Origin of the sequence: Thalassolituus pacificus, from assembly GCF_025318105.1 — a bacterium.
Classification (GTDB): Bacteria; Pseudomonadota; Gammaproteobacteria; order Pseudomonadales; family Oceanobacteraceae; genus Venatoribacter; species Venatoribacter pacificus.
Map to the genome: position 1 here is coordinate 461,885 of NZ_JAOANI010000028.1, position 57,671 is coordinate 519,555.

General features: G+C 52.9%; 52 protein-coding genes and 1 tRNA gene (1 of these 53 cut by a window edge). 30 read left to right on the top strand and 23 right to left on the bottom strand.

Annotated elements, in window-relative coordinates:
* The 15 genes from NYR02_RS16835 to mutT all read left to right on the top strand — a co-directional run.
* Nucleotides 1-100 carry the final stretch of a UDP-N-acetylmuramoyl-tripeptide--D-alanyl-D-alanine ligase gene (locus tag NYR02_RS16835; protein WP_260977517.1) on the top strand. The gene continues 1,298 nt to the left of window position 1, outside the view, so only the last 100 of its 1,398 coding nucleotides appear in the window; its start codon lies off the left edge, out of view; the stop codon is at nucleotides 98-100.
* 2 nt (nucleotides 101-102) lie between these two features.
* On the top strand, nucleotides 103-1,185 hold the full coding sequence (gene mraY / locus NYR02_RS16840) for a phospho-N-acetylmuramoyl-pentapeptide-transferase (protein WP_260977518.1): 1,083 nt from the start codon (nucleotides 103-105) through the stop codon (nucleotides 1,183-1,185).
* Between the two features lie 13 nt (nucleotides 1,186-1,198).
* Nucleotides 1,199-2,572 carry a UDP-N-acetylmuramoyl-L-alanine--D-glutamate ligase gene (gene murD, locus NYR02_RS16845; protein ID WP_260977519.1) on the top strand — a complete coding sequence of 458 codons (1,374 nt, stop codon included), beginning with the start codon at nucleotides 1,199-1,201 and terminating at the stop codon, nucleotides 2,570-2,572.
* A complete protein-coding gene (gene ftsW, locus NYR02_RS16850) occupies nucleotides 2,569-3,738 on the top strand; it encodes a putative lipid II flippase FtsW (RefSeq protein WP_260977520.1) in 1,170 nt (389 codons plus the stop codon). Before murD ends, ftsW begins: the two co-directional genes overlap by 4 nt.
* Nucleotides 3,735-4,814 (top strand): undecaprenyldiphospho-muramoylpentapeptide beta-N-acetylglucosaminyltransferase, encoded by a 1,080-nt coding sequence (gene murG / locus NYR02_RS16855; RefSeq protein WP_260977521.1) that lies wholly within the window; start codon nucleotides 3,735-3,737, stop codon nucleotides 4,812-4,814. The genes ftsW and murG overlap by 4 nt, the downstream gene beginning before the upstream one ends.
* A 37-nt stretch (nucleotides 4,815-4,851) precedes the next feature.
* Nucleotides 4,852-6,261 (top strand): UDP-N-acetylmuramate--L-alanine ligase, encoded by a 1,410-nt coding sequence (murC, locus tag NYR02_RS16860; RefSeq protein ID WP_260977698.1) that lies wholly within the window; start codon nucleotides 4,852-4,854, stop codon nucleotides 6,259-6,261.
* Nucleotides 6,258-7,184 carry a D-alanine--D-alanine ligase gene (locus tag NYR02_RS16865; protein ID WP_260977522.1) on the top strand — a complete coding sequence of 309 codons (927 nt, stop codon included), beginning with the start codon at nucleotides 6,258-6,260 and terminating at the stop codon, nucleotides 7,182-7,184. The genes murC and NYR02_RS16865 overlap by 4 nt, the downstream gene beginning before the upstream one ends.
* Nucleotides 7,177-7,935 (top strand): cell division protein FtsQ/DivIB, encoded by a 759-nt coding sequence (locus NYR02_RS16870; RefSeq protein ID WP_260977523.1) that lies wholly within the window; start codon nucleotides 7,177-7,179, stop codon nucleotides 7,933-7,935. Before NYR02_RS16865 ends, NYR02_RS16870 begins: the two co-directional genes overlap by 8 nt.
* Nucleotides 7,935-9,170 carry a cell division protein FtsA gene (ftsA, locus tag NYR02_RS16875; RefSeq protein ID WP_260977699.1) on the top strand — a complete coding sequence of 412 codons (1,236 nt, stop codon included), beginning with the start codon at nucleotides 7,935-7,937 and terminating at the stop codon, nucleotides 9,168-9,170. Before NYR02_RS16870 ends, ftsA begins: the two co-directional genes overlap by 1 nt.
* A gap of 60 nt (nucleotides 9,171-9,230) precedes the next feature.
* Nucleotides 9,231-10,394, top strand: a complete 1,164-nt coding sequence (gene ftsZ, locus NYR02_RS16880; protein WP_260977700.1) for a cell division protein FtsZ — start codon at nucleotides 9,231-9,233, stop codon at nucleotides 10,392-10,394.
* Nucleotides 10,395-10,486: 92 nt separating this feature from the next.
* Nucleotides 10,487-11,395 carry a UDP-3-O-acyl-N-acetylglucosamine deacetylase gene (gene lpxC, locus NYR02_RS16885; RefSeq protein WP_260977524.1) on the top strand — a complete coding sequence of 303 codons (909 nt, stop codon included), beginning with the start codon at nucleotides 10,487-10,489 and terminating at the stop codon, nucleotides 11,393-11,395.
* Nucleotides 11,396-11,557: 162 nt separating this feature from the next.
* The gene (locus tag NYR02_RS16890; RefSeq protein WP_260977525.1) at nucleotides 11,558-12,484 is read left to right on the top strand and encodes a M23 family metallopeptidase; all 927 of its coding nucleotides are present in this window, start codon (nucleotides 11,558-11,560) and stop codon (nucleotides 12,482-12,484) included.
* A 99-nt stretch (nucleotides 12,485-12,583) separates the two neighbouring features.
* Nucleotides 12,584-15,319, top strand: a complete 2,736-nt coding sequence (gene secA, locus NYR02_RS16895; protein ID WP_260977526.1) for a preprotein translocase subunit SecA — start codon at nucleotides 12,584-12,586, stop codon at nucleotides 15,317-15,319.
* Nucleotides 15,320-15,341: 22 nt separating this feature from the next.
* Nucleotides 15,342-16,559 (top strand): bifunctional glutamate N-acetyltransferase/amino-acid acetyltransferase ArgJ, encoded by a 1,218-nt coding sequence (gene argJ, locus NYR02_RS16900; RefSeq protein ID WP_260977527.1) that lies wholly within the window; start codon nucleotides 15,342-15,344, stop codon nucleotides 16,557-16,559.
* Nucleotides 16,559-16,969: an 8-oxo-dGTP diphosphatase MutT gene (gene mutT, locus NYR02_RS16905; protein WP_260977528.1), complete on the top strand. Its 411-nt coding sequence runs from the start codon at nucleotides 16,559-16,561 to the stop codon at nucleotides 16,967-16,969. Before argJ ends, mutT begins: the two co-directional genes overlap by 1 nt.
* 71 nt (nucleotides 16,970-17,040) lie before the next feature.
* Here mutT and NYR02_RS16910 read toward each other — a convergent pair whose 3' ends face one another.
* A complete protein-coding gene (locus tag NYR02_RS16910) occupies nucleotides 17,041-17,409 on the bottom strand; it encodes a DUF6164 family protein (RefSeq protein ID WP_260977529.1) in 369 nt (122 codons plus the stop codon).
* 303 nt (nucleotides 17,410-17,712) lie between these two features.
* Here NYR02_RS16910 and NYR02_RS16915 point away from each other — a divergent pair, with 303 nt between their 5' ends.
* The gene (locus tag NYR02_RS16915; RefSeq protein ID WP_260977530.1) at nucleotides 17,713-18,516 is read left to right on the top strand and encodes a FadR/GntR family transcriptional regulator; all 804 of its coding nucleotides are present in this window, start codon (nucleotides 17,713-17,715) and stop codon (nucleotides 18,514-18,516) included.
* On the opposite strand, the gene lnt is transcribed toward NYR02_RS16915, so the two are convergent.
* From lnt to miaB, 5 genes are all read right to left on the bottom strand, one after another.
* Nucleotides 18,457-20,001, bottom strand: a complete 1,545-nt coding sequence (gene lnt / locus NYR02_RS16920; protein ID WP_260977531.1) for an apolipoprotein N-acyltransferase — start codon at nucleotides 19,999-20,001, stop codon at nucleotides 18,457-18,459. The genes NYR02_RS16915 and lnt overlap by 60 nt on opposite strands.
* 42 nt (nucleotides 20,002-20,043) lie before the next feature.
* The gene (locus tag NYR02_RS16925; RefSeq protein WP_260977532.1) at nucleotides 20,044-20,889 is read right to left on the bottom strand and encodes an HlyC/CorC family transporter; all 846 of its coding nucleotides are present in this window, start codon (nucleotides 20,887-20,889) and stop codon (nucleotides 20,044-20,046) included.
* Nucleotides 20,886-21,365, bottom strand: coding sequence for an rRNA maturation RNase YbeY (gene ybeY / locus NYR02_RS16930; RefSeq protein ID WP_260977533.1), 480 nt, complete (start codon nucleotides 21,363-21,365; stop codon nucleotides 20,886-20,888). The genes NYR02_RS16925 and ybeY overlap by 4 nt, the downstream gene beginning before the upstream one ends.
* Entirely contained in the window at nucleotides 21,362-22,372 is a 1,011-nt protein-coding gene (locus tag NYR02_RS16935; protein WP_260977701.1) for a PhoH family protein, read from the bottom strand. Before NYR02_RS16935 ends, ybeY begins: the two co-directional genes overlap by 4 nt.
* A 170-nt stretch (nucleotides 22,373-22,542) precedes the next feature.
* Nucleotides 22,543-23,907, bottom strand: coding sequence for a tRNA (N6-isopentenyl adenosine(37)-C2)-methylthiotransferase MiaB (miaB, locus tag NYR02_RS16940; protein WP_260977534.1), 1,365 nt, complete (start codon nucleotides 23,905-23,907; stop codon nucleotides 22,543-22,545).
* A 180-nt stretch (nucleotides 23,908-24,087) separates the two neighbouring features.
* Between miaB and NYR02_RS16945 the strand changes: the two genes are divergently transcribed.
* The gene (locus NYR02_RS16945) at nucleotides 24,088-24,432 is read left to right on the top strand and encodes a DUF1820 family protein (protein WP_260977535.1); all 345 of its coding nucleotides are present in this window, start codon (nucleotides 24,088-24,090) and stop codon (nucleotides 24,430-24,432) included.
* Between the two features lie 67 nt (nucleotides 24,433-24,499).
* Here NYR02_RS16945 and NYR02_RS16950 read toward each other — a convergent pair whose 3' ends face one another.
* Nucleotides 24,500-25,447 carry a hypothetical protein gene (locus NYR02_RS16950; RefSeq protein ID WP_260977536.1) on the bottom strand — a complete coding sequence of 316 codons (948 nt, stop codon included), beginning with the start codon at nucleotides 25,445-25,447 and terminating at the stop codon, nucleotides 24,500-24,502.
* A gap of 265 nt (nucleotides 25,448-25,712) precedes the next feature.
* On the opposite strand from NYR02_RS16950, the gene NYR02_RS16955 reads away from it, so the two are divergent.
* Nucleotides 25,713-26,309 (top strand): hypothetical protein, encoded by a 597-nt coding sequence (locus NYR02_RS16955; protein ID WP_260977537.1) that lies wholly within the window; start codon nucleotides 25,713-25,715, stop codon nucleotides 26,307-26,309.
* A gap of 25 nt (nucleotides 26,310-26,334) precedes the next feature.
* Here NYR02_RS16955 and NYR02_RS16960 read toward each other — a convergent pair whose 3' ends face one another.
* From NYR02_RS16960 to NYR02_RS17010, 11 genes are all read right to left on the bottom strand, one after another.
* On the bottom strand, nucleotides 26,335-26,499 hold the full coding sequence (locus NYR02_RS16960) for a hypothetical protein (protein ID WP_260977538.1): 165 nt from the start codon (nucleotides 26,497-26,499) through the stop codon (nucleotides 26,335-26,337).
* Between the two features lie 102 nt (nucleotides 26,500-26,601).
* Nucleotides 26,602-27,165, bottom strand: a complete 564-nt coding sequence (locus NYR02_RS16965; protein WP_260977539.1) for a TetR/AcrR family transcriptional regulator — start codon at nucleotides 27,163-27,165, stop codon at nucleotides 26,602-26,604.
* A gap of 94 nt (nucleotides 27,166-27,259) precedes the next feature.
* A complete protein-coding gene (locus tag NYR02_RS16970) occupies nucleotides 27,260-28,462 on the bottom strand; it encodes a multidrug effflux MFS transporter (protein ID WP_260977540.1) in 1,203 nt (400 codons plus the stop codon).
* Nucleotides 28,463-28,749: 287 nt separating this feature from the next.
* On the bottom strand, nucleotides 28,750-29,841 hold the full coding sequence (gene ychF, locus NYR02_RS16975) for a redox-regulated ATPase YchF (protein WP_260977541.1): 1,092 nt from the start codon (nucleotides 29,839-29,841) through the stop codon (nucleotides 28,750-28,752).
* A 57-nt stretch (nucleotides 29,842-29,898) separates the two neighbouring features.
* On the bottom strand, nucleotides 29,899-30,486 hold the full coding sequence (gene pth / locus NYR02_RS16980) for an aminoacyl-tRNA hydrolase (RefSeq protein WP_260977542.1): 588 nt from the start codon (nucleotides 30,484-30,486) through the stop codon (nucleotides 29,899-29,901).
* Between the two features lie 79 nt (nucleotides 30,487-30,565).
* Complete coding sequence (locus tag NYR02_RS16985) at nucleotides 30,566-31,192, bottom strand: 50S ribosomal protein L25/general stress protein Ctc (protein WP_260977543.1); 627 nt, start codon at nucleotides 31,190-31,192, stop codon at nucleotides 30,566-30,568.
* Nucleotides 31,193-31,286: 94 nt separating this feature from the next.
* Nucleotides 31,287-32,228, bottom strand: a complete 942-nt coding sequence (locus tag NYR02_RS16990; RefSeq protein WP_145469550.1) for a ribose-phosphate pyrophosphokinase — start codon at nucleotides 32,226-32,228, stop codon at nucleotides 31,287-31,289.
* Nucleotides 32,229-32,275: 47 nt separating this feature from the next.
* Nucleotides 32,276-32,350: transfer RNA gene (locus NYR02_RS16995), tRNA-Gln, on the bottom strand.
* Nucleotides 32,351-32,357: 7 nt separating this feature from the next.
* Nucleotides 32,358-33,227, bottom strand: coding sequence for a 4-(cytidine 5'-diphospho)-2-C-methyl-D-erythritol kinase (ispE, locus tag NYR02_RS17000; protein ID WP_260977544.1), 870 nt, complete (start codon nucleotides 33,225-33,227; stop codon nucleotides 32,358-32,360).
* On the bottom strand, nucleotides 33,220-33,813 hold the full coding sequence (gene lolB / locus NYR02_RS17005; protein WP_260977545.1) for a lipoprotein insertase outer membrane protein LolB: 594 nt from the start codon (nucleotides 33,811-33,813) through the stop codon (nucleotides 33,220-33,222). The genes ispE and lolB overlap by 8 nt, the downstream gene beginning before the upstream one ends.
* Before the next feature lie 10 nt (nucleotides 33,814-33,823).
* Nucleotides 33,824-35,677, bottom strand: coding sequence for a tetratricopeptide repeat protein (locus NYR02_RS17010; protein ID WP_260977546.1), 1,854 nt, complete (start codon nucleotides 35,675-35,677; stop codon nucleotides 33,824-33,826).
* A 264-nt stretch (nucleotides 35,678-35,941) separates the two neighbouring features.
* Here NYR02_RS17010 and hemA point away from each other — a divergent pair, with 264 nt between their 5' ends.
* From hemA to NYR02_RS17060, 10 genes are all read left to right on the top strand, one after another.
* Nucleotides 35,942-37,228: a glutamyl-tRNA reductase gene (gene hemA, locus NYR02_RS17015; protein ID WP_260977547.1), complete on the top strand. Its 1,287-nt coding sequence runs from the start codon at nucleotides 35,942-35,944 to the stop codon at nucleotides 37,226-37,228.
* A gap of 3 nt (nucleotides 37,229-37,231) precedes the next feature.
* Nucleotides 37,232-38,317, top strand: coding sequence for a peptide chain release factor 1 (gene prfA / locus NYR02_RS17020; RefSeq protein WP_260977548.1), 1,086 nt, complete (start codon nucleotides 37,232-37,234; stop codon nucleotides 38,315-38,317).
* The gene (gene prmC, locus NYR02_RS17025; RefSeq protein WP_270049651.1) at nucleotides 38,317-39,186 is read left to right on the top strand and encodes a peptide chain release factor N(5)-glutamine methyltransferase; all 870 of its coding nucleotides are present in this window, start codon (nucleotides 38,317-38,319) and stop codon (nucleotides 39,184-39,186) included. Before prfA ends, prmC begins: the two co-directional genes overlap by 1 nt.
* On the top strand, nucleotides 39,187-39,963 hold the full coding sequence (locus NYR02_RS17030; RefSeq protein ID WP_260977549.1) for a HesA/MoeB/ThiF family protein: 777 nt from the start codon (nucleotides 39,187-39,189) through the stop codon (nucleotides 39,961-39,963).
* Between the two features lie 200 nt (nucleotides 39,964-40,163).
* A complete protein-coding gene (locus NYR02_RS17035) occupies nucleotides 40,164-41,444 on the top strand; it encodes an NAD(P)/FAD-dependent oxidoreductase (RefSeq protein ID WP_260977550.1) in 1,281 nt (426 codons plus the stop codon).
* A gap of 777 nt (nucleotides 41,445-42,221) precedes the next feature.
* Complete coding sequence (locus NYR02_RS17040; protein ID WP_260977551.1) at nucleotides 42,222-43,115, top strand: SAM-dependent methyltransferase; 894 nt, start codon at nucleotides 42,222-42,224, stop codon at nucleotides 43,113-43,115.
* Nucleotides 43,112-44,101: a methionyl-tRNA formyltransferase gene (locus tag NYR02_RS17045; RefSeq protein WP_260977552.1), complete on the top strand. Its 990-nt coding sequence runs from the start codon at nucleotides 43,112-43,114 to the stop codon at nucleotides 44,099-44,101. The genes NYR02_RS17040 and NYR02_RS17045 overlap by 4 nt, the downstream gene beginning before the upstream one ends.
* Nucleotides 44,061-44,639: a phage tail protein gene (locus NYR02_RS17050; RefSeq protein WP_260977553.1), complete on the top strand. Its 579-nt coding sequence runs from the start codon at nucleotides 44,061-44,063 to the stop codon at nucleotides 44,637-44,639. The genes NYR02_RS17045 and NYR02_RS17050 overlap by 41 nt, the downstream gene beginning before the upstream one ends.
* A gap of 15 nt (nucleotides 44,640-44,654) precedes the next feature.
* Nucleotides 44,655-45,233: a phage tail protein gene (locus NYR02_RS17055; protein ID WP_260977554.1), complete on the top strand. Its 579-nt coding sequence runs from the start codon at nucleotides 44,655-44,657 to the stop codon at nucleotides 45,231-45,233.
* A gap of 74 nt (nucleotides 45,234-45,307) precedes the next feature.
* Nucleotides 45,308-49,924, top strand: a complete 4,617-nt coding sequence (locus NYR02_RS17060) for an Ig-like domain-containing protein (protein WP_260977555.1) — start codon at nucleotides 45,308-45,310, stop codon at nucleotides 49,922-49,924.
* A 100-nt stretch (nucleotides 49,925-50,024) separates the two neighbouring features.
* On the opposite strand, the gene NYR02_RS17065 is transcribed toward NYR02_RS17060, so the two are convergent.
* The 3 genes from NYR02_RS17065 to NYR02_RS17075 all read right to left on the bottom strand — a co-directional run bounded on the left by NYR02_RS17065 (nucleotide 50,025) and on the right by NYR02_RS17075 (nucleotide 52,109).
* Nucleotides 50,025-50,609 carry a phosphoheptose isomerase gene (locus NYR02_RS17065; RefSeq protein ID WP_260977556.1) on the bottom strand — a complete coding sequence of 195 codons (585 nt, stop codon included), beginning with the start codon at nucleotides 50,607-50,609 and terminating at the stop codon, nucleotides 50,025-50,027.
* Between the two features lie 71 nt (nucleotides 50,610-50,680).
* Complete coding sequence (locus NYR02_RS17070; protein ID WP_260977557.1) at nucleotides 50,681-51,646, bottom strand: M56 family metallopeptidase; 966 nt, start codon at nucleotides 51,644-51,646, stop codon at nucleotides 50,681-50,683.
* Nucleotides 51,636-52,109, bottom strand: a complete 474-nt coding sequence (locus NYR02_RS17075; RefSeq protein WP_260977558.1) for a BlaI/MecI/CopY family transcriptional regulator — start codon at nucleotides 52,107-52,109, stop codon at nucleotides 51,636-51,638. Before NYR02_RS17075 ends, NYR02_RS17070 begins: the two co-directional genes overlap by 11 nt.
* A 153-nt stretch (nucleotides 52,110-52,262) precedes the next feature.
* Between NYR02_RS17075 and NYR02_RS17080 the strand changes: the two genes are divergently transcribed.
* Entirely contained in the window at nucleotides 52,263-54,356 is a 2,094-nt protein-coding gene (locus tag NYR02_RS17080; RefSeq protein WP_260977559.1) for a TonB-dependent receptor, read from the top strand.
* Nucleotides 54,357-54,383: 27 nt separating this feature from the next.
* On the opposite strand, the gene NYR02_RS17085 is transcribed toward NYR02_RS17080, so the two are convergent.
* Together NYR02_RS17085 and NYR02_RS17090 are read right to left on the bottom strand one after the other, a co-directional pair.
* Nucleotides 54,384-54,824, bottom strand: a complete 441-nt coding sequence (locus NYR02_RS17085; protein WP_260977560.1) for a YraN family protein — start codon at nucleotides 54,822-54,824, stop codon at nucleotides 54,384-54,386.
* A 36-nt stretch (nucleotides 54,825-54,860) separates the two neighbouring features.
* Entirely contained in the window at nucleotides 54,861-56,663 is a 1,803-nt protein-coding gene (locus NYR02_RS17090; protein WP_260977561.1) for a penicillin-binding protein activator, read from the bottom strand.
* Here NYR02_RS17090 and rsmI point away from each other — a divergent pair.
* The gene (rsmI, locus tag NYR02_RS17095) at nucleotides 56,662-57,522 is read left to right on the top strand and encodes a 16S rRNA (cytidine(1402)-2'-O)-methyltransferase (RefSeq protein WP_260977562.1); all 861 of its coding nucleotides are present in this window, start codon (nucleotides 56,662-56,664) and stop codon (nucleotides 57,520-57,522) included. The genes NYR02_RS17090 and rsmI overlap by 2 nt on opposite strands.
* Nucleotides 57,523-57,671: the final 149 nt, after the last annotated feature.

Here is a 57,671-nt window from a genome sequence, read left to right on the forward strand (position 1 = left end):
ACAGACCGGTAATCAGGATGTCATTCTGGTTAAAGGGTCGCGCAGTGCCGGTATGGATCAGGTGGTCCAGGCGTTGCAAATGAACACAGAGGAAGACTGATCATGTTGCTATGGCTGGGAGACTGGTTAGCGCAGTATTACTCCGGATTTGGGGTGGTTAATTATTTAACGCTGCGCGCGATTCTGGCAGTCATTACTGCTTTGATGGTGTCATTGCTCCTTGGGCCTCTGGTGATCCGCAAATTGCGTGAATACCAGATTGGTCAGGCAATCCGTGAATTGGGTCCTAAATCGCATTTAAGTAAAGCCGGTACGCCGACCATGGGCGGCGTATTAATTTTGCTGTCCATTGCGGTCAGCACGTTGCTCTGGGGAAATCTGGAGAACCGCTTTGTCTGGGTTGTACTGCTTGTAACTCTGGTATTTGGTGCCATTGGTTGGGTGGATGATTACCGCAAAGTGGTGGAGAAAAATTCCCGCGGTTTGCCCGGACGCTGGAAGTATTTCTGGCAGTCTGTGTTTGCCTTAATCGCCGCCGCTTATCTTTTTTACAGCGCGCAGAGCCCACAGGAAACGCAGCTGGTTGTTCCGTTTCTGAAAGATGTTATGCCGCAGCTGGGCCTGCTGTTTATTCTGCTGACGTACTTCGTCATCGTAGGTTCAAGTAATGCGGTAAACCTGACTGACGGTCTTGATGGTCTGGCCATTATGCCGACGGTTATGGTCGGTGGTGCTTTAGGTATCTGTGCGTACCTCGCCGGTAACGTCAATTTTGCCAACTACCTGCACATTCCTTATATCGCCGGTGCCGGTGAGTTGGTGGTTTTTTGTGCCGCTATTGTCGGCGCCGGTATTGGCTTTCTGTGGTTCAACACCTATCCGGCTCAGGTTTTTATGGGCGATGTTGGTTCGCTGGCTCTGGGTGCGGCATTAGGTGTGGTTGCAGTGATTGTTCGTCAGGAAATCGTGCTCTTTATTATGGGCGGCATCTTTGTGGCAGAAACGGTTTCTGTGATCCTGCAGGTTGCCTCTTTTAAAATGACCGGCAAGCGTATTTTCCGTATGGCTCCGCTGCATCATCACTATGAATTAAAAGGCTGGCCGGAGCCGCGGGTTATTGTTCGTTTCTGGATCATCACCATTATTCTGGTGCTGATCGGTTTAGCCACGCTGAAGATTCGCTGAGGAATCTGAATTTATGTCGCATTTGATTTCCACAGATTACAAACGACTGATCGTCGGTCTTGGCATGACCGGGCTCTCTGCTGCCCGTTATTGTCAGCATCGCGGCTGGGCGTTTGATTTGTGTGACAGCCGCGATACGCCTCCCGGCCTGGATGCTGTGCGCGCAGAATTTCCGCAAGCAGAAATCTACAGTGGTGAATTACAGGCAGATATTCTTAGTCAGTACGATGAATTAGTCGTCAGCCCGGGTATTGCTATATCTCACCCGGCGATTGCTGCAGCCCGTCAGGCTGGTGCCCGTATTGCCGGTGATATCCAGCTGTTTGCGGATGTTTGTGATAAACCGTTGATTGCTATTACGGGCTCTAACGGAAAAAGCACCGTAACTACCTTGGTTGGAGAATTACTGACCGCGTCCGGTAAACGGTGCGCTGTTGGTGGCAATATTGGTGTACCGGCACTGAACCTTCTTGTGGATGGTGCTGAAACCGATATTTATGTCTTGGAACTGTCCAGCTTCCAATTGGAAACGACTGAAAACCTGGCGGCTTCAGCAGCGGTTGTGCTCAATATGAGCGAAGACCATATGGACCGTTATCAGGGCATGGCGGATTACCATCAGGCCAAACACCGTATTTTTCAGCAGTGCCGTGGCGTTGTGGTGAATCGTGACGATGCGCTGAGCCAGCCGCTGGTCTCCGATAAAATGCCGCGTCTGAGTTTTGGTCTGAATAAAGCGGATATCGGCCAGTTTGGCCTTGAGAGAATCGATGGCGAAAGCTGGATCACGTTTGGCACTGAAAAAATCATCGCTGCCAGCGAGCTGAAAATTAAAGGCCAGCATAATCTGGCAAATGTGATGGCGGCGCTGGCGCTGATTCAATTAGTGGGCGTAGACATAACAACGGTATTACCGGCATTGCGTGCCTTTACCGGTCTGGATCATCGTTGCCAATGGTTGGGTAATAAAGCCGGTGTTGATTTTTACAACGATTCTAAAGGAACTAACGTCGGTTCTACCCTGGCTGCACTTTATGGTCTGGGGCCGGAAATTAACGGAAAAATCTGGCTGCTGGCTGGCGGTGAAGGAAAAGGGCAGGATTTCAGTCCACTGGCTTCTGCCTGCGAACAATTTGCGGCAGAAGTTCTGACCTTTGGTGCCGATGCCACAGTGATAGCCACTGCTGTTGCTGGCGTTTGTCCGGTATCACAGCATGTAACTCTGAATGACGCTTTTGCCCGTGCCTGCTCTATAGCAGCTGCCGGTGACGTTATTTTGCTGTCTCCGGCCTGTGCCAGCTTCGATCAGTTCAAACATTATGTAGCGCGCGGAGAATATTTCAGCGCATTGGTTGCGACGGCGATGAGTAAGGAGGCGACGCTGTGAATATTGATCGCTTCCTGTGGCAAAGCCAGCAACGTATGTTTTACCCATGGCTGGCATTAATGTGCCTCGGTTGGTTGATGGTTGCTTCGGCATCCACCGGTATTGCCGAGTTTTATACCGGCAATGCTGCGTATTTTGCCGTTCGTCATGCGGTATACCTGCTGCTGGGTATCGTTGTTGTGTATGCCATCAGTCAGATTCCCCTTATGTGGTGGAGTAAGGTTGATGTGGTTTTTCTGCTGCTGGCGATTGCCGGTCTGGTATTGGTATTTGTGCCCGGTATTGGCCATGAAGTGAACGGCAGTCAGCGCTGGTTGAATTTGGGCATTATTAAAATTCAGGCTTCCGAGTTGGCAAAACTTGCCGCTGTATTTTATGTCGCTGGTTATCTGGTGCGTCGCCAGGATGAAGTGAAGCAGCAATGGTCCGGCTTCCTGAAGCCGCTGGGTATTCTGGCGGGGATGGTTTTCCTGCTGTTACTGGAGCCCGATTTTGGTGCAGTTGTGGTGTTAATGGGAGCCGTACTGATTCAGTTGTTTTTGGGGGGCGTGAAGGCCGGCCAATTTTTCCTGTTATTAATTGCCACTCTGATTATCAGCGTGGTAGTGCTGACTTCTGAGAGCTACCGGGTTGAGCGTTTGATGGCTTATCTCGATCCCTGGGCGCCGGAGCATGTGTATGGAACCGGCTATCAGTTAACTCAATCACTGATTGCCTTCGGCCGTGGTGATTGGTTCGGTGTTGGTCTGGGCGAAAGTGTACAGAAACTGTTTTATCTGCCGGAAGCACATACCGATTTCGTTTTTGCTATCTGGGCGGAAGAAACCGGTCTGATGGGTGGTATTGCCGCACTGACGTTATTGGCGGTTGTTATTGCACAAATCTGGCGGGTTTCGTGGAATGCGCAACTTAAAGGGCAGTTATATGGCGCTTATGTGGCGATTGGTATCGCTTCGTTATTAGGTCTGCAGGCCGTGATTAATTTAGGCGTTAATATTGGTTTATTGCCGACCAAAGGCCTGACTCTGCCATTCTTCAGTTATGGCGGCAGCAGTTTGTTGGTGTGTTGTGTGATGGTTGGCATCGTTATGCGCATTGCCCATGAAAGCGAACAGGCATCTGACGCGGATACCGATGTCGCAGATAATAATGGAGGTGCTGTATGAGCCGGGCATCTTCACGCAATGTGTTATTGATGGCGGGCGGAACCGGCGGCCATGTATTTCCGGCGTTAGCGGTTGCTGAGCAATTACAGCAGGAAGGCTTCACCATTCATTGGCTGGGAACGGCATCCGGTATCGAAAAAGATCTGGTGCCTGCCAACGGTTATCCACTGCATTGCATTAATATCGGCGGCCTGCGTGGCAAAGGAAAGCTGGGATTGCTGACGGCTCCTTTCCGTATTATTAAGGCCATCTGGCAGGCGCGGAATATTGTTAAACAGGTAAAACCCGTCGCCGCGTTGGGCTTTGGTGGTTATGCCACTGGCCCGGGTGGTGTCGCCGCACGGTTAAGCGGCGTGCCATTGTTAATTCATGAACAAAATGCCTTTGCCGGTATGACTAATCGTTTATTAAGCCGTATCAGTCAATGTGTGATGCAGGCATTTCCGGGGGCGTTACCCGGAGCATTGACGACCGGCAATCCGGTGCGTGAAAGTGTGTTGAATTTGCCAGCACCGGCGACACGTATTAACACTGCTGCCCCCTTAAAAGTACTGGTTATCGGCGGTAGCATGGGAGCAGTCGCTCTTAACCGTACCGTGCTTGCGGCCATGCAATTGTTGCCTCAGGGCGTGCGCCCGCAATTACGTCATCAGGTGGGTAAGAATAATCTGGCAGAAATGCAGGCGGCTTATCAGCAGGCCGGTGTTCAGGCTGAAGTGAACGCTTTTATTGATGATATGGCTGCTGCTTACGGCGATGCTGATTTACTGATTTGCCGGGCTGGTGCATTAACCGTATCGGAAGTTGCGGCTGCCGGCTGCGCCGCCATTTTTGTTCCTTTTCCTTTTGCTGTCGATGATCACCAGACCGCGAATGCTGGCTATATGGTGAATGCCGGTGCCGCGTTAATTTGCCAACAGCATGAATTAACTGCGGAGTGGCTGGCCGCGCAGTGGCAACACTTTTCGCAACATAAAACATTATTACTGGAGATGGCTGACAAGGCGCGCAGCCAGGCCATCACCAATGCAACCGCTCAGGTTGTCGAACAGATTAAGAGGTTTGCCCGTGACTGATAAAACCAATACACCGTTGAATCATCTGATACCGGAAATGCGCCGCATCCGCTGCATGCATTTTGTCGGCATTGGTGGTGCCGGTATGTGTGGCATTGCCGAAGTATTGTTGAATCAGGGCTATCAGATTTCCGGCTCGGATTTACGTCAGTCTGCCGTGACCGAACGACTGCAGGCTCTGGGGGCCACTATTTTTATTGGTCACCAGGAAAGCAATGTTGAACATGCCGATGTGCTGGTGGTATCAACCGCGATTGATCACGAAAATCCGGAAATCCGCGCCGCACTGGAGGCCCGTATTCCGGTTGTTCGCCGCGCTGAAATGTTGGCCGAATTAATGCGCTTCCGTCACGGTATTGCCGTGGCCGGAACTCATGGTAAAACCACGACCACCAGTATGGTAACGTCTGTACTGGCAGAAGCCGGTCTGGATCCGACCTTTGTTATTGGCGGAAAATTAAACAGTGCCGGTACCAATGCCCGTCTGGGAGCCAGCCGTTATTTAGTCGCTGAAGCTGATGAGAGTGATGCCTCTTTCCTGCATTTGCAGCCGATGGTGTCTATTGTCACCAATATCGACGCCGATCATATGGCAACTTATGGCGGCGATTTCGAACAGCTGAAAAATACCTTTATCGAGTTTTTACATAACCTGCCTTTTTATGGTCTGGCTGTGGTCTGTATTGATGACGATGTGGTGCGTGAATTATTACCGCGCATCAGCCGTCAGACCGTGACCTACGGTTTTGCTGAAGACGCTGATTATCGTGCAACCGATTTGCATCAGGATGGTTTGTTTACCCATTTTACGGTGCAGCGTCCGTCTGGCCGTTCACCGTTAAAGATCAGCCTGCGTATGCCCGGTAAACATAATGTATTAAATGCAATGGCGGCTATTGCTGTGGCGGATGATGAAGGTGTGGCAGATGCTGCCATCGTGGCTTCATTAGAAAAATTTGCCGGTGTTGGCCGACGCTTTACGGTATGTGGTGAATTTCCACTGGGTGATGGCGATGTGATGCTGGTTGATGACTACGGTCATCACCCGCGCGAGCTCGAAGTTACGCTGGATGCGATCCGTAACGGCTTTCCTGAGCGCCGTTTGGTGATGGTATTTCAGCCACACCGTTACAGCCGTACCCGTGATCTGTACGAAGATTTTACCCGCGTATTATCCGGCGCCGATGTGCTGTTGTTAATGGATGTATACCCTGCGGGAGAAAAACCCATTGCCGGTGCTGACGGACGGTCGCTGTGTGGCAGCATTCGTCAGCGCGGCATGGTTGATCCTATTTTTATTGAGCGTGATGAATCATTAGAAGCTCCACTCAAAAGTGTCTTAAAACCCGGTGACTTGTTGTTGACTCAGGGCGCAGGGGATATCGGTAATCTGGCCGTGACATTAACGCAGCAGTTACCGGCATGGTTAGCAGAGGTAAAAGTATGAACGTTGCCGCTTTAGGAAAAATTGCGGTGCTGATGGGAGGCACATCGGCCGAGCGTGCTGTATCGCTGAAAAGCGGACAGGCCGTTTATTCTGCCTTGCAGCAAAGCGGTGCAGATGTTGTTGCTATTGATATCCAGGCACATGCCATTGAACAGTTAACCGGCGCAGATTTTGACGTAGCGTTTATTGCGTTGCACGGACGTGGCGGTGAAGACGGCACCATTCAGGGCGTGCTCGAGTGGTTGGACAAACCTTATACCGGCAGTGGTGTTATGGCCTCTGCTTTGGCAATGGATAAATGGCGCACGAAATTAATCTGGCAGGCGGCTGGATTGCCAACCCCTAAAGCCTTTCTGCTGAATGCCGACAGTGACTGGTCTTATTTGATTGACGAGCTGAATACAGACGCAATTGTTAAACCGGCGCGCGAAGGTTCCAGTATTGGCATGCGCAAGGTACACACCGCTGACGAGTTGCGCGACAGCTTCAAATTTGCCTGCGAATACGATGGTTTGGTATTGGCGGAATCCTGGGTACAGGGCGCCGAGTTCACCGTCGCGATTGTTGATGGAAAAGCGTTACCGGCAATCCAGTTGAAAACCAGCCATGCATTTTATGACTACGACGCCAAATATCAGGCAAATGACACTCAGTACTTATTACCCTGTGGTTTGCCCGCAGATAAGGAAATGGAATTACAACAGTTGGCACTGAAGGCGTTTGACGTGATCGGTGGTCAGGGTTGGGGGCGTATTGATGTGATGCAGGATCAGAATGGACAGTTCTGGTTGCTGGAAGCCAATACCAGTCCGGGCATGACAGATCATAGCTTAGTGCCAATGGCGGCGGCGGCCATCGGTATGACCTTCCCGCAGTTAGTCATTAATTTATTGATTGAAGCCAGAGGCAGAAATCGTGGCTAAAAAAGCAGCCCCGCGCGGCGCGACACCTTTAGTCGTGAAGCAGCCAAAACAATGGAACGTAACGATGCCGGTAATTGCCTGGCAATGGTTACTGCTGCCTTGTTTATTGGCAGGACTGCTGGCCGGTATGCGCTGGGGTTATCACAGCTGGCCGATTACCAATGTTGATGTAAAGGGTCGCCTGTCTGTCTGGAACGCGGAAGATATTGTCGGAAAAATTGTTTGGGTAAAAAACGAAAGTTTTTTCTCGCTGGATCTGCAGAGTGTGTATGAACAACTGGCTGGGCTGCCATTGATTATGCAGGTTACGGTGCGTAAGCGTTGGCCCAATACGCTTGAACTGACGTTGTATGAGGATGTGCCGATGGCCATCTGGAATGGCGACCAGTTATTGAGTGCTAATGGCCGGTTAAGCGAAATTCCGGCACATTTGGATGCCAGTAATTTGGCGCGGATTAATGGTGATCGCAATTATGCCGAAGCGGCCGTAAGACACTTTCGCCGCATTCAGCAATCGCTGGTTCATCTTAATGTCGGTATTAATCGTTTGACCGTTTCGGCTGTGGGTGCTGTGGATGTGGAATTAAGTAATGGTTGGCAGGTACGTTTTGGGCGCCAGTATTTTGAAGAGCGTGTGCAACGCCTGGAATTATTGATAGCGCAACTGCCAATGACGGCGGTTGCGAGTGTGGATTTACGCTATGGAAAAGGCGCCGCAATTGGCTGGCGCCCAGTGCAGGAGATGGGATGATGAGTCAGGTACAACAAAAAAATATGCTGGTTGGCCTGGATATTGGCACCTCTAAAATTGTGGCGATTGTCGGAGAATTAGGCGCAGACGGTAACATCGAAGTGGTTGGTCTGGGTTCGCACCCGAGTCGCGGTCTTAAAAAAGGCGTTGTGGTCAATATTGAATCTACCGTGCAGTCGATCCGGCGTGCTGTAGAAGAAGCGGAATTAATGGCTGGTTGTACCATCCATTCGGTTTATGCCGGTATTGCGGGCAGTCACATTCATTCCATGAATTCGCACGGCATTGTTGCTGTGCGTGATCGGGAAGTGACGCCAATGGATGTTGATCGTGTTATTGATGCCGCACAGGCTGTTGCTATTCCGCAGGATCAGCGCATTCTGCATGTTCTGCCGCAGGAATATGTCGTCGATAACCAGGAAGGTATTAAAGAACCGGTGGGCATGTCGGGTGTGCGTCTTGAAGCAAAAGTACATCTGGTTACCGGTGCGGTAAATGCGGTGCAGAATATTGAGCGTTGTGTTCAGCGTTGTGGGCTGCAAACCGATGCCATTATTCTTGAGCAGTTGGCATCCAGCTACGCGGTATTAACTGATGATGAACGCGAGTTAGGCGTTTGTCTGGTCGATATTGGTGGTGGCACAACGGATATTGCCATTTTTACTGAAGGTGCTATCCGTCATACGGCCGTTATTCCGATTGCCGGTGATCAGGTAACCAATGATATTGCCATGGCGTTGCGTACGCCGACCCAGCATGCCGAAAAAATCAAAATTAAATATGCCTGTGCTCTGACTCAGTTAGCCAAAGCGGATGAAACGATTAAGGTTCCGAGTGTTGGTGAGCGTCCGCCGCGGGATCTGTCCCGTCAGGCTTTGGCAGAAGTGGTTGAACCACGTTATGACGAATTATTCACCTTAATTCAGGCCGAGCTGCGCCGCAGTGGGTTTGAAGATATGGTTGCAGCAGGCATCGTCCTGACGGGTGGTACAGCGAAGATGGAAGGGGTGGTTGATCTGGCGGAAGAAATTTTCCATATGCCGGTTCGGTTGGCCAAACCTTACGGTGTATCAGGACTGACTGACGTGATTAATAACCCGATTTATTCGACGTCTGTGGGCTTGTTGTTGTATGCGGCAAAACAACACAGGAATAAAACAAATAATAACCGCAATGAAGATCATCCGGATGGCTTTTATTCCAGAATAAAAGATTGGATTAAAGTCAACTTTTAAGATTAAATATTATCAGCGCGCTAAGGAGATAACGCTATGTCTCAGCAAAGAGAAGGGGATATGTTCGAACTGGCAGATGATTTACAACAGTCGGCTGTTATTAAAGTCGTCGGTGTTGGTGGTGGCGGTGGCAATGCTGTCCAGCATATGGTTGCTGGCAACATTGAAGGTGTTGACTTTATTTGTGCAAACACCGATTCACAGGCACTGCGTAATGTGAGTTCCCGCTCCATTATTCAACTGGGTAACGGTCTGACCAAAGGATTGGGTGCAGGCGCGAATCCGGAAGTGGGCCGTCAGGCTGCTCTGGAAGATCGTGAACGTATCGCCGAAGCACTGAAAGGTGCTGATATGGTATTTATTACTGCCGGTATGGGTGGTGGTACGGGTACTGGTGGGGCGCCCGTTGTTGCTGAGGTGGCTAAAGAATTAGGTATTCTCACTGTGGCAGTGGTTACCAAGCCTTTCCCATTTGAAGGCAAGAAACGCATGTTGATTGCTGACCAGGGGCTTAAGCAACTGGCTGAGCATGTTGACTCGTTGATTACTATTCCAAACGAGAAACTGCTTTCTGTGTTGGGAAAAAATACCTCCTTGCTGGATGCCTTTAAAGAAGCAAATAACGTGCTTCAGGGTGCCGTGCAGGGGATTGCCGACCTGATTACCCGTCCGGGTATGATCAACGTCGACTTTGCCGACGTACGTACAGTGATGTCTGAAATGGGTCAGGCGATGATGGGTACTGGTGTTGCCAGTGGTGAAAACCGCGCACGTGAAGCGGCAGAACGCGCGATTGGCAGTCCACTGCTGGAAGATGTCGATCTTCAGGGCGCACGCGGTATTCTGGTTAATGTCACCGCGGGCTTTGATTTGTCACTGGGTGAGTTCAGCGAAGTGGGGAGTGTTATTGAGGAGTTTGCCTCAGAACATGCAACCGTTGTTGTTGGCACCGTGATTGATCCTGATCTGTCTGATGAGTTGCGTGTAACTGTGGTCGCTACCGGTCTCGGTCGCCGCGATGTGGTTGAGGAACCAAAGCCAACCAAAGTGGTCGATAACACCGTCAGTGCACGTAAGGCGGATGGTACAACCGATTATAGTCAGTTGGATCAGCCAACCGTTAAACGTCAGGCAGGAAATGCCGCAAAGCAGCTCGATGTCGCAGATCGTCCAGATATGGATTATCTTGATATTCCTGCATTTTTGCGTCGTCAGGCTGATTAAAGAATGCGCACTAGCGCATTCTTCATTTGTTGCTATAATGCCGGACTAGTCTTTTTGTATGAAATTTGCTCAGTAATGGCAGGATTGTTCAGATGATTCCACAACGAACGTTAAAAAACGCTATCCGGGCAACGGGTGTTGGCCTCCATTCAGGTGAGAAGGTGTATCTCACGCTGAAACCGGCACCTGTTGACACTGGTATCGTATTCCGACGTGTCGATCTTGATCCGGTTGTGGATATTCCCGCTCACGCCCTGAATGTTGGGGAAACCACGCTTTCTACCACGCTGGTTAAAGAGCATGCACGGGTCGACACGGTTGAGCATTTACTGTCAGCAATGGCAGGCTTGGGTATTGATAATGCCATCGTTGAGCTGAGCGCCCAGGAAGTACCTATCATGGACGGCAGTTCAGGTCCGTTCGTATTCCTGGTGCAGTCTGCGGGCATTGCAGAACAGAATGCTGCAAAGCGTTTCATTCGTATCAAACGCCGGGTTGAAGTGCGCGAGGGCGATAAAATCGCTTCATTTGTGCCTTATGATGGCTTTAAAGTCAGCTTTGAAATTGACTTCGACCATCCGGTGTTTAAGCAAAGTGTACAGAAAGCGAGCCTGGATTTTTCCTCTACTTCTTACGTAAAAGAAGTGAGCCGTGCCCGTACCTTTGGCTTTACCAAAGATCTTGAGTACATGCGCTCCAAAAATCTGGCGCTGGGCGGTAGCGTCAAAAACGCTATCGTTGTTGATGAGTACCGTGTACTGAATGAAGATGGTCTGCGTTACGACGATGAGTTCGTAAAACACAAGATTCTGGATGCTGTCGGCGATCTCTATCTGCTGGGACACAGCCTGATTGGCGAGTTTATCGGCTATAAATCGGGTCATGGCCTGAACAATAAACTGCTGCGTGAACTGCTGTTGCAGGAAGATGCGTGGGAGTTTGTCGAATTTGCTGAAGAAAGCTCACCGATTTCTTACATGCGCCCGGCAGCCGCTGGTTAACTTATTGAAACAGTAATACGTTTGAGTATCCTCATACAAAGGCCATAATTAAGTTATGGCCTTTGTTTTGTTGGTGGCTGATGATTCGCAGAAGCGGATCAGGCAGGCAGGACGTCAGCGCCAAAGAGTTTGCGCAGCCGATTAGGAATTTAATAGCTAACTATGAATATCATTATTGTTGGCCGTCGCCACGGTGAATCGAGAACTTACACACTGAGCGCATCTGCGCGCACGGTGATGTTTGGTTTTCTGTTTGCCTTACCCTTTGCTATGGGAGTCGCCGGATACTGGCTGGCTGAGCGTCTGGCTGATGAAGGTATTCTGGATCTGAATGCTGCCAAAGCCTGGGAACGTGACCTCAATATGCAGCGTCAGGAGCTGCAGCAGATCCGTAAGCAAACGGATCAGGAGCTCGAAGCCCTGACTCTGCGTCTGGCAGAGCTGCAGGCCAAGTTATTACGCCTCGATGCACTCGGCGAGCGTTTGGTTGATGTCTCTGATCTCAACTCCGAAGAATTCGACTTCAGCATGCAGCCTGCAGTGGGTGGCCCGGGTACTCTGGGCGAAGCTTATCAGGTGCCTGAAATCAATGAAGTTCTGAACGAACTGGCAGAACGCATCGACAGTCGCGAGCAGCAGCTCGAAGTGCTTGATGATCTGATGTCGGCCAACAAGCTCAGTGCTGATACCTTTGTTGCCGGTCGTCCGATTACCAAAGGCTGGATGTCATCCCGTTATGGCAAGCGCACCGATCCGTTTACCGGCCGTCTGGCATGGCATGGTGGTGTTGATTTTGCCGGCAAGATGGGTGCCGATATTGTCGCAGTGGCATCAGGTGTTGTTACCTGGTCGGGCCCGCGTTATGGCTATGGCAATCTGGTTGAAGTGAATCACGGCAATGGCTACAAAACCCGCTATGCCCATTGTAAAGAGCTGAATGTAGCCCTTGGCGATGTTGTGCGTAAAGGCGATGTGGTTGCATTAATGGGCAGCACCGGACGTTCGACCGGTCCCCACGTTCACTTTGAAGTTTACAAAAATGGTCGCACCGTCGACCCTGCGGCGTATATTCACCGCACGCCTCAGTAATCTTTCTATCTAAACACGCTTGTCATCATTCTGGGTTATAAGTAGCCTTTAGCACTTTGGCCCAGCGCCGTATATTGTTCTCCGGATAATGATAATTCCATGATTGGTAATCTCTTTAGTAAAGTATTTGGCAGTAAAAACAGCCGTGAACTCAAGCGCATGGGCAAATTGGTCTCCCAGATCAGTGCCTTTGAAGACTCTGTAAAATCCCTTTCTGATGAACAACTCAAAGCGAAAACCGCCGAGTTTCGTCAGCGCTTAAATGACGGGGCCTCTCTCGATTCTTTATTACCGGAAGCCTTTGCCGTCTGTCGTGAAGCAAGTCACCGTGTCATGGGCATGCGCCATTTTGACGTGCAGATGATCGGTGGTATCACTCTGCACGAAGGCCGCATTGCGGAGATGCGTACCGGTGAAGGTAAAACACTGGTTGCAACCTTGCCGACGTATCTGAACGCACTGACTGGTAAAAGTGTGCATGTCGTTACGGTGAACGACTATCTGGCACGCCGTGATGCTGAGTGGATGCGTCCACTGTATGAATTCCTTGGTATGAGCGTCGGCATCGTTGTGCCGGGGCAGAATCCGCTGGAAAAACGCGAGCAGTACAAAGCAGATATCGTATACGGCACCAACAATGAATTCGGCTTTGATTACCTGCGTGACAATATGGCCTTTTCATTGGCTGACAAAGCTCAGCGCGAACTCTATTTCGCCATTGTCGATGAAGTGGACTCCATTCTGATCGATGAAGCCCGTACCCCGCTGATTATTTCCGGTCCGGCCGAAGACAGCTCTGAGCTGTATCGCAAGATTAACAAGCTGATTCCTAAGCTGGAGCGTGGTCAGGCCGCGGATGACGGTGCGGAAGCCGCTTCAGGTCATTACTTTGTTGATGAAAAACAGCGCTCGATTGAAATGACTGAAGAAGGTCATGAGTTTGTCGAAGAGCTGCTGACCAGTGAAGGTATTTTGAAAGAAGGCGAAAGTCTGTATTCAGCAGGCAACCTTAACCTGCTGCATCACGTGCATTCTGCACTCAAAGCGCATGCGGTTTATCAGAAAAACGTCGATTACATCGTGCAGGGTGGCCAGGTCGTCATCGTTGACGAACATACCGGTCGTACCATGCCGGGTCGTCGCTGGAGTGAGGGTCTGCATCAGGCGGTTGAAGCAAAAGAAGGCGTTAATATTCAGAATGAAAGCCAGACTCTGGCTTCGACCACCTTCCAGAACTATTTCCGTTTGTATGACAAGCTGGCCGGTATGACCGGTACCGCAGATACGGAAGCCTTCGAGTTTCATCAGATTTACGGCCTTGATGTGGTGGTTATTCCAACCAATAAAGCCGTTCGCCGGATCGACTATAACGACGTTATTTACGCGACGCAGAAAGAAAAATTCGACGCCGTTATTGAAGAAATCCGTGAAGTTACTGCACAGGGCCGACCGGTTCTTGTAGGTACCGCGTCGATTGAATCATCAGAATACATTTCGCATCTGCTGACTCAGGCGAAAGTCGCTCACAATGTACTGAACGCCAAAGAAAACGCGCGTGAAGCACAGATTATTGCCGAAGCCGGTAGCCCGGGCGCAGTCACCATTGCCACCAACATGGCCGGTCGTGGTACCGACATTATGTTGGGTGGTAACTGGGAGGCGGAAGTTGCTGCGCTGGAAAATCCGACGGACAGCCAGATTGCCACGATTAAAGCCGACTGGCAGAAGCGTCATGACGCCGTACTGGAAGCCGGTGGCTTGCATATTATCGGGACCGAGCGTCATGAATCGCGCCGTATCGATAACCAGCTGCGTGGTCGTTCAGGTCGTCAGGGGGATGCCGGTTCTACCCGTTTCTTCCTGTCGCTGGAAGACAACCTGATGCGTATTTTTATGTCTGAGCGGATGCGCAGCATGATGCAGGCGTTGGGTATGAAAGACGGTGAATCCATCGAACATAAGATGGTGACCAATGCGGTAGAAAAGGCACAACGTAAAGTTGAAGGCCGTAACTTCGATATCCGTAAACAACTGCTCGAATACGATGATGTGGCCAACGATCAGCGTCGTGTGGTGTACAACCAGCGTAACGACGTAATGGCGATGGAAGACATTTCGGAAATCATCACCAATATCCGTAAAGACGTTGTGAACGAGGCCATTGATAGTTACATCGCCCCGCAAAGTCTGGAAGAGCAGTGGGATATCGCCGGTCTTGAACGTCACCTGAAGGCCGAGTTCGATGTCGAACTGCCGATTCAGCAGTGGCTGGACAACGAAGATAAACTGTACGAAGAAACACTGCGTGAGCGCATTCTGGATGCTATCCAGCAAGCCTACGAAGAAAAAGAAGCCACGGTGGGTGCAGAACCTATCCGCATGTTTGAGAAGCAGGTCATGCTGCAGATTCTCGACAACCTGTGGAAAGAGCATCTGGCAACCATGGATCACCTGCGTCAGGGTATTCACCTGCGCGGTTATGGGCAGAAAAATCCGAAGCAGGAATATAAGCGTGAGTCGTTTGGCCTATTCCAGGAGCTGCTGCGTAATATCAAACACGAAACCATCCGCATTCTGTCTCACGTTAAAGTGCGCCAGGAAGAAGAGGTGCGGGAAATGGAAGAGCAGCGCCGCGCTGCGGTTGAGGCACAGGCCCAACGGGCTCAGTATCAGCATGAAGCGGCCGAGTCTATGTCTGGTGGTCAGCCTGAAACTGACAGTGGTGATGACCAGACTCAGCCATTTGTGCGCGATGAAAAGAAAGTGGGCCGTAACGAGCCTTGCCCGTGCGGTTCAGGTAAAAAATACAAACATTGTCACGGCACCTTGTCGTAAAAGTCGTAAGGCGTAGCAAAAAATGGCAGTTAATTTCACAGTTTTTGAAGACTTTAAAGCAGTAGACGGTGTTCGTCTGGGGGTGGCTCAGGCGCATGTGCGTTATGCCAACCGCGACGATATGGTTGTGATTGAACTGGCTGAAGGCTCAACGGTGGCAGGCGTATTCACCACCAACGCTTTTTGCGCTGCGCCAGTGCAGATCTGTAAAACCCATCTGGCCGACACCGCGCCGCGTTATCTGCTGATCAATACCGGCAATGCGAATGCCGGTACGGGTCCGCAGGGTTATGCCAATGCGGTCCGCAGTTGTGAAATGCTGGCAACAGCGACCGCCGTTCAGCCTGCGCAAATTTTGCCATTTTCGACCGGTGTCATCGGTGAGCCGCTGAATATGGCGGCGTTTGAACGTGGTATTCCGGCGGCGCTGGACAATCTAAGTGCTGATAACTGGGCCCGTGCAGCGAAAGGCATCATGACTACCGATACGCTGCCAAAAGGCTACAGCACGCAGTTTGAGGTGAACGGTAAAACCGTCACCATCACCGGCATGTCCAAAGGTGCCGGCATGATTATGCCGAATATGGCCACGATGCTGGGCTATATCGCGACTGACGCGGGTATATCGCAGGCATTGCTGCAATCCTGGTGTAAAGAACTGGCCGATTGCTCGTTTAACCGCATCACGATTGATGGCGATACCTCGACCAACGACTCCTGCATGCTGATGGCCACCGGGCGTTCTGGTGTGCAAATCAACGACGTTGCCAGCCCGGAAGCACAACTGGTCTTTGCCAAACTGAAAGAAGCCTTTCAGATTCTGGCGCAGGCCATCGTGCGTGACGGTGAAGGTGCGACCAAGTTTGTCACCATCGAAGTCGGTGGAGCGGCAAGCCAGAAAGAAGCGCTGGATGTGGCCTATACCGTGGCGCATTCACCGCTGGTTAAAACGGCGATGTTTGCTTCCGATGCTAACTGGGGTCGTATTCTGGCGGCGGTTGGCCGTTCCGGTGTGCAGAACTTTGATTTGGAAAAAGTGCAGATCTTTATCGACGGCGTCCAGATTGTGGAAAACGGTGGCCGTTGTGAGGCTTATACCGAAGCCGCCGGTGCCGCTGTTTTTGCTCTGACTGAATTCCGTGTCCGTATTGAACTGGGGCGGGGTGATTTCAGAGAAGAGCTCTGGACCTGCGACTTCTCGCATGAGTACGTAACCATCAACGCTAACTATCGTTCCTGATGAAAAGCGTACATGTTGCCGTGGCGGTCGTGGTCGTTAATGACCGCGACATCCTGATTGCCCGCCGCCCGGATGACAAGCATCAGGGCGGGTTGTGGGAATTTCCCGGTGGAAAAGTGGAGGCCGGTGAAAGCGTAACAGCGGCACTGGTGCGCGAGCTGGATGAAGAAGTTGCACTGAGTGTGACGGAGCAGTCGATGTCACCGCTGCTGCAGATTCCTTTCGATTATCCGGATAAAAGCGTGCTGCTCGATGTGTACTGGGTTGAGGCGGACATGAATTCAGCTCTGCTGGCTCACGGCGCTGAAGGTCAGGAAGTGCGCTGGCTGGCGTTTAATCGCTTATCGGAGTTCGAGTTTCCGGCGGCTAATCAGCCCATTCTCGATGCCGTTCTCGCGCGGCTTTCCTGAGAGACATTTCCTGAGTTATCTTGCCTGAATGATGCTACCCGATTATTTCCCTCTGAATGTCCAGGCTGTCTTTATGACTGACCCAGTGACAGAAATGGCCACAGGGTCAGGCCAAGAACCAGAAGTACCGCAATCAGCGTCATGACCAGCTCAGCCGGTTGTTCCAGCCAGCGTTTGAGCATCCCCTGAGTTTCGCCTGCCTGTTGTTGCTGCTCGTATTCACTGCGTACGCGTTGCAGGCGCTGTTGCTGGTAGTCGTCCAGCAAGGCACGGGCTGATTCGTAATCTTCATTCTGCCGCAGCCAGATGGCGGCTACGGAAATACGCCAGCGGCCTTCGTTGGTTTCATAGAATTCCACCCCGGCATCGTGCAGTAAGGCGCGGACTTCTTCCGCTTCGTCTTCATTAACGCCATTCAGGCGAAACAGCAGCTTGGCCATATCGATCTTCAGTTCAGAAATTCCGGCCTATTGTAACCAAAGTCTCGGGATAACTTCTGGCTAAATCAGGTAACGGAGAGACATAAAAAAGCCGCCATACCCGGAGGTGGCGGCTGAAGCTCTGAGAGTGTGCACTTCTCAAATTGGATAATCCAATGCTAGTTCAGGTTCCGCTCAGGCGCAAGGTAAGATCCACGGCCAAGGTCTGGCCACCGACTATTGCGCCAACGCACGATTTTCGCCAGACTGAGACAGTCGGCCCCGGCTGGCGTATGAATTACTCACCACCTGATAAGTATAATAATGAGCAAAACCTTACCGGATCAGATTGCTGATCTGTTGATCTCCCTTATTTTTACCGGCGATCTGCAAGCAGGCGAAAAGCTTCCGCCAGAGCGTCAGCTGGCCGAATTTCTTGATGTTGACCGTACTTCTCTGCGCATGGCTTTGCGCACACTGGGACGCATGAACGCTGTGCGCAGCGTGCAGGGTTCAGGGATACGCGTTGGTGATGTACGTCGCGATATGGGGCTGGATTTTCTCGATAACCTCTACCGCATACCTGAGTTGGAGTTGGGGGGCGAGCTGTTGCTGGCCGGACTCGAACTGTTTAACCGGGCCATTCCCACCGCCATCCGTCTTGCGCTGGAAAAACGAGAACGCAGTGGCGGCGCGCCCGAAGATGCAACGATTCCGGCGTTGGTGCAGCGGATGTATCAGGGTTTGAATGATGGCATGGCGATGGCGGATCTGGCGGATCTGGAAGTGTCGATGATTGATACCATTATGACGGCCACCGGCAATCTGGTACTGCAGGCCTCATCAACCAGCTCACGCCGTATCCGCAGTTTGCTGACGAAGAAATTATTTGAACAGATTGATGTGCGCGCTCATATGGATCATCAGGTGCAGATGCTGATGCGCACCCAGCAGGGGGATTATCAGCTGGATGAGCTTATTCAGCAGTATCAGCAGTACATCGATACGCTGACCCAGCCACTGCGCGCACATCTGAACAACATTCCGGAACAGCCGCGGCTGCTGCGCTCACCGCTCCATAACGGGCGCAATATCATCAGTCTGCGCAGCCTTACGGATTCTGCCTGAACGGCGCAGCCACAGGGCAGCTGCGACAATCAGCAGGCTCAGGACGTACAGAGGCCACAGTTCCCAGATCATGTAAGGCGTTTTACCCTGACGCATCTCGGCGTTCCCGCTCAGGGTTGCCCGCTGCTCGTAGGGCAGGCGCGACAACATCCGGCCTTTGTTATCCACCAGTGCGGTAATGCCGGTGTTCGTAGCGCGTAACAGGTAGCGGCCAGTTTCCAATGCGCGCATTTGCGCCAGCGCCATATGCTGTTTCGGTCCCAGAGAATCGCCAAACCAGGCATCGTTGCTGACGGTAATCAGAAAATCCGCCCGCTGTGCCATGCGGCTGACCAGTTGCGGGTAAGCGATTTCGTAGCAGATATAGGGTGCTACCAGGTAAAGCTCTTCCCCTTCGGCGGAATGCTTACCGACTTTCAGCAGTGGCTGATTGGCAGGCCCATGCAGGAAGCTGGACATATCCAGGTCAAAAAACGGAATCAGTCCGCGGATCAGCGCCTGCAGGGGAACATATTCACCGAACGGCACCAGATTCTGTTTGTGGTAGATGCCTTCGCCATTACCAAAGGCGATCACACTGTTATGGAACTGGCCGGCCAGCTCGTGGCCACGGGGATAACGGTAAGGAATCCCGGTAATGACCGTGGTGCCGGTCTGTTGAGCCTCGATTGCCATATCATCCATATACGGCTGGAACTGATCGAGCAGCAGCGTCATTGCGGTTTCGGGCCACAAAATCAAATCGCTGTCCCAGTGCTGACTGGTCTGTTGAAAATAGGCATTAATGGTTGGGCTGATCCACTCACGTTGCCATTTCTGATCCTGGGGGATATTGCCCTGTACCGCACTGACTTTCAGTTCACCGGTTTTATGCGTCCAGTCCTGTTGCTGCAGTAACAGTCCCGCAGGCCACAGTAACAGTACGGCAAGAAGCGCTGGCTGGCGTGTCTGCCAGAAGCGGTAGAGGGCGGTCACTGTTACAACGCAGATAAACGACAGTCCATAGCTGCCAAATACCGGTGCCCAGCCTGATATCCAGGTGCTGAGATGAGCATCGCCGGCAAACAGCCAGGGGAAACCGGTCATAAACCAGCTGCGGAACCATTCGTGCAGGAACCAGAACACCGGAATGGTGAGCCAGGCCAGAGTTTGGCCGATAAAACGCTGGCGCAGGGCAAACCAGAGGCCGGGGAAGGTCGCCAGGAAGGCCGCGAAAAGACCGATCATCAGCACGGCCAGAACCGCAGGAGTGCCGCCGTGATCGTGCATGCTGACGTAAATCCAGGAAATACCGACGGAAAACTTGCCCAGACTGAACCACCATGCGCAGGCAAAGGCTGAGCGGGCAGTATCGGTGCGCAACAGAAAATGCACGAACACCGCAATACTTAACAGGCCAAGCGGCCACCAGAACAGTGGCGCCAATGCCAGGGGAAACAGCGCACCCGCCAATAGTAATAACGCCCGCGCAGCCCAGCCCGTCATAGCTTTACCCGAAATAGTCAAAATGAGGTTGAATACGCCGGTTTAGCCGGCGTCGATGATGGGCGTTACTTCCAGCAGATTGATCTGACGGCTGGTGCCGTTCACCACTTTGAATTGCCACTGTTCAATGCGGATGCTTTCGTTGCATTCCGGTACCCGGCCAAAGTGGTGTACCACAATGCCGCCAATGGTATCGAACTCATCATCGGGAAAACGCGCACTGAAGTGTTCGTTAAAGTCGTCCACCGGAGTCAGTGCCTTGACCATGGTGATACCGTCTTCCACTTCTTTAATCATGCTGTCTTCTTCATCGAAGTCGTGTTCGTCTTCGATATCGCCAACAATCTGTTCGAGCACGTCTTCAATGGTGACCAGACCTGCAACCCCACCGAATTCGTCCACCACAATGGCCATGTGATTGCGGGTTGCGCGGAACTCGCGCAGCAACACATTCAGGCGTTTGCTTTCCGGAACGAAGGTGGTGGGTCGTAACACCTCTTTCAGACGGAATTCTTCACGATTTTCGTTAAGGATTAATGGCAGAAGGTCTTTGGCCAGCATAATGCCCAGGACTTCGTCCTGACCTTCGCCCATCACCGGAAAACGCGAGTGCGCAGATTCGATAATCTGCGGCAGATAATCTTTAAGCGCATCGTTGACGTTAATCGAGGTCATTTGCGAGCGCGGAATCATAATGTCCCGCACCTGCATTTCTGATACCTGCAGGGCACCTTCGAGGATATTGAGGGTTTCGTTATCGACAATGCTGCGTTCGGCCGCTTCGCGCACAATAACTTTGATGTCCTGACGGCTTTGCGGGTCGTCGGAGAATAAATCAGTCAGTCTTTCCAGCCAGCTACGATGCTGGCCCGATCGGTCTTCGCTCATGGTGCCTCATCTGGATAAGGATCAGAGAATCCCAGTCCGGCCATTATCTGGCGTTCCAGGTCTTCCATAACATCTGCTTCGTCGTCCTTTATATGGTCGTACCCCAGCAAATGCAAGCAGCCGTGCACCACCATATGAGCCCAGTGAGCTTCGGCGGGTTTGTTCTGTTCAATACTTTCCTGCTGCACCACCTGGGCGCAGACGATCAGATCACCCAATAATTCGATGGGCACCTGAGGAGGAGCCTCAAACGGGAAGGACAGTACATTGGTCGGTTTATCCTTACCGCGGTATTCACTGTTCAGCTCCTGGCTCTCGTCTTCCGCCACCAGGCGGATGGTCAGTTCAGGTTCGGCAAAGTCTGTGCGGCCGCTCAGGGCGGCGCTTGCCCAGTGATGCAATTGTTCTTCGCTGGGCAGAAAGGCGCTGAAGCCTTCGAGCTCGTCGGCGATCTGCACATCGAGTAACAGATTCATACAGCATCCTCATCGTTACGCTGTGCACTCAAACGGGCGGCTTTGCGTTCGTCTTCGGCTTGTTTTTCTTTCTCATCAAAACGATCGTAAGCATCAACGATGCGCTGTACCAGCGGGTGGCGTACCACATCGGCGTTGGTAAAGCGGGTAACACCAATCCCCGGAACACCATCGAGCACTTCCAGGCCATGCTTCAGGCCGGAATAAACGCCGCGTGGCAGGTCGACCTGAGTTACGTCACCGGTGATAACGGCTTTGGAGCCAAAACCGACACGGGTGAGGAACATTTTCATCTGTTCTTTGGTGGTGTTCTGCGATTCGTCGAGAATCACAAACGAGTGGCTGAGCGTGCGGCCACGCATATACGCCAGTGGCGCAATTTCAATCACGCTGCGCTCCAGCAGGCGGGCAACCTGCTCAAAGCCCAGCATTTCGTACAGCGCGTCATACAGCGGGCGCAGATACGGATCGATTTTCTGTGCCAGGTCGCCAGGCAGGAAGCCCAGCTTCTCACCGGCTTCCACCGCCGGACGCACCAGCAGAATGCGTTTCACTTCATCGCGCTGCAGGGCTTCAACGGCGGCGGCAACAGCGAGAAAGGTTTTACCGGTACCGGCCGGGCCGACACCAAAGTTGATGTCGAACTCACGCACCCGCTGCAGATAGTCGAGCTGGTGTGGCCCACGCGGTTTAATAATGGCCTGCGGCGTTTTGATGATACGGCTGTCGTAATCGGATTTTGCCTTGCGCCCGGCGGCCTGTTCGCTGCCATCTTCCTGCAGCAACAGATGAATCAGGTCCGGTGTGATCGGCGTACCGTTGGCGGTTTCGCGATACAGGCGCTGAATCAGTAAGGCCGCGCGCTGCGCCAGCTTGACCTTGCCTTCAATGGTGAACTTATTGCCGCGGTTGTAGATTTCCAGCTCAAAGTGGTCGGCAATCTGTTCAATATGACTGTCAACGTGTCCGCACAGGTTAGCGAGACGCTGAGCGTCATCGGGTTCCAGAGCAAAGCTGGTGCTGTGGCGGTTTGGTGTGGCTGCTTCAGCCTCTGCAGACTGGACAGGCTCAATGGATTCTGGTTGCTCAGTATCTTTGCGGGTCAATGAGGACTCTCTCTGTGGGGCTTTTGGTTATGCGGCACCGGCGGGGCGGGCCGCATAAATCACGAATGAGGTTAGTAGGCTAACTCCGGATTGAGCAGGATGCCACGCAAACTGTTGGGGTAAGCATCTTCGATGCTGACTTTAACAAACTTGCCGATCAGGCTGTGATCGTCGGCTTTGAAGTTCACCACACGGTTGTTCTCCGTGCGGCCCTGCAATTCGCCCGGATCTTTACGCGATACGCCGGTAACCAGAATGGTTTCTTCACGGCCTACCATGCGGCGGCTGATCTGTTGCGCATGCTGCACAATGCGCGCCTGCAGAATCTGCAGACGTTGCTTCTTCAGCTCTTCCGGCGTGTCGTCTTCCAGATTGGCGGCCGGTGTTCCCGGACGTGGGCTGTAGATGAAGCTGAATGAGGTGTCGAAGCCGATGTGGTTGATCAGGTTCATGGTGTCTTCGAAATCTTCGGCGGTTTCACCCGGAAAACCAATAATAAAGTCGGAAGAAATCGAAATGTCCGGGCGCAGCGCTTTGATGCGTTCAATTTTGTCGATGTACATATCGATTTCATGACCGCGCTTCATGGCCGCCAGAATGCGGTTGGAACCGCTCTGTACCGGCAGGTGCAGGTGGCTGACCAGTTCCGGCACTTCGGCATAGACCTGAATCAGGCTGTCGCTGAATTCCAGCGGGTGCGAGGTGGTAAAGCGGATACGGTCGATGCCGTCGATATCGGCCACCAGAGTAATCAGCTCGGCCAGATCGGCCCAATCACCTGATTGAGAGGCGCCATCGCTGGTTTCACCGCGGTAAGCGTTGACGTTCTGGCCCAGCAGGTTCACTTCACGCACACCCTGGTCAGCCAGTGACTGAACTTCTTTCAGAACATCGGCCAGCGGACGGCTGACTTCTTCACCACGGGTGTAAGGCACCACGCAGAAAGTGCAGTATTTGGAACAGCCTTCCATGATGGAAACAAAAGCAGAGCAGCCTTCGACTTTGGGCGCCGGCAGGAAATCGAATTTTTCGATTTCCGGGAAGGTAACGTCCACCACCTGAATGGCATTGCTGGCCTTGTTCACCATATCCGGCAGACGGTGCAGGGTCTGCGGACCGAACACCATATCCACGAACGGAGCGCGCTTGATGATGGCATCGCCTTCCTGTGAGGCCACGCAACCGCCGACGCCGATTTTCAGATCCGGATTCTTGGTTTTCAGGCCTTTCCAGCGGCCCAGTTCATGGAACACTTTTTCCTGGGCTTTTTCGCGGATCGAGCAGGTATTCAGCAGGATAACATCCGCCTCTTCCGGGTTATCGGTCAGCTCCATCTTATGACTTTCGCCCAGCATGTCGGCCATGCGTGATGAGTCGTACTCATTCATCTGGCAACCGTGGGTCTTGATGTACAGCTTTTTTACCTGGTCAGTCATGAGGGAGTTTCCGGCCTCGTCAGCGGTTTATACAAAAGGGGCAACATTATACTGTCCCTGCTCAGTTAGTCACCAGTATCCGTCGGCTGTCTGCATCCTGTCTTGCTTGCTCGTGTTACAATTGCCTTCTTTTTCTTTGTCCGGTGCTTAAACCGGCATTCAGGTCGACAAGCAGGCATCATGAGCAGTAAAGAAAAGCAGGAACCTACCTACCGGATTGTCTATCAGCAACAGGGTGATGTTGTTGAGATTTATGCCCGCTATATCTATCAGAGTGATTTGCACGGTTTTATCGAAGTCGAGCAGCTGCTGTTTGGCGAGCGCTCATCGCTGGTGGTTGATCCCGATGCAGAAAAACTGAAGCTGACCTTTGCGGATGTGAAACGCACCTTTATACCGATGCATGCCATCGTGCGCATTGATGAGGTAGAAAAAGAAGGCAGCCCGAAAATCAGCAAAGGCGAGGGCTCTAATATTTCACATTTTCCAACCCGTTTTCTGCCGCCGCGCGACGAAGACGAGTAAAATCTGAGCGGTAAAAGAGCACAAAAAAGCCCGGAGTACCGGGCATTTTTATGTTTAAACCGCAGGTTTAACGGTTACGCATCAGGGCTTCGATAGAAGCCGCGTATTCACCGGCCTGGTCACTCAGTGGCTGATGACGGATATCGTCATGTTTGAGCGCCACGCTGATACGGTACAGCCAGCGTTCCATACGCAGGGCAATGGCTTCGGCGTCATCTTTGCTGGCATCCAGAATTTCGTTGCTCAGGTTGGTGATGACTTCGGCGTGTTGAGCCGCTTTGGTCGCAGCAACCGTGGCCTTGGCGATGGCACCTTTGGCCCGCGGAGTTTTGCTGATTAAGGCCTGAGCCTGCAGCAAGGCCTTCTGCGCAGTATCCCAGCTGATCGGGGCAACAGAAGCACCGCCTTTGTTTTTAATGCGTTCCAGGTGGTCTTTGACCGGCTGCAGTTGGATGTATTCGATGGTGGCGACTTCGACACGATGCATTTCTGCTAACAGCAGTTTCTGGCCGGCATCGACTTTGATGGTCTGGTGGTCTTCCATCAGATCAATCAGTTTTACCAGTTCTTCCTCAACGGCCTGGTAGTCGGCGGGGAAGTATTGGTCGGACTTGATGTCTTTTAATACCTCACGGTGATCCAATGTCGGCTTCAGCTGTTTGAGAATGTCTTTTTTAACATTCAGGCCGGCCTCGACGGTTTTCAATGAGGTCATGGCTACCGTCTTCACGACGCCGTCAGGCTCGCCACTGGTCAGCATTTCCTGAGCTTCCAGCAGTTGCTTCTGAGCCTGTTCGAGGTGACGTGGTGCGTAGAAGCGCAGGTTCTCACTTTTACCCAGTTCAATTTTGGATTGTGCGTGCTGAATCGTACGGGAAGCGGATTCATCTGCCATGGCTGCATCGCGCTTGGCATCCAGGCTGATGGCATCGAAGTTGGCAATAGGCGTTGCACAGCCGGACAGCAGTAACAAACCGCAGCCGGTGATCAGGGTGCGGGTAAACAGTGAATGCATGGTAATTCCCCGGGGTTCTGTCAGTGTTTGTTATTAGACCCTGATGTTAACACCATTTTTCACGCTGATTGAACGTTTACGGCGCAACCTGCCTCAAACTGTCATAACAGGATTTGTCGTCACTGCCCGGAGTTATTGTCATTCAGCGTCTTGTCACTGCCATGCAGCCCTGCTATATAAACGGTATAGCCAAGCATAAGGGAGGTCCGTCAGACTTATTGCCACGCAGGCTCCATCTAATCATGGTGAATACGGAGTAATCCCTATGAATGCAGAAATGCAACCCTTGTTTTGGCGTATCAGTGATCAGGACAAAAGCGGTTTCGAAGCCGTCAGCCTGTTAATGCCAGCCGGAACCACCGGCGAAGATCCGGCAGAATTTCCCACCGAAGTCAGTTTCCGTTCAAATCGCAGCAGCCATGACCCCGTTGATCTGCGCTGGTCAGAGGAAGATTCCGATCTGTTTATGAGTCTGCTTGATCGCCTGATGGAGCCGGAAGAAGAGGGGGATATTGAAGTCGATATCAGCGACGGCGTGATTCAGGGGATTGTGCAGCTGGTGGCGCTGGCGCGTTTCAAGACACCCTGGCCTACCGACGAACTGGTGGGCGATGACATTATAACCGAGCGGGAAGAGCTGGAAGTCGGTGATTTGGTCGCGCTCAATACCAAATATGGTTTTGCGCTGGCAATCATTGTCGGACTGGATTCTATCGATGCGACCTGTGTATTACTGGACGCACTGATGGATAACGACCAACTGCTGATTCCGGATCACAGTCTGTTGATGGTTAACCGCCTGTGCGTTTTACCGGCTTCGTTTGCTGAAGCTGATCTGGGCGAGGACGCCATCATTCATTGAGATGGCCCGCCCAGAACTGCGTAACTCAGGCATTCTGGCGCTGAGTTGCGCGGTTACGTTTCTGCGTCAGGGTCAGATCGGTCAGCATGGAATAAAAATCACTGCCACTGTTGCGTACGGAAGGTGTCATTGCTGCGTTGGCTGGCATTGATACCGTGGATTCTGACGCCTGAGGTAAGCTGTTCGACATGGTATGTCTCCTTAGTTAGATTTGAATCAACGAGAGTGAACGTTCATTCAGGTTCTGGCGTTTAAAAAAAGGCCTTGTGGGCCTGTTTTGTGATTCCGCCTGTTACGCTTTAATGGCGTCCCAGCACAGATTCAGCAAATCATCGGGTTGTACCGCCTGCGGAAACATCTGCGGTGACAACTGCAGTTTCTTGGCCATCATGGTCAGACTGCCGAAGGTCATGGTGGTTAAAACCGCATCGGGCAGATTCTTAATCATCTGCTGCTGCTTACCGTCGGTCAGTAGCATGGTCAGCGCTTTATTCATCGGTTTCAGCGCCTCTTCACGCTGCAGCTCACTGATGGCAGGTGAGGCCGACAGTTGTTCCATTAACGCGCGGTCTCGGGGCTTCTCCAGCATGTAGCGGTAAAAATTGCCCCAGAAACTATAAAATCTGAGTTTAACACCTGCACTTTCGTCATAGCCGTTCATACAGTGGCTGGCCATCACTTCCGTAAGGTGCAGAAATAACTGCTGTACCAGTTCTTCTTTCGTCTCAAAATAACGGTAAATGGTACCAGCACCACAGCAGGCATGCTTTGCGACCATCGCCATTGGGCAGGAATGTAACCCTTGCTCTGCGATCAGGTCGGCGGTGGCTTCCAGGATTTGCTGGCGTTTATCCATGTTTCTTCGTGTATCGGACTGAACGTTCATTCTGTTCCTCTTTTGCCCCGCAGACAAGCCAGATTTGTTTCACTGATGCACCAGTCTGTTGTGATCATGTTTCTGATTCCGTTTCAGCGTGTGGCTGTTCTGGCGGAACACGGTACAGAGCCATATTGGCAAGTGCGGCGCTGCTGAGCATAACGAGCATCATGGGCAGCGGTGTGCCGTTATGCAGCTGTGCCCAGATCAGGCCAAACACAGCGCCGCTGCAGAATACGGTCACGCCGGTTAAGGCCGTGGCTGTTGCGCTGATATCGCGGAAATAATGCAGGATGGTGGCTGTTGCGTTCGCTGAAATCAGTCCTAAAGAGCCAACGAACAGCATCATCAGAGGTAATACCAGCGACAGCGATGCGTCTTGTGGGTGCGTGATAAACAACTGCACCAGCAATACCGCGCTGCTCAGTTGCAGTGCCAGGCCTGCACGTAAAATATGCCGGCTGTCAAAGCGGCGAAGCAGCAACATGTTCAGCCGGTTCATCGACATCATCATCAGAACGTTGGCACCGAAAAGCCAGGGGAAGCGCTCTGCGCTTTGCTCAAAGTAATCGAGGTAAAGGTAGGGTGACGCCGTGATAAAAACGAACATCCCGGTGGATGCCAGAGCCTGCGCCAGAATAAAGCGCCGTGCTCGGACGTGTTTGATTACCCGCAGGTAGTCGCGTACCGGAAGCCGCTGCTGGCGTTTATGCGCCGGATGGCTTTCTTCCAGTTGCCATACCAGAATGATCAGGACGAGGGCAGCATAAACGGACAGCATGATGAAAATAGTCCGCCAGCCGGCAAAGCTCAGTGTCAGCGCTCCGAGCATCGGTGCGACCAGCGGTGCGACCATCATAATCATAGAAACCAATGACAGCGTTTTGGCCACGTCGGCACCCTGAAAACGGTCGCGTACGATCGCACTGGAGTTGACCGTCGCTAAGCCGCCACCAACGGCCTGGATAAAGCGAAGTGCGAGCAATGTGGACAGCGATGTTGTAACGATCAGTGCTGCGCTGCTCAGGGCAAAAATAATCAGGCCGATAATAATCAGCGGGCGTCTGCCGTAACGGTCCGACAACGGGCCACCACTGAGTTGCCCCAGTGCAAACCCCAGCAGATAGGTGCTGACGGATAATTCGACCAAATGAATGCTGGTCTCAAGGTCACCCGCCATTGCTTCCATTGCAGGCAGGTACATATCAATGGCTAGTGGTGACAGTGCTGTCAATAGAGCCAGCAGCAGCGGTAGCGGCAGTGTTCGTGCGGGCATAGTAGTACCGGATAGGGGCTGCCGGGCAGGGGCTCAGCAAAGAGGTGTGTCAGATGAAATCTGCAGAATGTGTATTCTAGACGTTATACAGTGCGGGCGGTGAGTGCTGGCTGTGGAACGCATTGTTCAGTGTGTACTGTCACGGCAACGCCAGGCGTTTCCGGAGAAGAGTCAGGGCCTTCAGTGAAGGCCCTGTTCGGGGTCATAAAGTGGGAGATAATCGGGCTGACAACCAGCCTGATTAACCGACCTTTTTTATGCTCACTGCCGATGCTTGCTTTAAGGCCTCAGACGTTAAAGCGGAAGTGCACAACATCGCCGTCTTTCACGATGTATTCTTTGCCTTCTAAGCGCCATTTACCGGCTTCTTTAGCACCGGCTTCACCTTTGTAGGTAATGAAGTCAGCATAGCTGATGACTTCTGCGCGAATAAAGCCACGTTCAAAGTCGGTGTGAATGGCGGCGGCTGCACGCGGGGCGGTATCACCAATCTTAATGGTCCAGGCACGCACTTCTTTCACACCGGCGGTGAAGTAGGTCTGCAGGCCCAGCAACTCGTAACCGGAACGGATGACGCGATCGAGGCCCGGTTCTTCCATACCGATTTCCTGCAGGAATTCGAGTTTGTCTTCATCGTCCAGCTCGGAAATTTCGGCTTCGATCTTGTTGCAGACCACCACAACAGAGGCGCCTTCGGATTCCGCGATTTGGCGTACAACATCCAGGTGCGGATTGTTTTCAAACCCGTCTTCCGCCACGTTGGCGATATACATGGTCGGTTTGATGGTGAGCAAATGGAAGATGCGTGCCAGTTTGCGTTCGTCGTCGTTCAGCTCCAGCATGCGTGCGGTTTTACCCTGCTCGAAGTGTGGAATCAGGCGTTCCAGCAGAGCTTTCTGCGCCACGGCGTCTTTATCGCCGCCTTTGGCAATACGGGTGATGCGCTGCAGCTGTTTTTCACAGGATTCGAGATCGGCGAGTACCAGTTCAGTATTAATGATGTCAATATCATCGGCCGGGCTGACGCGGTTGGCCACATGGATAACGTTATCGTCTTCAAAGCAACGAACCACGTGGGCAATGGCATCAGTTTCACGGATATTGGCCAGAAACTGGTTGCCCAGGCCTTCACCTTTGGAAGCACCAGCAACCAGGCCTGCGATGTCCACAAATTCCATCGACGTTGGTACTACGCGCTCAGGCTTCACAATTTCGGCCAGTTCGTCGAGGCGTTTGTCAGGCATGGCAACCACACCGGAGTTGGGTTCAATCGTACAGAACGGGAAGTTCTCGGCGGCAATGCCGGATTTGGTCAGCGCATTGAACAGTGTGGATTTGCCGACGTTGGGTAAACCAACGATACCGCATTTAAAGCCCATAAAAATATCCTGTGATCCGTACTGCTGTCGCAACAGCGTTAAAATTTGGCGGGTATTTTACCCTTTAAATGAATGAAGTCGATTCATGGCTTTGGCCAGGTTGCCGCTGATGGCATCCGGCAGTACGCGCAACGCTTCATCAATGGCGGCATCAATGGCCTGCTGATCGCTTTTGCTGGCCCGGCCCAACACATGGCCGGTGACCTGAGATTTATCGCCGGGATGACCAATGCCAATGCGCAGACGATGAAAGTTCTGGTTGTTGCCAAGCTTGCTGATGATGTCGCGTAAGCCGTTCTGGCCACCATGACCACCGCCAAATTTGAATTTGGCCGTACCCGCTGGCAGGTCCAGTTCATCGTGAACCACCAGAATCTGTTCTGGTTTCAGCTTATAGAAATTCGCCAGTGCCTGTACGGCCTGTCCGCTGAGGTTCATAAACGTTGTGGGAATTAACAGCCAGCATTCCTGTCCGCCCAGGCGTCCTTTACCGGCACGACCTGAAAACTTTTTTTCCGGACTGAGGCTGATGCGTTCGCTTTGCGCCAGGCGTTCAACCAGCCAGGCACCAGCATTATGGCGGGTGTGTTCGTATTCGGCACCGGGATTACCCAAGCCTACGATTAATTGAATAGAGTCAGACATGATGTCGATATCCAGACGATAAAGAATCACCAATAAAAAAGCGGGGACCAGCCCCGCTTTTTTGCTACAACAACCGGAATTACTCGGCGGCTGCTTCTTCTTCGCTGTCGCCGCCTTTAGGAGCGATAACAGTAACAACCGAAGTGTCGTGCTCTGGGCCATGGGACAGAGCCAGTGACTCAACGCCTTTTGGCAGCTTCAGATCAGACAGGTGAACAACTGAACCGGCTTCAACGTTGGCCAGATCAACTTCGATGAACTCTGGCAGATCGCCAGCGTTACAGATGATGTCCAGGCTGGTCAGCTGGTGAGCAATTTTGCCACCGCCAGTCTTCACGCCTACACAGCTTTCTTCGTTCAGGAAGTGCAGAGGTACGTGAGCTTTGATTTTGGTGGTTTTGCTTACGCGCAGGAAGTCAGCGTGCCAGATCATCGCTTTGGATGGGTGACGCTGCAGATCTTTCAGAACAACCTGTTCGGTTTTTTCGCCGATGGTCAGGGTGATCACGCTGCTGTAGAACGCTTCGTTTTCCAGTACTTTGTTCAGCTCGTTAGCTTTCAGAACGATCGCTTGTGGCTTGCGGTCGTTACCACCGGCTTTACCACCGTAAACGATGGCTGGTACGGCGTTTTCGCGACGCAGGCGGCGGCTCGCACCTTTCCCCGCATCTTCGCGAAGTTCAGCTGACAGATTAAATTCTGACATGGGTATTTCCTCATGGTTTTGACATAAAAAGCCGTTTGAGCTTGCGACCAGCTCAAACGGCCTGAAAAATCGTTTATTGTGCTGCTATTGCGGCTTAACGAAACATCGCACTGATGGATTCTTCGTTATTCACACGGCGTACAGCTTCAGCCAGCAAACCAGCAATGGTCAGTTGGCGGATGCGGCCGATTGACTTGGCGGCTTCAGACAGCGGGATGGTGTCGGTAACTACCAACTCATCCAGCTCAGCACTTGCCAGACGCTCAACAGCGGGCCCGGATAGTACAGGATGTGTACAGTAGGCGACAACTTTTTTCGCACCAAACTCTTTCAGAGCTTTGGCTGCGTGGCACAGAGTGCCGGCGGTATCGACCATGTCATCGACCAGTACACAGGTACGGCCAGAAACATCACCGATAATATGCATAACTTCAGAAACGTTGGCTTTCGGGCGACGTTTGTCGATGATTGCGAGGTCAACATTCAGCTGTTTGGCGATTGCGCGGGCACGAACAACACCGCCGATGTCCGGAGACACAACAATCAGATCTTCGTAAGCCTGACGCTCAAGATCGTCAATCAGTACCGGCGAGCCGTAGACGTTATCAACAGGAACATCAAAGAAGCCCTGGATCTGGTCGGCGTGCAGATCAACCGTCAGTACGCGGTCGATGCCAGCGGTGGACATCATGTCGGCGACAGCGCGGGCACTGATAGGCACACGGGCTGAGCGTGGACGACGATCCTGGCGGGCATAACCGAAGTAAGGAACAACCGCAGTAATACGGCTTGCAGAAGCGCGACGCAGACCGTCGGCCATCAGCAGAATTTCCATCAGATTATCATTGGTCGGTGCGCAGGTCGGCTGGATGATGAACACATCTTTACCGCGCACGTTCTCATTGATTTCGATGGTAATTTCACCATCACTGAATTTGCCAACAGTGGCTTCGCCAAGGGGAATATCAAGACGCTCAACAACGAGCTTTGCCAGTTCCGGGTTAGCGTTACCGGTAAAAACCATCAACTTAGACACGGTTGTCCCCTTTGATGCAATTATTCAATAATGGAAGGAAAGAGAATTGGCTGAGGTGGCAGGACTCGAACCTGCGAATGACGGGATCAAAACCCGTTGCCTTACCACTTGGCGACACCCCAACAACTTTTAAGACGGTCTGAATAATACCTTATGTGCAGGTGATTGGTTAACACCCTTAGCCACAAAGGCTACATACTCAGCCGGTAACTGCTCAGAAACACTGATGGCTTCTGCTTCAGAACCGAAGCTTGAAAATATGCAAGCTCCAGTGCCCGTCATCTTAGCAAGATTAAATTTATTTAGCAAATTCAATGTGTTACCAACTTCTGGATACAGCATCGAAACGATTGCCTGGCAGTCATTTCTGCCCCCTTGCTTCAGCGCGGTGCGAATATTAATGGGGTCCGTATCCCTTGTCAAACCCTTATGTGAAAAAATTTTTCCTGTATTAACATGGACTTGCGGGCACACCACCAGATACCAGGGTTCGGCAAGCTCTGGCACCGGGGTAAGTATCTCCCCCACACCTTCGGCAAAGGCGGCTTCACCCCGCACAAACACTGGCACATCGGCTCCAAGGCTCAGGCCAAGGGTGGCCAGTTCGTCGAGAGAGAGTTGCAGATTCCACAGTTGATTCAGTGCCAGCAGGGTGGTGGCTGCATCAGAACTTCCACCGCCAAGACCGCCCCCCATGGGCAGTTTTTTATCCAGGCGGATATCGGCACCCAGTGTTTTTTCAGATTTTTTTTGCAACAGACGGGCGGCGCGGATGATGAGATTGTCTTCGAAGCTGACACCTTCAATGGCAGGAGTCAGTGTCAGCTCGCCATCGTTGCGCAACCGGAAGTGCAGGTCGTCGCCATGGTCGATAAATTGAAACAGGGTCTGCAGGTTGTGATAACCGTCATCACGACGGCCGGTGATGTGCAGCATCAGATTCAGTTTGGCGGGGGCTGGTACACTCAGCCAGTTGCCGCCGGCAGGCAGTTCAGCCATTAACAGTCCACTCTTTAATCGAAAATACAAAACGGAAATCGTGGCCTGATATTTTAATCAGGCCGGGCAGCCAGTAATCACCATGTTGCTGGTAGCGTGAGTAGCGGATATCCCAGCCGTGTTGTTGCAGGCGGTTTAGCAGGCCGTTCTCGTCATATTCGCTGCTGGCGCTGGCATTAGGGCTGGGCTGGCCTTTAACCCAATAGCGGATATCGGTCACCGGGAAATTCCAGCCCATGTGGGCCAGCATCAGTTGCTCGGGGGTGCGCGCCCGTTGTGGTTTGTCCCAGCCGGGTAAGGTGAGCTCAGCCTGGCGTGCATTGCCTTGCAGGCGCGAAGCGCCGGAACCAAACGGTCCGGAGATAAACAGGTCGTAACGCTGTTTGTCCTGTTCCCAGGTTAAATAGCCGGTAACGCTGTCGTCCGGAGATGTAACCGATAGTTTGCCCCGCACCTGCCACTGCTGCAGGTTATTGAGGCTGCTTTGCAGGCCTTGTTTGCCACCTTCGGGCTGTGGCAGCAGGCTACTGCAACCGCTGAGCAGGCTCAGCAGAAGCAGTGTGGTCAACGTGGTTTTGATGGTCATGGCGGGCTTATCAGTGTTGGCTGAGAGTTTCCGGATCAATATCCAGGCGCTGCAGGGTGCGCAGAATAATCTCACTGTCCGGGGTTTGTTCCAGTCCTTGCTGCCAGATATGGCGGGCTTCATTCTGATCACCACTGAGCCATAACAGTTCACCGTAATGGGCGGCAATTTCGTGGTCTTTCATCATGTCGAAAGCCTTTTTCAGCAGTGGGCGCGCCTGTTCCAGGTTCCCCATGCGGAAGTAGATCCAGCCCAGGCTGTCGATAACCGCCGGATTATCCGGGGTCAGTTCCAGGGCGCGTTCGATTAACGGCAGTGCTTCGGCCCAGCGATCGGTGCGGTCGGCGAGGGTGTAGCCCAGAGCGTTCAGCGCTTCGGCGTGGTCCGGTCTGAGGCGGATAACTGTGCGCAGATCCTGTTCCAGTTTATTCAGGTCGCCGAGACGTTCAGCCAGCATGGCGCGGGTGTAAAGAAGATTGAGATCTTCCGGTGCCACGATCAGAGCCTGGCTGATGAGTACCATGGCGTCTTCCGGTTGTCCGGCAGCCGATAGCAGGTCGACTTCTATGCGTACCAGTTCGCTGGACTGTTGAGGGAAGTCGCCGCGCAGGTCATTCAGATAGCTGCGTGCCGCATCAATGCCCTGGGTTTCATTCAGCAGATAAGACGCTTTAAGGTGGGCTGCAAGAAACTCGCGGCCACTGTTCACCTGCGCATATTGCTCAATCGCTGTGTCGAAATCTTCTTCCTCCTGGGCAATTTTACCCAGGTAGAAATGCGCTTCGTCGGTATGCGCTTGGCTCGCTAACAGTTGATACAAGTGCTCTCGCGCCTGTTCACGCTGGCCAAGTTCTTCTTCCAGCAGAGCGAGGGACAGCAGAATGGCAGAATCTTCCGGGAAGTTTTTGTGCAGCGCGGCAAACGCATCGCGGGCGCTGTCCATTTTTTGCTGCTCCAGCAGAATGCGGGCGCGCAGAACCTGGACGCCTTTGTGCTCGGGGTAGTCGTCATGAACATCTTCGAGCCAGTCAATGGCGTCATCAGAGCGCTGCAGCAGCACCAGAATGCGGGCTTTCTGCAGGGCGGCACTTAAGTACGCCGGATTGCGCTGCAGGGCTTCTTCGATGTGCTTCAGTGCTTCCGGATACAAGCGCAGATGCTGTTCCATAATCCCGCGGGCATACCAGACCGAAGGGTTTTCCGGGTATTTGTTGGTCAGAAGCTGAAACTGCGACAGCAATACCTGTTGTTGTTCCATCGGCAGCTGACCGGCATTGGCGGCCAGGTAGTCAAACTGACTGACGCCTGCCAGATCCTGCAAAATTTCCAGCTCTTTCAGTGCCTGGCTGAACTGACCTTGCTCCATCAGCAGTTGCGCAGCGGCCTGATGGGCGGCGGGATTTTCAGGTTCTTCTTCCAGCCAGATCGAAACGGCTTCGGCTGCGTGAGAGTCGCTGCCAACGTATTGGGCAATGCGTGCGGCGCGTTCGGCAATGGCCGGGTCGCGGGTCGTACGTGCCTGATCCATATAGTTGTAGAGCGAAATATCAAAGCGCTGGCGCTGTCCAGCCATTTCCGCAACCAGCAGGGAATACAGTGTTGCAGCCGGAATCGGGCGATATACCGGCTCGGCCAGGGTGTCTGTTGGTGAGCGGGTTTGATAATGAATATTTTGCTGGGATTGATTATCCGCCGGTGCCGTTTGCTGCACCTGTGGTGAGGCTGATTGGCCGAAACTGGCACACCCCGGGAGGACGATGACGGCCGAAAACAGCGGCGCCAGCCACAGACCCGTGCGCAACACAGCAGACAAAGATGGGCGGTCAGACGGGGTACGGCGGGACTCGCGGATGTAAAAAAACATATAAAGAGAAGACCTGATGATTCGGATGCCAATAGGAGATAGCGCATGCTATTTAGGGTCAGATAGCGATTTAAGTCAAAGATTTCAGCGGCAAAGCCGCGGCCAGATGTTTATAATCCCCGCTTTTGCACAGCCGCCACCTGTTGTGATGCGCAGATGTACTGAGAAGTTGCAGTACTGACTGACGTATTCCGGCAGGTCAGGCACTCTGCCGGCGACAATGGTTGCCGGTACAGGTTGAAAGCGGGAGCAGCGTCAGTCGACATGGGTATTTGGGCACTGGGGATTAACCATAAAACAGCACCGGTTGCTGTGCGTGAACGTGTAGCCTTCGATCCGGCGTCGATGTCGGACGTGTTGAGCGAAGTGCAGGCGCTGGATCCGGTGTCTGAGGTAGTGATCCTGTCGACCTGCAACCGCACCGAAATATATTGCTCAGCCGATGAGTTGCATGAAGACGTTATCGTCGACTGGCTGGCCCGTCATCATGACATTGACCGCCGCGACCTTGATTCCGCGCTCTACTGCCTGACCAGTGAGCAGGCCGTACAACACACCATGCGCGTTGCCAGTGGTCTGGATTCACTGGTGCTGGGCGAGCCGCAGATTCTCGGTCAAATGAAATCCGCTTTTGCGGTCGCGCAGGAAGCCGGTACCGTAGGCTCCGAACTCGGCCGCTTGTTCCGCCAGACCTTTTCCATTGCCAAACGCGTACGTACCGACACGGCTATCGGCGAGAACCCGGTGTCGGTCGCCTTTGCGGCGGTGCGTATGGCGCAGCATATTTTTGCCGATATGGCCAACAGCCGTGCGCTGCTGATTGGTGCCGGGGAAACCATCGAACTGGTTGCCCGTCATCTGTATCAGGCCGGAGTGCGCGACATTATTGTCGCCAACCGCACCCTGGCGCGGGCGCAGAATCTGGCGCAGGAGTTTCATGCCGAAGCGGTGCTGTTGGAAGATATTCCCAATGTACTGTCCCGCGCCGATATCGTGATTTCCTCCACCGCCAGTCCGTTGCCGATTCTGGGCAAGGGCATGGTGGAAAAAGCGCTGAAAAAGCGCCGCCATAAACCGATGTTTATGGTCGATATTGCGGTGCCGCGCGATATTGAAGAAGAAGTCGGCGAGCTGTCGGATGTCTACCTCTACTCGGTGGATGATCTGCGCAGCATCATCGAAGAAAACGTGCGTTCGCGTGAAGACGCTGCGCGTCAGGCCGAAGAGCTGATTCTCTCCGGCGTCGACCATTTTATGCGCGAGCTGAAAGCGCTGGATGCGGTGCAGACCCTCACCGACCTGCGCAGCAGCATTGATGTGCTGCGTGAAGAACAGCTCAGCAAAGCGCTGAAACAACTTGAAAACGGTGCCGATGCGGAAAAAGTGTTGCGCCAGTTTGCCCATACCTTCAGTAATAAGGTGCTGCACGCACCAACCACTGCGCTGCGCAAAGCTGGTGCTGAAGGCCGTCTGGAAGTGCTCGACTGGACCCGCGAACTGTTCAGCCTGAACAGCCATCCGGCGCCATCCTCCTCTGCTGATACCGAATAAACCATGAAAAGCTCGATTCTTAATAAACTCGAACACCTGCGCGATCGTTATGAAGAGGTCGGACACCTGTTGTCTGAGCCGGATGCCGCCAACGACCAGGACCGTTTCCGCAAGCTGTCGAAGGAATACGCCGATCTCGAAGTGATTGCCCAGACCTACAGCGATTATGAGCAGGCCGGCGCCGATCTGGCCGAAGCCAAAGCGCTGGCCGCCGACCCCGATCCGGACATGCGCGCCATGGGGGAGGAAGAAGAGCAGGCCGCCAGCGAACGCCTTGAGCAGCTGGCCGCTGAGCTGGAAATTCTGCTGTTACCGAAAGATCCGGACGACAGCCGCAACGTAATGGTCGAAATCCGTGCCGGTACCGGCGGTGACGAAGCCGCGATTTTTGCCGGTGATCTGTACCGTATGTACACCCGCTTTGCTGAAACGCTGGGCTGGCGCACCGAATTAATGAGCGCCAGCGAAGGCGAGCATGGCGGTTTTAAAGAGGTGATTACCCGCATCTCTGGCACCGATGTGTATTCGCGGCTGAAGTTTGAATCCGGCGTTCATCGTGTGCAGCGCGTCCCGGAAACAGAAAGCCAGGGTCGTATTCATACCTCCGCCTGCACTGTGGCAGTGATGCCTGAAGTCGACAGCGAAGAAGAGATCGACATCAACAAGAACGATCTGCGCATCGACACCTTCCGCGCCTCCGGGGCCGGTGGTCAGCACATTAACAAAACCGACTCGGCTATTCGTGTAACGCACTTACCCACCGGTCTGGTGGTGGAGTGTCAGGACGAGCGTTCGCAGCATAAAAACCGCGCTAAGGCGCTGGCGGTATTGGCCACGCGTCTGCGTGATGCGCAGCGTCAGGCGGCCCATGCCGAACAGGCGGCGACGCGTAAAAGTCTGGTCGGCTCCGGCGATCGTTCTGAACGTATCCGCACCTATAACTATCCGCAGGGGCGGGTTACCGATCACCGCATCAACCTGACGCTGTATAAGCTTGATGAAATTGTGCAGGGCGATCTGACCCCGGTGATTGAGCCGTTAATCCGCGAGCATCAGGCAAACCTGCTGGCTGAGATGGCAGGCGGCTGATGATTTCTGGTCCGGTGTCTGTGCTGAGCATTGAAACCTGGTTAGCAGAAGCGCGGACGCAGCTGGAAGCCGGCTCTGACAGTGCCCGTCTGGATGCCGAATTGCTGCTCGCCCATGTACTGCAGCAGAGCCGTACCTGGCTTTACACCTGGTCTGACCGGTTATTGAGCGCAGAGCAGCAACAGGCGGCGGATGCCTTACTGGCGCGGCGGCTGGCCGGTGAGCCGGTGGCCTATCTGCTGGGCGAACGGGATTTCTGGTCGCTCAGCCTGAATGTGAACCCATCAACCTTAATTCCGCGGCCCGATACCGAAACTCTGGTGGAGTGGGCGCTGGAATTACCCTTGCCGGCCAACAGCCGGGTGCTCGATTTAGGTACAGGCACTGGGGCGATTGCCTTGGCGCTGGCCTCTGAACAACCTTCGTGGCAGGTATCCGGTGTTGATTTTAATGCCGATGCGGTGGCGCTGGCGCAGGCGAATGCGGCTCGTAATCAGCTTGCGCGTGTCAGTTTTATGCAGTCGGACTGGTACAGCGCCGTCAGCGGCGATTTCGATCTGATCGTCAGCAATCCCCCTTATATCGATGAAGACGATGAGCACCTCGCGCAGGGTGATGTGCGCTTTGAACCACGCTCGGCGCTGGTGGCTGATAACCATGGCCTGAGTGATCTGGCGCTGATTATTGACCGTGCGCCGGGTTTCTTGCGCGCCAATGGCTGGCTGTTGCTGGAGCACGGTTATCAGCAGGCCGATGCGGTGTGTGAGTTATTGCGCGCCCGCGGTTTTGCTGAGGTAAGCAATCGCCGCGACCTCGGTGGCCAGCCACGCATCAGTGGTGGCCGCTGGCCGCAGCAGGTGATGGGATAAATGATGAACGATCAGCAGTTACTGCGTTACTCGCGCCATCTTCTGTTACCGCAGCTGGATATTGACGGGCAGCAGGCGCTGCTCGATGCCCATGTGATGATTATCGGTCTCGGCGGTCTTGGCTGCCCGGTGCTGCAGTATCTGGCGGCCAGCGGTGTTGGTCGGCTCAGTCTGGTCGACGATGATCGTGTTGAACTGTCGAATCTGCAGCGTCAGACCGCTCACGGTAGTGCTGATATCGGCCTGCTGAAAGTCGAATCTGCTGCTGCTGAAGTGCAGCGGTTAAACCCGGATGTGCAAGTAGTTACTCACGCTGTGCGGGCCAATGCTGACTGGCTGATGGCGCAGTTGTCCGCTGTGGGTGATGCGCAGGAAGAGCAGGTAAAAGTGGATCTGGTCATCGACTGCAGTGATAACAGCAAGGTGCGCTATGACCTCAATCGCGCCTGTATCGCGCACTCGGTGCCCTGGGTGTCGGGTGCTGCGGTTGGGCTGAATGGTCAGATAACGCTGTTTGATCCACGTCAGACGGATGCCCCCTGTTATCGCTGTCTCTATCCCAGCCTGGATAATCAGCAGCTCAGCTGTGCCGAAAGCGGGGTTTTGTCACCGCTGGTCGGGATTATCGGCGCCATGCAGGCGCTGGAAGCACTGAAAGTGTTGGCGGGCATCGGCGAAAGCCTGAGTGGCCGCCTGCTGACCTTCGATGCTTTGCAGGGCGAGTGGCGGCGCTGGGGCATCAGCCGCAATCCTTCCTGCTCCGACTGCCAGAACTGACGCTTCCGTCCGACAAATCTGTCATCCTGTGTTTTTTTGTATTGCTTTCTGCGCTGGTCGCTACCAGAGACAGCGGTTGAAATTCTCTGTGAATTCAATCGCTTTGCGCAATTAATTCTACTTTATGCTTATGTAGTAATATTTGGCCTCTGTTTTGCTCCTTATCTGTCACTTCGACAATAACAAGCATGAGGCAGACTATGGCCAGAGTTATCGTATTAGGTGCCGGTACCGGTGGTATGGCAGGCGCGTATGAAATCCGCGAAATCCTGAACAAGGAGCATCAGGTTACGGTCATCAACGAACGGGAAGACTTCCAGTTTGTTCCCTCCAACCCCTGGATTGCGGTTGGCTGGCGCGAGCGGCCGGAAATCAGTTTTCCTATCCGCCAGTATCTGGAAAAGAAAGGCATTGAGTTTATTGCCTCGGCCGTGATTACCATTGATCCGAAAACAAACCAGCTGACGTTAGCCAATGGCGATGTAGAAGCCTATGACTATCTGGTGATCTGCACCGGCCCGAAACTGAACTTTGCCGCAGTTGAGGGCGCTGGCCCTCATGGCGGTTTTACCCAATCGGTGTGTTCACTGGATCATGCCGAAACCTGTTATGACAATGTTAAAGCCATGATTTCCGAACCGGGCGCGGCGATTGTTGGTGCCATGCCGGGTGCTTCCTGTTTTGGTCCTGCTTATGAGTACGCCTTTATTCTTGATAAAGAACTGCGTAACAAAAAAGTCCGTGACCGTATTCCTATGACCTATGTGACCAGTGAGCCTTACATTGGCCATCTGGGCTTGGGCGGTGTGGGGGATTCCAAATCGATGCTGGAAAGCGAGTTGCGTAACCGTCACATCAAGTGGATCACCAATGCCAAGGTGACCAAAGTGGCTGACGGCATGATGTATGTCGATGAGATGAACGACGATGGTTCGCTGAAAAAACAGCACGAGTTGCCGTTTAAGCATTCCATGATGTTGCCATCGTTTGCCGGGGTTGATCCGGTGGCAGCGGTGGAAGGTCTGGTGAACCCGAAAGGTTTTGTCATCATCGATGAATTCCAGCGCAACCCAACCTACAAAAATATTTTCTCAGCGGGTGTGTGTGTTGCCATTCCACCGGTAGAAGAAACGCCGGTTCCGACCGGTACGCCGAAAACCGGTTATATGATCGAATCCATGATGACTGCGATTGCGCATAATCTGGCGGCTGACCTGGATGGCAAAGGTGAAGCCAATGCCCGTGGAACCTGGAATGCAATCTGTCTGGCGGATATGGGAGACACCGGAGCCGCTTTTGTCGCCATTCCGCAGATTCCGCCACGTAACGTTACCTGGTTCAAAAAAGGTAAGTGGGTGCATCTGGCGAAAATTGCTTTTGAAAAATATTTCATTCGTAAAATGAAAACCGGCTCCAGTGAACCGATTTATGAAAAATACACATTAAAAGCACTGGGTATCAACCGTCTAAAGGATGAGTAAGCAAACAATAACCCAGGGCACCTCTGAATCATGCGGTGCCCGCAGGGCGTTGGCTGCAAAGCGCTTTGACGGTGTGTTGTCGATTTTATAAAGCACTCGCCATTCACTTCAATCGACGCCTTGTCAAAAGCACTCTGCAGCACTCACGCGTAGCGGCGCAGAATTATTCACAGTTGCCTCAGATTAAACTCATTAATTTTGGGGGGCTCAGAGAATTAAATAAATAGTGTCTCTGTTATATAGCGATCTGGCTTATATTGACCAGATCGCTAACACACTCCTGTTAATATCTGTACATCCAAAAGTATAGTTTTGAATATACGTCTTTTGATTTAGTAAATATTCTTTATATTAATATGGACTTATATCCTGCACTGCGTTGATTTCCGCTGCTCTGTAGATCATGCTGCCGTTATATCAAGGAAATCGGACGAGATTCAGGCTATGGATACGGCACTACGGCAACGCAATGTTCAGGCAACATTATTGTCAGAAGATCACAATTCTGAGCAAATATTTTTATATCATCCTTCGTTATTAGCCTCTCTTAATCAGCAATTACGAACCTCACTGACATCTGTCAGTAGCGAGTCAGAAAAAAACTGGCCTGAGCGTATAAGTAATGTCTTATTAAATAGTGTTAGCCATGTCGTCAGTAATTCTTCTGATATTAATTTATTTCAGCAATGTTTTCAGGAGCTTACAGGTTTTTATTGTTCTCTGGATATTCCTGCCCCCTTACGCCAGCGACAATTTATTAATAATAATGGCTTAGTTATGTCGCCGGACTATGCGATCCGTACGGTATTGGACAGTGCCCGTGTCGGAACTTTCTGGCAGGCGCTGAGCAGTATTTTACCGCAGTACGCCGAGCGTGAGTGTCATCTGGTATATCCGGCCTGTGGCCCCTTTGCACCACTGTTGTTGCCGGTTTTGCATTATTTGCGTGAACAGCAACTATTGCCGGAAAATTTGCAGGTCACATTAATCGACATTCATCCGGCAGCGATTCAAAGCCTGGCCGCGCTGGTTGAAAGTTTGCAGCTTCAGGAGATGGTAAAGGTTCTGCATCAGGATGCCTGTGACTACCAGGCAGAGAATGGCAGTGTTGATATTTTGCTGGTGGAAGCCATGCAGCACGGTCTTAGCCGTGAAGGGCACCTGAATATTTGCCAGCATTTTGCTCCGCTACTGGCTGAAGATGCCTTGTTATTACCGGAAAAAATCAGCATCCGCGCAGTGCTGACACAGGCAGATGATGAATTCCCGGCCAAACCACGGGCGGCGGGCGAAAGAAATACTCAGCGTGTTGATATTGGTCCTGTGCTGGAGTTGAGCCGCGAAAGTCTGCGGCAGCTGGATCTTGTCCGTCTGAATGATGGCAGCGAGCTTATCCGCTGTCAGCAGGTTCAGGTGCCCGCCGATTTAGATACGACCATTGAACATATTCTGCTGCTCACTACCGAGATGCAGGTTTATCAGGATCTTTCTGTCACAGAGTACGCTTCTGGTATCACCCATCCGTTGCCGGATCTGAGTGTCTGCATTGGTTTTGAACCACATAATCCACAGCCTGGTGATTTACTGATAAAACCGGGCGACAGCATTCTTTTTTATTACCGCAAACAAGGACTTCCCGGTTTTCTGCCGGTGTATGTGGAGCCTGCATGAAACTGATTATTGCCACTCAAACCAGTCTGGCATTGCCACTCATTCAGGATCTTTATGCCCGTCAGCAATTGGCGGCGGTATGGCTGTACGATGTAACCGGAGAAGACAGCCGGCAGCTGGCAGCACAGTGCGCGATGCTGGGTATCGGGGTTCAGGTTATGGATCCGGAAAAGCCCGAAGCGTTACTTCAGCATCAGAGCGTACAGCAGGCTGATGCCATCGTTTCCTGCTATTTATCCTTTTTATTTCCACCGGCGATGGTGCAGGCTCTGCAAGGTAAACTTCTTAATATTCACGCCAGTGATTTACCACAATGGCGTGGTGCTGATCCGCTCTTCTGGCAGATTGGTGAAGGCGCTGAGAGTGGTTGTCTTACGCTGCATCAGATTGCTGAACAGGCCGATACCGGTGATATTCTTTATCAACAAATGTTCAATATTCATCCGTACGATACTCACCAGAGTCTGAATATTTCTTTGTCGCAATACATGCCATTGTTTATCGGCCAGTGGCTGTCTGCCGGCGGAATGGATTGTAAACCGCAGCCTCAGCGTAAATTTCAGAGTGAAGATAAACCAGCTCCACGCCCTGATATCAACTCTACCGGTATTAACTGGCAGCAGCAGGGGAGCCTCGACATTTTTCATCTTACCCGTGCCTGTAACCCACAGTTGGGTGGCGCGGCTTTCAGTTTTAATCAGGATGTTCTTTACCTACTGGAGGCTACTCCGGTTGAGCATCCACGTTATGGATTAGCCGCAGGAACTATTGTACACATCGGTGAACCGGAAGGTTTATTGGTAGCTTGTCATGATGGCGTTTTGCGTCTGGATATTATTTATCTTGCCGCTGGTATTTTCAGCGGGTTGCGTTTTGCTGAGCGTTATCAGCTTCAGGTCGGACAAAGCTTTGATAGTTATCCAATAACAAAACGGGAGAAGCTGGATGGAAGGAACAATAGCCAATATAACGAACTTTGCCGGTAATTTTGCCCCCAGAAACTGGTCTTTCTGCCAAGGGCAATTACTGGCGATCAGCCAATATGATGCTCTGTTTTCACTGCTTGGCACGAGCTACGGTGGTGATGGGCGAACAAGTTTTGCCTTGCCAAACCTGGCTGGTCGGACATCCATGGGAACCGGGCATGGCTCGGGTTTAAGTGATCGCATAATCGGTGCTCAAACAGGGGCTGAGAAAGTGAGTCTGACCAGCGCGAATATGCCGGCACATAATCACGCAGTGTTAGTCAATCACGCGGGACATGTTGGACTTCCGGTTAACACCTCAGTAGGGGATGCGGATGAAGTGAGTCCGGGCAGTGGTGTTCTGACTAACAGTGGCTCAGATGTTTATGCCAGTTCAGCGACCTCATCGGCTGTCTATTCCGGTAGTCCGCTGGCTGTCTATGGCCTTGAAGTGGTTGTCGCTAATACAGGGGAAAGCATCGGCTTTAATAATATGCAACCCTCTCTGGCGCTACCCGCCATTATTTGTATGTTTGGCATTTACCCATCCAGAAGCTAATCAAGGAGAATAAAAATGGAAGGAACAATTGGAACCGTTACTCAGTTCGGCGCTAACTGGGCACCGCGTACCTGGTCGCTTTGTGCGGGCCAGTTAATTGCTATTTCAAGCAACACGGCACTATTTTCAATAATTGGCACCATATACGGCGGTGATGGCCGGACGACTTTTGCTTTACCGGATCTGCGCGGTCGTTGTGCGTTGGGTACCGGTGCCGGTCCAGGCCTGACTCCTCGTGCAGCTGGGCAGCACTTTGGTACCGAAACAGTAACTCTTACCAGTCTTAATCTGCCGGCTCACAACCATGCCGTCATTACGCAGAATGCTGGCCATGTCGCTGTTCCGGTTAATACGGCAACCGGCGAAGCCGATGAGCCCAGCCCGGGAGCAGGAGTGCTGGCTAACAGCGGATCAGACAGTTATGCTAGCGGCTCAACAGCGGAAGCCATGTATTCTGGCAGTCCGCTGGCGGTATCCGGCTTACAGCTGGAAACGGGCCTGATGGGTGGCAGTCAGCCGTTTAATAATATGCAACCATCGCTGGCAATCAGTTACATCATTTGTACTCTGGGAGTATTCCCTTCGCGTAGCTGATAAATAGCGGGCCGGCTTGCCGGTCCGTTCCTTTCTGTGTGAAAGGAAATTATAAATAATCAATGGGGATTGGTATGAAGCGATTTTTATTTTTACTTTTTTTTATTCCGTTAGTTGCTTCAGCCGCAACCCAGAATAGCTCGATCGACTCTCCGGGCGATGTAGCAATTCTGGCATACAACGGTTACGACGTCAGTCCTTCTGTTGTTTATAACGATGGTTTAACTTTTCTATTAGTTGATGATTGCCCGAATGGAACAACTCTGACCATTACAGATGAAGAGTGGGATGGTGCCGCCTTTTCAACGCCAACCGGCGAAGGCAATTTAACCTGGACAAATAATACCGGCAGTACGCTTGCCAGAGGGACGGTAATTAAAATTACCAATGCCTCTGATGATCCGAGTACTTCTGGTATCGCAGTCAACACCGGTAGTATTGCTGAAAGCGATACCGGTTTTAATATGATCGATGGTGATCAGCTTTATATCTATACCGGAACCCGGGCAGCACCTGGCGTTTTTCTGGCTTTTTATGGTGACGAAAGCACTCTTGGTAATGGAGATACAGCAACTATTTTAGGTACTTCTCTTGTTAGCGGGCAAACTGCGCAGCTGAATATATTACAAGGCTATTACAATGGTCCTGCATCTTGTAACTCAACACTGTCAGACTGTTTATCCCAGATTTATAATACTTCGAACTGGTCATTTACCGATAACCCCAGTTATCCCGGCAATCTGCCGGATACTTTTACCGGTTCGGTATTTGTTATCAATAACGCTCCAACCGCTGCAAATTTTACTGCGAGCCCGATTTATCAGGGAACGCCTTATGCTTTTTCAACGGCGAATTTTTCCTACTCTGACACTGATGGTGATCCTTTAGATCATGTTCGTATCGTCACGGTTCCTGGGCAGGGTAGTCTGTGGGTCGATAGCGATAGCAGTGGAACAATCAACGGTGGCGAATCTGCGCTGACAAATGGATCGCAGGTCAGCAAAGCCAATCTTGATGCCGGTTATCTTAAATATCTGAACACGACAGGTTCATCTTCCAGTTTCATTTTTGATGTTAATGATGGAACGGCCTACAGTGCGGGTTCTTATACCGCTACGCTGACGGTGACTGCTTATCCGACCATTACTCTGTCAGCCAGCAGTACCAATCCATTGGAATCTGTCGGCAGTGTTAATGTAACCGCAACGGCCAGCCATTCTTTTAATCAGGATATTACGGTTAATCTGACGTATTCAGGAAGCGCAACGGATGGCGCTGATTATACTTCCGTGAGCAGCCTGATTATTACAACAGGTAATACCACTAAAAGTTCGGCGCTGGCAATCGCAGATGATGTTCTTGAAGAAGCAACCGAAACCATCATTATTGATATATCCACTGTGAGTAACGGCACTGAATCCGGTACACAACAGCAGACGGTATCCATCACTGACAATGATCAGGTTTACCCAACCGTTGTTATATCCGGAGCCAGTGGCAGCATTAATGCCCCATTTACCGCAACGTTTACGTTCAGCGAAGCGGTGATCGGTATTACCGATAACAGCTACATCAGCGTCACTAATGCTTCTGTGAGTGCGTTTAATGCTGTCAGTGCTTCAGTATATACCGCGTTAATTACGCCGACTGCAGACGGCGCAGTAACGGTCGATGTTGCTGGTGCTGTTGCCCAGGATGCTGCGGGTAATAACAACACGGCAGCAACTCAGCTGGCGATTACTTATGATGCTACTGCACCGACGGTGGTTATCAGTGGTGCCAGCGGCAGCATTAATGCCCCATTTACCGCAACTTTTACGTTCAGCGAAGCGGTGATCGGTATTACCGATAACAGCTACATTAGCGTTACTAATGCTTCTGTGAGTGCGTTTAATGCTGCCAGTGCTTCAGTATATACCGCGTTAATTACGCCAACTGCAGACGGCGCAGTAACGGTCGATGTTGCTGGTGCTGTTGCCCAGGATGCTGCGGGTAATAACAACACGGCTGCAACTCAGCTGGCGATTACTTATGATGCTACTGCACCGACGGTGGTTATCAGTGGTGCCAGCGGCAGCATTAATGCCCCATTTACCGCAACTTTTACGTTCAGCGAAGCGGTGATCGGTATTACCGATAACAGCTACATTAGCGTTACTAATGCTTCTGTGAGTGCGTTTAATGCTGCCAGTGCTTCAGTATATACCGCGTTAATTACGCCAACTGCAGACGGCGCAGTAACGGTCGATGTTGCTGGTGCTGTTGCCCAGGATGCTGCGGGTAATAACAACACGGCAGCAACTCAGCTGGCGGTTACTTATGATGCTACGGCTCCGACGGTCGTTGTCAGTGGTGCCAGTGGTACTATCGGCGCAGGCTTTACCGCCACCTTTACTTTCAGCGAAAACGTTACGGGTTTTATCGTGGGTGGTATTACGCTGACCAATGCCAGTGGCAGTAATTTCCAGGCGGTCAGTGGTTCGGTATATACCCTGGACATTACGCCATCAGCGTTCGGTTTAGTCACCGTCAGTGTGGCAGCGAATAAAGCCAGCGATGCTGCCGGAAATAACAATACTGCAGGTAGCCTGTCGGTGGATTATCAGAATATCAATACCGATGGATCGGTCACGATTTCCGGCCTGGCTGTAGAAAGTCTGACTTTGTTATCACAAGTGAACGATGCTGATGGTATTGACGATGCGACACTGACTTATCAATGGCGTAGTGGTGCGACTGCGGTAGGCAACAGTTCGTCTTATACCGTTGCAGCTGCCGATGTCGGTCAGCAGATTACTGTGCAAGTCACCTATACCGATAATCTCGGGCGCAATGAGAATCGCACCTCAGCAGCCACGGCTACGGTGATCAGCTTGCAGCAATATTCCCTGAATACTATTTCTGGCTCAGCGGGTGGTGTTGCTGCGGACGATCTGACACTGACACAGTATCGTCAGGCAGGACTGACCCAACCAGGTGATGACGATTTCAACCGTGTACTGCCTATTCTGAACAGCGCTATCGGCCGCTCTCAGGGAGCCGATACCGATACCCTGATTGAACTGGAAGCACTGGTAGCCCTGATTATGGAAGCGCAGGACGATGACGGTGATGGTCTGCCGAACAGCCTTGAAGGGGATGTAACGATTGACCGTGATCGCGATGGCATTATCGACCGTGAAGATACCGACAGCGATCAGGATGGTCTGTCTGATCGGGTTGAGCTGGGCTTAGTACTTACCGACAGTGATGACGATGGCATTATCGATTTCTTTGATGCCGATGCCGATCAGGATGGCAATATCGATGATGGCCGTACCGACGATAACCTCGACGGTGCGGAAGACAGTCTGATGACCATTGAAGGTTATCGTGCGGCCAACGCTCTGGCAGATGCCGACAGTGACGGACTGCTGAACAGCCAGGATCTGGATTCCGATAACGATGGTATCGGCGATCTGATCGAAAACGGTTTGGCTGATGTTGATGGCAATCTGATGGTCGATGATGACCGCATTGAACTTGATGACAGTAACGACCTGATCGACGATAACAACGACGGTATCTTTAACTTCCTGCAGTTAAGCAGCAATAATATTCAGACCGATTTCTCACTCAGTGGTTTGCCGAAGCTGCTGGACGTTGATAAAGATGGCCGTATCGATAACACCGTGGATATGGATCGTGATGGTCTGATGGATATTATCGACAATGCGGTCGGTGCCTTCGGTTCTCTGCCCGATATTGATGGTGATGGTATCCCGAACCATCTGGATGAAGATGATGACGGCGACGGTATTCCGGATGTGGTTGAAAATCCGCAAATGGGCTTCTTTACCGGTAAGGATGCCGATGCCGATGGTATTGATGATGGCGTCGACTACGACGTAAATGGCGATACCTTCGGCACCGACAGTAACGGCAATGGCGTACGTGATGACCGCGAGATGCCGGATTATGATAATGACGGCATCGCCGATCATCTGGACCCGGATTCTGACAATGACAACATCATTGATGGTGAAGACCCATCCATTAATACCGGTGACGATGTCACCACAGCCACCGGTGCTTTCGGCCCATGGATGCTGTTGCTGGTATTGATACTGGGTATGGCCGGGCGCTTATCAGGACGGTTGTCTGGAGGTGCGCGTGCATTGCTGCTGGCGGGGTTGCTCTGGGTGCCGCTGTCACAGGCGAACAGCGCATCTGCGACGGATGAGTTTTCCGCAGACAAGGTGCACTGGCTGCTGGCCTGGGGAGCTGGTTACAGCTGGCTTAATCCGGAGGTTCATAGTAGTAACAAAGTCACCGATGACGGCGGACTGGCAGGACATTTTGCTGTGGGTGTGCAACTGAATCATGCCTGGCAGGTACGTTATGAATACGGTATTCCGGGGACCGCTGAGGTGAACAGTGCACCGATTGAATACACAACCCACAGTTTGCAGGCGCAATACCGTATGCCACTTTATGGTCAGTGGAGCTGGATGCTGGGTGCCGGGTACGCACATATTGAAGCCGATGTGGCGTCGGGTTTTAACACCCGGCTGGAGAGTAAAGGTCAGCTGAGCCTGCAGGCCGGGGCCAGCTACCCGTTAGCCAACAACATCCGTGTTGGCGTACAGGCAACCCGTTATTCCGGTGATGTGCAGACACTGATGGTGGATTTCAGTCATCTGATTCCCTGATCACGGCATAGACATCCGCGATAAAAAACGGCCCGGACATGAGAATGTCCGGGCCGTTTTTTATGCGCAGCGTTTGTCGCAGCCAGAATGCTGTGTCCGGTTATTCTTCGCCGAACAGCGAGCAGTCGATCAGATCACACAGGCAGTGAATCACCAGCAGATGCACTTCCTGAATGCGCGCCGTGACATTAGCGGGCACCCGCACTTCCACGTCGTCACGGGTAATGAGTGAGGCCATGTGGCCACCGTCTTTACCGGTTAAGGCAACTACGGTCATATCCCGTTCGTGGGCCGCCTGAATGGCCTGCACCACGTTGGCGGAGTTACCGCTGGTGGAAATCGCCAGCAGTACGTCACCGGCATTCCCCAGAGCACGGATCTGCTTGGAGAAAATCTCGTTATAGCTGTAATCGTTGGCAATGGACGTCACGGTTGAGGAGTCGGTGGTCAGGGCAATGGCCGGCAGACTCGGACGCTCGCGCTCAAAGCGATTCAGCAGCTCAGAAGAAAAGTGCTGCGCATCGCCGGCGGAGCCGCCATTACCACAGGTTAGGATTTTTCCACCGCCGAGCAGGGCGTTAACCATGATCTGCGCTGCGCGCTCAATAAAGGGCGGCAGCTCTTCTGCTGCGTGGGTTTTGGTTTCGATACTGGCGCCAAAATGGCCGATGATCCGATCCTGCACAATAACGCTCCGGGAGTAACAGATGGGCCATCATAAATGAGCCATGAGACAAAACCAAATAACAGTGATTCTCAGAGAAATAATGTATCCAGTAGCGGATGAAGCCAGTGGCTGAAAACGGCCACCTGAGTGCAGAGTAGCGCAACCAACAACAGCCAGCCGTCGGCACTGCTTTGGCTGGCTGGCCGCTGTAACTCGTCTGTGCGCTGTTCTGATGTTGATTGAGCAGCTGATTGAGCGGCATCCGCATTGGCTTGCAGTCGCTGCATAACGGCGGTGATTTCATCGGCCTGATAACCCTGACTGGCGGCATAAGCATCGCATAATTGTTCGCAGGCAAGATCGTACTGAGCGCGCAATGCGCGGCGTGCCGTTGGCAGCCAGAGCACGGTCAGCCATTGCAGCAAGACTTTGCGCAAATTATCGCGCCGTATGACATGGCAGTATTCATGCTGCAGCACCAGCGACAACTCGCGGTGGTTCAGCTGCTGCTGCAAGGCGCTGGAAATATACACTCTGGGTCGCCATAACCCGGCACACCAGGCCAGCAGTAAAGGAGAGTGGATCAAACGGAAATCCGGAGTGTGGGGTGCATCGCTTAACGTGTGGCGAGCATCACCGCACGGGTCGCCTGCTGTCGAAAACAGATCAACGGTTGCCAGTCGCTTGCGACCCCGTTGCAGTTGCCGGTTCAGCAGCAGCACGGTAATAAGCAGGAGTGCGCTGATTGCCGCCGCCAGGATAGCTCCCGTCAGCGACGCAGAGCTGACATCCGGCACATGCGGTCCGCAGACATCACCATGGCAATGGGCGCTTTGCAACGCGCCTGCCAGCTCAGGATTCATCAACAGGAACACAACCCAAAACGTCACCACCCAGGGCAGTAAGGCATACAGCATCAGCACACGGGTGTGCTGCTGTGGCGTTACCGTACGCACGGTTTTTTGCAACAGCGGCCATAACAGGGCCGCCAGCAATGACGAGGCACTCAAACTCAGTGCGCTGGCTAATGCAATATCGGCCAGTTCAGGAATCATGACTTCCGCCATTCGTGCTGTTGATCTCTGCGTTTGCGGTCGTGCTGTCCGGCTCATCGCTGAGCGCCTGATGCAGACGGTTGCCCATGGCCGGGGCAACATCGGCTAAATAATCCATAAAGCCCGACACCATCGGCGCCATATCTCCGGCACTGAGATCGGCGGCGATATCGTGCAGCAGGTTGCTGATCAGATCGGTTTTATGCATGACCGCGGTATAAAAAAATGCCCGGCTTTCTTTGTGGCGCTGCAGCAGATCTTTGCGATGCAGGCGTTCGAGTGTGCTTTGTACCGTGCTGAGGGTGATGTCTTCCAGCAAAAAAGAATGCACCTGCTGGGCTGATAACGATCCCTGTTGCCAGAGCACTTCCAGAATGGCCAGTTCGCGTTTGCCCAGCGAAGGGGTGCGTGGCCGGACACCGGGCAGCTTCAGCCAGCGGGTTAAATCGGCTGCTCGTGTCATAAGGAAAATTTTATCCCTAACACCGAGCTGTTATCGGTATTGGTCAGTGCTGATAAGTTGCTGTTCATACGATGATATTTTCATTAATAAAGACCCGGCAGGCAATCATGCATCGCTGTCGGGCTGGCAGTTAAACGGACATTGAGGATAAAGATGAATATGCAGCCTGTAGGCCTTTTATTGCTGGGGTTACCTGTGCTTGCGCTGGCCCAGCAGACACCACTTGCGGACAACGCAGGGGCCGTTGAAATTAACGGTGCAGCCAAACTGGATAACCAGATCGTGACCGCCAGAGAAAAACTGCTGGGTGAGGCGATGTCGGCATCGCAGGGCTATGTCAGCGGTGAAGAAATTAACAGCCGGCCGTTGTTGCGCACCGGCGAAGTGCTGGAACTTGTGCCCGGCTTAGTCGTCACCCAGCACAGCGGCAGCGGTAAAGCGAACCAGTATTTTCTGCGCGGCTTTAATCTCGATCACGGCACCGATTTCGCCACCTTTGTTGATGGTATGCCGGTCAATATGCGCACCCACGGCCACGGTCAGGGTTATACCGATCTTAATTTTATTATTCCGGAAAGCATTGGCTCGCTGAGTTATCAGAAGGGCAGTTACTACGCCGATGTCGGTGATTTCAGTGGTGCGGGCAGCGCGTCTGTGCAAACGGCTGATGCGTTTGCACAGGGGCTGGCGCAGCTGAGTCTGGGCGAAGATCAGTATCGCCGTGCGGTGCTGCTCGACAGTCTGAGCAATGCCCAGGGCGACTGGTTGTATGCGCTGGAGCGCAATGCCTACGATGGCCCCTGGAGTGATATTCGCGAAGATCTGGATAAAACCAGTGTGCTGCTCAAGCATCGCCGTACATTGGCTGGCGGCAAGCTGAGCCTGTCCTTTATGGGCTACGACAACCAGTGGAACAGCGCCGACCAGATTCCGCAGCGTGCGGTCGACAGCGGCCTGATCGACGAGCTGGGTTCGCTGAACGACAGCGTGGGCGGCCAATCCAGCCGCTACAGCCTGAATGCCATCTGGCAACGCGACGGTATTCAGGCTTCTGCTTATGCCATCCGTTACGACATGAACCTGTGGTCGGACTTCACCTATTTTCTCGACGATACCGTCAATGGCGACCAATTTGAACAGGTTGATGATCGCTGGATTTACGGTGGTCAGCTCAGCTATCTCTGGCACTCAGAGATAGCCGGTCTGGCGATGAGCAACCGTATCGGCGCCGACCTGCGCTATGACGATATTGGCGAAGTCGGTCTGTATCACAGTAAAGAACGTCAGCGTATCGGAACTGTCCGCAGTGACCGTGTAGGCGAACTCAGCACCGGTCTCTACGCCGAAAACACCCTGTACTGGAATGAACGCGTGCGTACCGTGCTGGGCGTGCGCTACGACCACTACCGCTTTGATGTGCAAAGCCGGGTTAGCAGCAACAAAAACGGCGTCGATCTGAGTGCCAACAGCGGTAAGGCCAGCGATGACAATATTGCGTTAAAAGGCAGCGTGATTGTGGCCCTGAACCGCGACTGGGAAAGCTATTTGGCGGCGGGGCAGGGACTGCACTCGAACGATGCCCGTGGCACCACCATTCAGGTTGATCCGGCCGATGGCAGTGCCGTGGAGGCGGTTGATCCGCTGGTGGATTCAATGGGCTATGAGGTCGGTGTGCGCGGTGTTATGGCCGGGCGTCTGAGCACTTCTCTGGCGCTGTGGCAGCTGGATCTCGACAGCGAACTGCTGTTTGTCGGTGATGCCGGTAATACCGAAGCCAGCCGTGCCTCACGGCGCAAAGGGCTGGAAATGACGCTCTATTATCAGCTGAACGAGCGCTGGAATATGGATCTGGAATACGCCTGGACCAAGGCAGAATTACGCGGCAATTCGGCCGACGGTAATGAGATTCCCGGTGCGGTTAAAAATGTAGTGCAGGCGGGTATCAGCAGCCAGCGCGGTGAAGGCTGGTTTGGCAGTCTGCGCCTGCGCTATTTTGGTGAGCGGCCGCTGGTGGAAGATGGTTCGGTCACCTCCGATCCGACCACGGTGGTGAACCTGCGCAGCGGCTACAGCCTGAACAGCTGGGTATTCAGTGCCGATGTACTTAACCTGTTCGACAGCCGCGATCACGATATTGATTACTGGTACGCCTCGCGTTTGCCGGGTGAAAGCAGCGAGCAGGAGGATATTCATTACCATGTGATCGAACCGCGCACTGTGCGTCTGGCGGCGGCGTATCAGTTCTGATACGGCACTGTTTCTGCGAGCGAGCGATCAGCCAAACACATTCTGCAGCCATTCAAACTGCACCGGCTGGCCGCTGCCCGACATCACGTCAAAGCGGCAGTCGGGCGGTGCAGCGCCGTAATGTTTCTGCAGATAATGTTGGGCGGTTTTGAGTAAACGCTGTTGCTTGTGGTGGGTAATGCTTTCAGCGCCGCTGCCGTGGGTGTGGTTGGCGCGATAACGCACCTCAACAAACACCAGCACGTTACCGTGGCGCATAATCAGGTCGATTTCACCGCCGCGGATGGTGTAATTGCGGGTAACGGCTTTCAGCCCCTGACGCTTAAGGAAGTGTTCGGCGGCCTGTTCAATCTCAGCGCCTTTTGTGCGTGTTGCAGGCTTTTCTGCAGCACGGGTTTCAGCGGCAGAGGAATTCTCTGCCGTTTGTTCTGAATCCTGCGGGTTTTTGTCTTTGCGGGTAAACCACATGGCATCCTTGCCCCGTGAATTGTGCGGTGTGAGTACTCAGCGTCTGGCTAAACGCTGCGGCCGGCCAGAGCGGAACTGGGTACATTCGGTACGGCGGTGAATGCGGCGCTCGTGATCCAGCGCCAGCGCGCCGGTACTGCCAAACATCTGGCTGTGCGGGAATACTTCCAGCTGTTTTAACCGTGGCAGCAGGCGGAAAGCATCCACGCCCATGGCGTATAAGCGGGCATAGCCGCCCTGACCATTCGGCATCACTTTTTCTACGGTGCGGTACAGCTCGCTGCTTTCCAGCAGCCAGGGCACATCACAGAACTGCACGCCATTCAGGTCGCGGTCTTTGGTTGGATTCGGTTCGCCGGAATACACATGCGAGGTGGCGTACACCGGCAGATCACCGGCAAAGTTAAACGCCAGCGTTGGCTTGATCTGGCGGGCCTGCTGCGGCAGGGCAACCATAAATACCCAATCGACATCCTGACGGCGGCGTGGCTCAAATTCGGTGCTCTGGCGCAACAGACGGCGCATGGTCTGATAGCGCTTCTGGCTGTCGTCGACGTTCAGCAGCGCTTTGATTTCCGGGTTGTAGTCCTGGCGGTTCGGGTAAAAACGCTGTTCGCCGATTTCACCGCCCAGCTCCAGCCAGCGCTGTTCAAAGGCGGCATAAATACGCTCGCCCCAGTTACCCTTGGGCACCATCACCAGTGCGCGGCGCAGGCCATCGGTCCAGGCTTTTTCGGCAATCTGTACCGCTTCGTCTTCGGCGGCCAGGCCGTATTGGTACAGGTTGGCCGGGGTGGTTTCGGCTTCGGCACGATCACCGTAATTCAGGGCCAGCGTTGGCAGTGGCAGGGTTTCACGCTGTTGCAGCGCCTGCACCTGCATTTTGTTGATCGGCCCGATCACCCACTGCGCACCATCGAGTTGTGCCTGAGCGTAGGCAACGTCGATGTCGCCGTATTTCTGGCTGTCGTACAGGTGTACTTGCGGAATGGCGTAGCCTTTATCGAGGGATTCGTAATAGGCGGCCATAAAACCATCGCGGATGGCGCCGCCGGTTTTTTCCAGTGGACCGGATAACGGCAGCAGGAGTGCAACACTGTGCGGACGGTTAGCCGCCAGATCAGCCAGCAGCGCCAGACCGCCGGGTAATTGTTTGGCGGCAGGGTGAGCCGGATTTTGTTCGCGCCACGTCGTTACCGCCGCCAGATGTTCGTCCAGTGTCAGGCGGGAGTTACGCGAAATAGCCGCCAGCCGCAGCCAGTCACCAAACTGGGTAGCCGGGGTTTTTTCTGCCCATTCAAGCAGCTCGACTTCCGGCATGGCCATTAAATCCTGCCAGATTTGCTCATGATTCTGCTCGCGTTGCTCCGGGTTTAACGCGCCGGATAAAAAATCGCGCTCGCGCGCGGCGGCCAGATATTCGCCATTGCTTTCGTACCAGCGCGCTTTTAACAGGCTGGCGCGCAGTTCCTGCTCTGGCGTGGCGTAATCCATGCGCTGGCTCAGCTGGCTCAGATATTCACCGGCAATCTCCGGTTCGTTGCTGCCCAGATGCAGTTGCGCCGACAGCAGCAGGAACTCCACCTGTTCTTGCGGAGTGAGCACGCGCTCGTGCAGCAGTTGCAATTGCAGCGCAGCATTGCCAAACTCGCCGTCGTCGAGTTCGCCGCGAATCTGCTGCATTAATACTGAATTACTCTGACGACTGCTTTCGGTAAGGCTGCTGCCTTCCAGTCCGGTTTGTCCCGGTGTGGTTGAACAGCCGCTTAAACCCAGACCCGCGCTGACAACCAGCAGCGATAATCCGCGTAACCAACGATCAGGTAAGTTTCCCCGCATGACTTCAGATCCCAGAATGCAGGTCGGCACGTTTTACGTCGTGGCGACACCCATTGGTAATTTGGCTGACCTCACCGAGCGTGCAAAGCAGGTGCTGACCAGCGTTGATGTAATTGCCTGCGAGGATACCAGACATACCGCAAAATTACTCCAGCACCTCGGCCTGCGAAAGCCGCTGTTATCGGTGCACGAACACAACGAACGCGAGCGCGTAGAACAGATTGCCCGCCACCTGGAACAGGGCCAGAGCATGGCGCTGGTATCCGATGCCGGTACGCCATTAATTTCCGATCCGGGATATCCTTTGGTGCAGGCGCTGCGCGCGCGCGGGCTGAATGTCAGCCCGATTCCCGGCGTCAGCGCCATTATTACCGCCCTGAGCGCGGCTGGCCTGCCGACTGACCGTTTTACCTTTGAAGGTTTCCTGCCGCATAAAAGCGGTGCCAAACGCGAAAAATTACTGGCTCAGGAACAGGAAGCACGCACCCTGGTGTACTACGAATCCAAACACCGGATTCTCGATACCCTGGAAGTCATGGCCGAGGTTTTTGGCGCAGAACGTCAAGCCTGTGTTGCACGCGAATTAACCAAAACCTTCGAGACTTTTTATCACGGCACATTGCCAGGCATTCTCAGCCAGCTGCAGGCGGATGCCGACCAGCAGAAGGGTGAGTTCGTGGTGATGATCGCCGGCAACCCCGATCCGGCCCCGGCCAGCGAAGTCGACAGCAACAAATTGTTCCGCCTGCTGCTGGCCGAACTGCCACCGAAAAAAGCCGCGGCCATTATCGCCGACCTGACCGGCGAGAATAAAAAAGAGCTGTACCAGAAAGCACTGGAGATGCAGGGGAAGGTTTAAACACAGGCGTCTGCGGGTATTCCACTTCGCCGCAGATAATTGACCGAATACGATGGTTGATTCAGTGGGAGTGACTTTCAGTAGTGGGAGTGACTTTCAGTCACGATTATCAGCGCGGCAGAAATGCCGCTCCCACAGGCCTGGTTATC

Bases quoted from the DNA above. Each gene is read 5' to 3' on its own strand.
- miaB (WP_260977534.1), bottom strand. From the start codon at position 23,907: ATGACTGACCAGGTAAAAAAGCTGTACATCAAGACCCACGGTTGCCAG.
- NYR02_RS16955 (WP_260977537.1), top strand. From the start codon at position 25,713: ATGAATGCAGAAATGCAACCCTTGTTTTGGCGTATCAGTGATCAGGAC.
- NYR02_RS16965 (WP_260977539.1), bottom strand. From the start codon at position 27,165: ATGGATAAACGCCAGCAAATCCTGGAAGCCACCGCCGACCTGATCGCA.
- NYR02_RS16945 (WP_260977535.1), top strand. From the start codon at position 24,088: ATGAGCAGTAAAGAAAAGCAGGAACCTACCTACCGGATTGTCTATCAG.
- secA (WP_260977526.1), top strand. From the start codon at position 12,584: ATGATTGGTAATCTCTTTAGTAAAGTATTTGGCAGTAAAAACAGCCGT.
- murG (WP_260977521.1), top strand. From the start codon at position 3,735: ATGAGCCGGGCATCTTCACGCAATGTGTTATTGATGGCGGGCGGAACC.
- NYR02_RS16890 (WP_260977525.1), top strand. From the start codon at position 11,558: ATGAATATCATTATTGTTGGCCGTCGCCACGGTGAATCGAGAACTTAC.
- ispE (WP_260977544.1), bottom strand. From the start codon at position 33,227: ATGGCTGAACTGCCTGCCGGCGGCAACTGGCTGAGTGTACCAGCCCCC.
- ftsA (WP_260977699.1), top strand. From the start codon at position 7,935: ATGAGTCAGGTACAACAAAAAAATATGCTGGTTGGCCTGGATATTGGC.
- NYR02_RS17050 (WP_260977553.1), top strand. From the start codon at position 44,061: ATGGAAGGAACAATAGCCAATATAACGAACTTTGCCGGTAATTTTGCC.
- NYR02_RS17010 (WP_260977546.1), bottom strand. From the start codon at position 35,677: ATGTTTTTTTACATCCGCGAGTCCCGCCGTACCCCGTCTGACCGCCCA.
- pth (WP_260977542.1), bottom strand. From the start codon at position 30,486: ATGTCTGACTCTATTCAATTAATCGTAGGCTTGGGTAATCCCGGTGCC.
- NYR02_RS17080 (WP_260977559.1), top strand. From the start codon at position 52,263: ATGAATATGCAGCCTGTAGGCCTTTTATTGCTGGGGTTACCTGTGCTT.
- NYR02_RS16960 (WP_260977538.1), bottom strand. From the start codon at position 26,499: ATGTCGAACAGCTTACCTCAGGCGTCAGAATCCACGGTATCAATGCCA.
- prmC (WP_270049651.1), top strand. From the start codon at position 38,317: ATGATTTCTGGTCCGGTGTCTGTGCTGAGCATTGAAACCTGGTTAGCA.
- NYR02_RS17060 (WP_260977555.1), top strand. From the start codon at position 45,308: ATGAAGCGATTTTTATTTTTACTTTTTTTTATTCCGTTAGTTGCTTCA.
- NYR02_RS17055 (WP_260977554.1), top strand. From the start codon at position 44,655: ATGGAAGGAACAATTGGAACCGTTACTCAGTTCGGCGCTAACTGGGCA.
- NYR02_RS17085 (WP_260977560.1), bottom strand. From the start codon at position 54,824: ATGTGGTTTACCCGCAAAGACAAAAACCCGCAGGATTCAGAACAAACG.
- NYR02_RS16925 (WP_260977532.1), bottom strand. From the start codon at position 20,889: ATGAGCGAAGACCGATCGGGCCAGCATCGTAGCTGGCTGGAAAGACTG.
- lpxC (WP_260977524.1), top strand. From the start codon at position 10,487: ATGATTCCACAACGAACGTTAAAAAACGCTATCCGGGCAACGGGTGTT.
- NYR02_RS17030 (WP_260977549.1), top strand. From the start codon at position 39,187: ATGATGAACGATCAGCAGTTACTGCGTTACTCGCGCCATCTTCTGTTA.
- mraY (WP_260977518.1), top strand. From the start codon at position 103: ATGTTGCTATGGCTGGGAGACTGGTTAGCGCAGTATTACTCCGGATTT.
- ybeY (WP_260977533.1), bottom strand. From the start codon at position 21,365: ATGAATCTGTTACTCGATGTGCAGATCGCCGACGAGCTCGAAGGCTTC.
- NYR02_RS17035 (WP_260977550.1), top strand. From the start codon at position 40,164: ATGGCCAGAGTTATCGTATTAGGTGCCGGTACCGGTGGTATGGCAGGC.
- NYR02_RS17045 (WP_260977552.1), top strand. From the start codon at position 43,112: ATGAAACTGATTATTGCCACTCAAACCAGTCTGGCATTGCCACTCATT.
- NYR02_RS17040 (WP_260977551.1), top strand. From the start codon at position 42,222: ATGTCGCCGGACTATGCGATCCGTACGGTATTGGACAGTGCCCGTGTC.
- hemA (WP_260977547.1), top strand. From the start codon at position 35,942: ATGGGTATTTGGGCACTGGGGATTAACCATAAAACAGCACCGGTTGCT.
- lnt (WP_260977531.1), bottom strand. From the start codon at position 20,001: ATGACGGGCTGGGCTGCGCGGGCGTTATTACTATTGGCGGGTGCGCTG.
- NYR02_RS17075 (WP_260977558.1), bottom strand. From the start codon at position 52,109: ATGACACGAGCAGCCGATTTAACCCGCTGGCTGAAGCTGCCCGGTGTC.
- prfA (WP_260977548.1), top strand. From the start codon at position 37,232: ATGAAAAGCTCGATTCTTAATAAACTCGAACACCTGCGCGATCGTTAT.
- NYR02_RS17070 (WP_260977557.1), bottom strand. From the start codon at position 51,646: ATGATTCCTGAACTGGCCGATATTGCATTAGCCAGCGCACTGAGTTTG.
- NYR02_RS16950 (WP_260977536.1), bottom strand. From the start codon at position 25,447: ATGCATTCACTGTTTACCCGCACCCTGATCACCGGCTGCGGTTTGTTA.
- mutT (WP_260977528.1), top strand. From the start codon at position 16,559: ATGAAAAGCGTACATGTTGCCGTGGCGGTCGTGGTCGTTAATGACCGC.
- ftsZ (WP_260977700.1), top strand. From the start codon at position 9,231: ATGTTCGAACTGGCAGATGATTTACAACAGTCGGCTGTTATTAAAGTC.
- NYR02_RS16865 (WP_260977522.1), top strand. From the start codon at position 6,258: ATGAACGTTGCCGCTTTAGGAAAAATTGCGGTGCTGATGGGAGGCACA.
- NYR02_RS16970 (WP_260977540.1), bottom strand. From the start codon at position 28,462: ATGCCCGCACGAACACTGCCGCTACCGCTGCTGCTGGCTCTATTGACA.
- murC (WP_260977698.1), top strand. From the start codon at position 4,852: ATGCGCCGCATCCGCTGCATGCATTTTGTCGGCATTGGTGGTGCCGGT.
- NYR02_RS16985 (WP_260977543.1), bottom strand. From the start codon at position 31,192: ATGTCAGAATTTAATCTGTCAGCTGAACTTCGCGAAGATGCGGGGAAA.
- argJ (WP_260977527.1), top strand. From the start codon at position 15,342: ATGGCAGTTAATTTCACAGTTTTTGAAGACTTTAAAGCAGTAGACGGT.
- lolB (WP_260977545.1), bottom strand. From the start codon at position 33,813: ATGACCATCAAAACCACGTTGACCACACTGCTTCTGCTGAGCCTGCTC.
- rsmI (WP_260977562.1), top strand. From the start codon at position 56,662: ATGACTTCAGATCCCAGAATGCAGGTCGGCACGTTTTACGTCGTGGCG.
- NYR02_RS16915 (WP_260977530.1), top strand. From the start codon at position 17,713: ATGAGCAAAACCTTACCGGATCAGATTGCTGATCTGTTGATCTCCCTT.
- murD (WP_260977519.1), top strand. From the start codon at position 1,199: ATGTCGCATTTGATTTCCACAGATTACAAACGACTGATCGTCGGTCTT.
- NYR02_RS17090 (WP_260977561.1), bottom strand. From the start codon at position 56,663: ATGCGGGGAAACTTACCTGATCGTTGGTTACGCGGATTATCGCTGCTG.
- ychF (WP_260977541.1), bottom strand. From the start codon at position 29,841: ATGGGCTTTAAATGCGGTATCGTTGGTTTACCCAACGTCGGCAAATCC.
- NYR02_RS16910 (WP_260977529.1), bottom strand. From the start codon at position 17,409: ATGGCCAAGCTGCTGTTTCGCCTGAATGGCGTTAATGAAGACGAAGCG.